The sequence below is a fragment of the Streptomyces sp. NPDC001530 genome (assembly GCF_042894545.1).
GTDB lineage: Bacteria > Actinomycetota > Actinomycetes > Streptomycetales > Streptomycetaceae > Streptomyces.
Genome location: NZ_JBIAVS010000037.1, coordinates 1 through 57,671, shown reverse-complemented (window position 1 = coordinate 57,671; position 57,671 = coordinate 1). Strand labels below are relative to the sequence as shown.

29 protein-coding genes and 5 pseudogenes (1 of these 34 running past the window's edge) are annotated in these 57,671 nt (G+C 71.2%); 17 read left to right on the top strand and 17 right to left on the bottom strand.

Annotated elements, in window-relative coordinates:
• Positions 1–1,139, top strand: partial view of a D-alanyl-D-alanine carboxypeptidase/D-alanyl-D-alanine-endopeptidase gene (gene dacB / locus ACFY0T_RS46065; RefSeq protein ID WP_388884537.1) — the 3' portion only. 235 nt of this gene lie to the left of the window's left edge; the window shows 1,139 of its 1,374 coding nt (coding positions 236–1,374); its start codon lies off the left edge, out of view; it ends in the stop codon at positions 1,137–1,139.
• A 119-nt stretch (positions 1,140–1,258) separates the two neighbouring features.
• Positions 1,259–2,263 carry a ricin-type beta-trefoil lectin domain protein gene (locus ACFY0T_RS46060; protein WP_388884536.1) on the top strand — a complete coding sequence of 335 codons (1,005 nt, stop codon included), beginning with the start codon at positions 1,259–1,261 and terminating at the stop codon, positions 2,261–2,263.
• Positions 2,264–2,320: 57 nt separating this feature from the next.
• Here ACFY0T_RS46060 and ACFY0T_RS46055 read toward each other — a convergent pair.
• Positions 2,321–4,248: pseudogene (locus ACFY0T_RS46055) on the bottom strand (protease pro-enzyme activation domain-containing protein).
• 263 nt (positions 4,249–4,511) lie between these two features.
• On the opposite strand from ACFY0T_RS46055, the gene ACFY0T_RS46050 reads away from it, so the two are divergent.
• The 3 genes from ACFY0T_RS46050 (at position 4,512) to ACFY0T_RS46040 (ending at position 8,852) form a co-directional block, all read left to right on the top strand.
• Positions 4,512–7,301, top strand: a complete 2,790-nt coding sequence (locus tag ACFY0T_RS46050; RefSeq protein ID WP_388884535.1) for an ATP-binding protein — start codon at positions 4,512–4,514, stop codon at positions 7,299–7,301.
• Positions 7,302–7,393: 92 nt separating this feature from the next.
• Positions 7,394–8,311 (top strand): GAF domain-containing protein, encoded by a 918-nt coding sequence (locus ACFY0T_RS46045; RefSeq protein ID WP_388884534.1) that lies wholly within the window; start codon positions 7,394–7,396, stop codon positions 8,309–8,311.
• Positions 8,312–8,378: 67 nt separating this feature from the next.
• Complete coding sequence (locus ACFY0T_RS46040) at positions 8,379–8,852, top strand: DNA starvation/stationary phase protection protein (RefSeq protein ID WP_388884533.1); 474 nt, start codon at positions 8,379–8,381, stop codon at positions 8,850–8,852.
• A gap of 100 nt (positions 8,853–8,952) precedes the next feature.
• Here ACFY0T_RS46040 and ACFY0T_RS46035 read toward each other — a convergent pair whose 3' ends face one another.
• Positions 8,953–9,492 (bottom strand): CGNR zinc finger domain-containing protein, encoded by a 540-nt coding sequence (locus ACFY0T_RS46035; protein ID WP_388884532.1) that lies wholly within the window; start codon positions 9,490–9,492, stop codon positions 8,953–8,955.
• A 148-nt stretch (positions 9,493–9,640) separates the two neighbouring features.
• Here ACFY0T_RS46035 and ACFY0T_RS46030 point away from each other — a divergent pair.
• Positions 9,641–10,062: pseudogene (locus tag ACFY0T_RS46030) on the top strand (hypothetical protein).
• An 11-nt stretch (positions 10,063–10,073) separates the two neighbouring features.
• On the opposite strand, the gene ACFY0T_RS46025 reads toward ACFY0T_RS46030, so the two are convergent.
• Both ACFY0T_RS46025 and ACFY0T_RS46020 read right to left on the bottom strand, forming a co-directional pair.
• Positions 10,074–10,994 carry an alpha/beta hydrolase gene (locus tag ACFY0T_RS46025; RefSeq protein WP_388884531.1) on the bottom strand — a complete coding sequence of 307 codons (921 nt, stop codon included), beginning with the start codon at positions 10,992–10,994 and terminating at the stop codon, positions 10,074–10,076.
• Between the two features lie 297 nt (positions 10,995–11,291).
• Positions 11,292–12,047 (bottom strand): dienelactone hydrolase family protein, encoded by a 756-nt coding sequence (locus ACFY0T_RS46020; RefSeq protein ID WP_388884530.1) that lies wholly within the window; start codon positions 12,045–12,047, stop codon positions 11,292–11,294.
• 195 nt (positions 12,048–12,242) lie between these two features.
• Between ACFY0T_RS46020 and ACFY0T_RS46015 the strand changes: the two genes are divergently transcribed.
• A complete protein-coding gene (locus ACFY0T_RS46015; RefSeq protein ID WP_388884529.1) occupies positions 12,243–13,586 on the top strand; it encodes a hypothetical protein in 1,344 nt (447 codons plus the stop codon).
• A 34-nt stretch (positions 13,587–13,620) separates the two neighbouring features.
• On the opposite strand, the gene ACFY0T_RS46010 is transcribed toward ACFY0T_RS46015, so the two are convergent.
• From ACFY0T_RS46010 to ACFY0T_RS46000, 3 genes are read right to left on the bottom strand one after another with little or no spacing between them, the layout of a single operon-like run.
• Positions 13,621–14,754: a ricin-type beta-trefoil lectin domain protein gene (locus ACFY0T_RS46010; protein WP_388884528.1), complete on the bottom strand. Its 1,134-nt coding sequence runs from the start codon at positions 14,752–14,754 to the stop codon at positions 13,621–13,623.
• 39 nt (positions 14,755–14,793) lie between these two features.
• Complete coding sequence (locus tag ACFY0T_RS46005; protein ID WP_388884527.1) at positions 14,794–17,484, bottom strand: right-handed parallel beta-helix repeat-containing protein; 2,691 nt, start codon at positions 17,482–17,484, stop codon at positions 14,794–14,796.
• The gene (locus tag ACFY0T_RS46000; protein WP_388884526.1) at positions 17,481–33,554 is read right to left on the bottom strand and encodes a hypothetical protein; all 16,074 of its coding nucleotides are present in this window, start codon (positions 33,552–33,554) and stop codon (positions 17,481–17,483) included. The genes ACFY0T_RS46005 and ACFY0T_RS46000 overlap by 4 nt, the downstream gene beginning before the upstream one ends.
• Positions 33,555–33,709: 155 nt before the next feature.
• Between ACFY0T_RS46000 and ACFY0T_RS45995 the strand changes: the two genes are divergently transcribed.
• Positions 33,710–34,633, top strand: a complete 924-nt coding sequence (locus ACFY0T_RS45995; protein WP_388884525.1) for a hypothetical protein — start codon at positions 33,710–33,712, stop codon at positions 34,631–34,633.
• Positions 34,634–34,671: 38 nt separating this feature from the next.
• Positions 34,672–34,983 carry a WXG100 family type VII secretion target gene (locus ACFY0T_RS45990; RefSeq protein ID WP_388884524.1) on the top strand — a complete coding sequence of 104 codons (312 nt, stop codon included), beginning with the start codon at positions 34,672–34,674 and terminating at the stop codon, positions 34,981–34,983.
• A gap of 60 nt (positions 34,984–35,043) precedes the next feature.
• Here the strand turns inward: ACFY0T_RS45990 and ACFY0T_RS45985 are convergent, their stop codons facing one another.
• Both ACFY0T_RS45985 and ACFY0T_RS45980 read right to left on the bottom strand, forming a co-directional pair.
• Positions 35,044–39,654, bottom strand: coding sequence for an FtsK/SpoIIIE domain-containing protein (locus ACFY0T_RS45985; RefSeq protein ID WP_388884523.1), 4,611 nt, complete (start codon positions 39,652–39,654; stop codon positions 35,044–35,046).
• Positions 39,651–41,108 carry a hypothetical protein gene (locus ACFY0T_RS45980; protein WP_388884522.1) on the bottom strand — a complete coding sequence of 486 codons (1,458 nt, stop codon included), beginning with the start codon at positions 41,106–41,108 and terminating at the stop codon, positions 39,651–39,653. Before ACFY0T_RS45980 ends, ACFY0T_RS45985 begins: the two co-directional genes overlap by 4 nt.
• A 542-nt stretch (positions 41,109–41,650) precedes the next feature.
• Between ACFY0T_RS45980 and ACFY0T_RS45975 the strand changes: the two genes are divergently transcribed.
• From ACFY0T_RS45975 to ACFY0T_RS45960, 4 genes are all read left to right on the top strand, one after another.
• A complete protein-coding gene (locus ACFY0T_RS45975; protein ID WP_388884521.1) occupies positions 41,651–43,348 on the top strand; it encodes an amidohydrolase in 1,698 nt (565 codons plus the stop codon).
• 268 nt (positions 43,349–43,616) lie between these two features.
• Complete coding sequence (locus tag ACFY0T_RS45970) at positions 43,617–44,084, top strand: SsgA family sporulation/cell division regulator (protein ID WP_388884520.1); 468 nt, start codon at positions 43,617–43,619, stop codon at positions 44,082–44,084.
• 145 nt (positions 44,085–44,229) lie between these two features.
• A complete protein-coding gene (locus ACFY0T_RS45965) occupies positions 44,230–45,084 on the top strand; it encodes a Bax inhibitor-1/YccA family protein (RefSeq protein ID WP_388884519.1) in 855 nt (284 codons plus the stop codon).
• Positions 45,085–45,223: 139 nt separating this feature from the next.
• On the top strand, positions 45,224–46,456 hold the full coding sequence (locus ACFY0T_RS45960) for a cytochrome P450 (RefSeq protein ID WP_388884518.1): 1,233 nt from the start codon (positions 45,224–45,226) through the stop codon (positions 46,454–46,456).
• Between the two features lie 71 nt (positions 46,457–46,527).
• Here ACFY0T_RS45960 and ACFY0T_RS45955 read toward each other — a convergent pair whose 3' ends face one another.
• From ACFY0T_RS45955 to ACFY0T_RS45935, 5 genes and pseudogenes are all read right to left on the bottom strand, one after another.
• On the bottom strand, positions 46,528–47,118 hold the full coding sequence (locus tag ACFY0T_RS45955; RefSeq protein ID WP_388884517.1) for a DUF308 domain-containing protein: 591 nt from the start codon (positions 47,116–47,118) through the stop codon (positions 46,528–46,530).
• 45 nt (positions 47,119–47,163) lie between these two features.
• Entirely contained in the window at positions 47,164–48,744 is a 1,581-nt protein-coding gene (locus ACFY0T_RS45950) for a tannase/feruloyl esterase family alpha/beta hydrolase (RefSeq protein ID WP_388884516.1), read from the bottom strand.
• 83 nt (positions 48,745–48,827) lie between these two features.
• A pseudogene (locus tag ACFY0T_RS45945) lies at positions 48,828–49,485 on the bottom strand (cytochrome b/b6 domain-containing protein).
• Positions 49,439–49,807: pseudogene (locus tag ACFY0T_RS45940) on the bottom strand (molybdopterin-dependent oxidoreductase); the annotation flags it as partial. The pseudogenes ACFY0T_RS45945 and ACFY0T_RS45940, both read right to left, overlap by 47 nt.
• Positions 49,768–50,004 carry a hypothetical protein gene (locus ACFY0T_RS45935; protein ID WP_388884515.1) on the bottom strand — a complete coding sequence of 79 codons (237 nt, stop codon included), beginning with the start codon at positions 50,002–50,004 and terminating at the stop codon, positions 49,768–49,770. The gene ACFY0T_RS45935 and the pseudogene ACFY0T_RS45940, both read right to left, overlap by 40 nt.
• Before the next feature lie 61 nt (positions 50,005–50,065).
• On the opposite strand from ACFY0T_RS45935, the gene ACFY0T_RS45930 reads away from it, so the two are divergent.
• On the top strand, positions 50,066–50,260 hold the full coding sequence (locus ACFY0T_RS45930) for a hypothetical protein (protein ID WP_388884514.1): 195 nt from the start codon (positions 50,066–50,068) through the stop codon (positions 50,258–50,260).
• A gap of 239 nt (positions 50,261–50,499) precedes the next feature.
• Here the strand turns inward: ACFY0T_RS45930 and ACFY0T_RS45925 are convergent, their stop codons facing one another.
• Positions 50,500–51,102: a hypothetical protein gene (locus ACFY0T_RS45925; RefSeq protein ID WP_388884513.1), complete on the bottom strand. Its 603-nt coding sequence runs from the start codon at positions 51,100–51,102 to the stop codon at positions 50,500–50,502.
• Between the two features lie 329 nt (positions 51,103–51,431).
• Here ACFY0T_RS45925 and ACFY0T_RS45920 point away from each other — a divergent pair, with 329 nt between their 5' ends.
• On the top strand, positions 51,432–53,630 hold the full coding sequence (locus ACFY0T_RS45920) for a BTAD domain-containing putative transcriptional regulator (RefSeq protein ID WP_388884512.1): 2,199 nt from the start codon (positions 51,432–51,434) through the stop codon (positions 53,628–53,630).
• On the opposite strand, the gene ACFY0T_RS45915 is transcribed toward ACFY0T_RS45920, so the two are convergent.
• Positions 53,627–54,124, bottom strand: a complete 498-nt coding sequence (locus ACFY0T_RS45915) for a sigma-70 family RNA polymerase sigma factor (protein ID WP_388884511.1) — start codon at positions 54,122–54,124, stop codon at positions 53,627–53,629. The genes ACFY0T_RS45920 and ACFY0T_RS45915 overlap by 4 nt on opposite strands.
• A 386-nt stretch (positions 54,125–54,510) precedes the next feature.
• Here ACFY0T_RS45915 and ACFY0T_RS45910 point away from each other — a divergent pair, with 386 nt between their 5' ends.
• A complete protein-coding gene (locus ACFY0T_RS45910; protein ID WP_388884568.1) occupies positions 54,511–54,948 on the top strand; it encodes a cupin domain-containing protein in 438 nt (145 codons plus the stop codon).
• A gap of 82 nt (positions 54,949–55,030) precedes the next feature.
• On the opposite strand, the gene ACFY0T_RS45905 is transcribed toward ACFY0T_RS45910, so the two are convergent.
• A complete protein-coding gene (locus ACFY0T_RS45905) occupies positions 55,031–55,501 on the bottom strand; it encodes an MEKHLA domain-containing protein (RefSeq protein ID WP_388884510.1) in 471 nt (156 codons plus the stop codon).
• Between the two features lie 189 nt (positions 55,502–55,690).
• Between ACFY0T_RS45905 and ACFY0T_RS45900 the strand changes: the two are divergent.
• Positions 55,691–57,671, top strand: a pseudogene (locus tag ACFY0T_RS45900) (glycoside hydrolase); the annotation flags it as partial.

Genomic DNA, 57,671 nt, shown 5'->3' with positions numbered 1-57,671 from the left:
AGCAGATGGCCGCGAACCTCGACGCCCGGGTGCTCGACCAACGGCTCGGCGCCGACGTGAGCGGTGTCGTCCTCGACGCGGACTCCGACAGCACCCTGTGGGACCACAACGGCTCCACCGCGCTGATGCCGGCCTCCAACGTCAAGTTGGCCACGTCGACCGCCGCCCTGTCGGTGCTCGGCCCGCACCACCGGTTCACCACGAAGGTGGTCTACGGCGACGGCACCCTGACCCTCGTCGGCGGCGGCGACCGCACCCTCACCAGCGCCGACCTCGCCGACATGGCGCAGAGTGCGGTCGCCGGGCTGAAGAGAGCGGGCCTGACCTCGGTGAAGGTCGCCGTGGACGACAGCCTGTTCCCCGCACCTACCCTGGCCGACGGCTGGAACGACGGCTACTACCCGGACACCGTCGCCCCCGTCCGCGCGTTGGTCGTCGACGGCCGCGGTGTCCAGGACACCTCCATCGACGCTGGGCAGACCTTCGCCAAGCTGCTCGCGGCGGACGGCGTCACGATGGAGGGCGAGGTCACGCGTGGCACGGCCGACCACACCGACGTACCGGTCGCACGTCACAAGTCGGCGCCGCTGTCGGACATCGTCAAGAAGATGCTCAAGACCAGCGACAACAACATCGCCGAGACCCTGCTGCGGATGACGGCCCTGGGCGCCGGACGTCCCGCGACCTTCGAGGGCGGCGCCGAGGTCGTACGCGAGGTGCTCAGGCATTACGGTGTCTCGCTCGACAACTTCGAGATCCACGACGGCAGCGGACTGTCCCGGACCGACCGCATCCCGGCGGCCACCCTCTCGCAGATCCTCGAACTGCTCACCGAGCCCCGCCACGCGCACACCCTGGGCGCCATCCTGGATGGCCTGCCGGTCGCCGGCGAGGCGGGCTCCACGCTCGGCCCGGAGTGGGGCAGGTTCGACGACTCGAACTCCCGGTGCGCGGTCGGCAAGGTGCAGGCGAAGACCGGCACGCTCACCGGTGCCATCGCCCTGAGCGGTCTGACCAGGACCGACGACGGCGAGTGGCGTGTCTTCTCCTTCATCGAGAACGGCTCCACAGCCGCTCCGAACGACATCAAGGACGCGATGGACGGCCTGGCCGCCACCGTGAACGGTTGCTGGGCCTAGGTCCGAGACCGGGTACCGGACGTACCGGGCGCCGTCCGACCGCCGGGGTCGGACGGCGCCCGTGCGTGCCGCCATGTCCGTGCCCGGCCCCATTCCCCGGCTCCGCTGGAAAGGAACCCATGAAACCTCCGCACACGCCGCCCCAGTCAGGAGGGGAACTCCCGAGGAGAGTTCCGGGCAGCGCCAAGTCGGTCAGTTCGGCCAGCTCCGGTTCTGTCCCCTCCCAGGAGGGCGCCACGACCAGCAAGAGCACTTCCGTGCCCCGGCTCGCCCAGCTCTCCTCCCTCGGGCCGCGGGGCAACACCGGCCGCGCGGACGCGAGCAGGGAGTCCGCATCGGACGTCACCACCCCGAGCACCACCACCCCGAACACCACCGACAAGCCCCGGCGCGAGGGGCTTCGCGGCGCTCTCGGCGTCGTCAGTGTCGTCGGGCTGTTGTCGGTGGTCGGGGTCCTGGTGACCCTGGGTCTGGTCAACGGTTCCGACGACGACCGGCGTGACGACGCCTCGGTGACCGACGACCGCGGCACGGACGTCATCGACGCGCTCAGCGGTGCGTCGGCGCCCTCGGCGAGCGCGTCCACCGACAAGTCCGGCAAGAAGCCCGACGCGTCGAAGAAGTCGGCCTCCGCGGCGCCCAGCGCCAGTGCGTCGGGCGAGGGCTCGGCGGCCCCCGGCGCGGACAACACCGGTCGGCCGCAGGACGACACCCAGCCCAAGTCGACCACCGCGACCGCCGTACCGGGTGTGAACATCTTCAGCCACGACTCGAAGCGCTGTATCGACATCGTCGGCGGCAAGGCCGTGCAGGGTGCGAAGCTGATGATCTGGGACTGCTCCGCATCCGCCTCGCAGCAGTGGACGTTCACCGGCGGGACCATGCGCGCGCTCGGTATGTGCGTGCAGTTGGCGGGCGGGTCGACCGACGACGGGATCGACCTCGAGATCGGTTCCTGCAACGGGAGCTCGGCGCAGCGGTTCGAGCTGAACGTCCGCCACGACCTGGTGAGCGCGCTCGCCGACAAGTGCGCGGACGTACGGGACCACCAGAAGACCAACGGCTCCAGGATTCAGCTATGGTCCTGCTCCGGCCAGGACAACCAGAAGTGGTCCCCGGAGTAGAAGCGGGCGGGTCCGGCGACACGCCGTTCCTGCCCGCGTGTGTGGTGCGGATGGAGGTCAGTGCCGGCGGTACGACTGGACGTAGCCGTTCGCGGGTGTGCCCACGCCGGTGACGTCGTCGTAGCCCTTCACGGCCTTGAGGGAGGTGTCCTTGCCGAGGCTGCGCACGGAGGTGAGCAGGCCGTCGGCGGCGTCGTGGCCGTTGGCGAAGTCGACGCGGGCCACGGCGAGTTCGGTGTCGGTCGGGGTGTCCGTGACGTCGTGGTAGGTGGTCCCCCCGTACCGGGAGTAGATCGCCGGGTTGGCGAAGCCGATGGGCTTGCCGCCGCGGGCCTCCTGGGCGGGGGCCTGCACCGCCGCGATGACCGGCGCGGCCAGTGAGGTGCCGCCGATCCGGGACTCGCTGTAGCGCAGCGACCCGTCGGGGAAGGTCTGCGTCTGGCCGATGAGGAAGCCGGTGTTGGGGTCGGCGACCGCGGAGATGTCGGGAACGATCCGGTTGCCGGCGGCGCTGTTGGCCTTCGCCAGCGCGTCCGGGACGACACCTTGCTGGTAGAAGGGCGCGGCCACGGTCTTGCTGGTGCCGCCGCCCGCGCCGCCGTTGAACGTGCCGGGGAAGCCGTCCCAGGCCGTGCCGTCCGCGGACAGCGCGGCCTTCTGGGTGCCCCAGCCGGTCTCCCACAGGTACTTGTCGCCCTTGCCGACGGCCAGCGAGGTACCGCCGTCACCCAGGCCGACTGGGCCGGGAAGTTGGTCCGCTTCGTTCCGGTGACCTCCACGTTGTCGACGTAGTCGCCGGAGGAGAAGTAGAAGCCGATGCCTTCGACAGCGCCGAGTTGGAAGACCTGGTCGTAGGCGGCCGCGCTCTCCGGCGTCTGGTTGGCCTCGAGGTCGCCCCAGGAGTTGGAGACGATGTCGGCGAGGTGGCGGTCGGCGACCGTGGAGAGCGCGTCGTAGAAGGCGTCCGTGGAGCACGAGGAGGCGCCCACGTAGGTGACGTCCGCGGCCGGCGCGACCGCGTGTACGGCCGCGACGTCGAGGGTTTCCTCGCCGTACCAGCCCGCCGCCCCGCACTCCTCGGTGTCGGTCCAGTCGTTCGCGAGCACCTGGGTCAGCTGACCGGGCTTCCAGGCGGCGGCGCCGTGCGCCTTCGCGTAGGTGGCCGCATCCTTGGCGATGGTGGGCGAGGCGTAGGCGTCGGTGATGGCGATCCGCACGCCCTTGCCGGTGTACTTCCCCGCGCCGTAGGCGGCGCGCAGCTGTCTGCCGGTGTAGCCCTTGACCGCGTACGGGATCTTCTTGCCGTACGCGTCGGGCAGCGTGGTCGCGGTCTTGGAGCCGTAGTATGTGGAGAACGGCCCTGAGTTGGCGAACGCGTCACCCGGCGGGGGCAGTTGGTCGTCGTGGCCGAGTCGGCGCGGCGCGTTGTCCAGGCCGGTGACCGCCAGGACGGCACCGCTCACGGACGGCGGCACCGAGGCGGTGGCGGTCGGGGCGTGGTAAGTCCGGGACCCTTGGCGTAGTCGTGCAGCTGCGTGCCGAACGCCTTCTCCACGGCGGCCACCTCGCCTGTGACGGACACGTAGTGCCGCGTGACGTCCGTGACCTTCAGACCGGCCGGCGTCAGCCAGGTTCTGACCGCGGCGATCTGGGCGTTGCTCGCGCCGAATCGGGCCTGCGCCTGCTCGGCGCTCAGGTACTTGCCGTACAGCGCCGAGTCGGGGTCGGCGACCGCGCGCGTAGGCGGCGAGGCCGTTCGCGTCGCTTTCGGCGAGGTAGACACGGACGGAGATCTCGGCGCTGTCCGAGGTGGCGCCCCGGTCCGCCTTGGCCGTCGCCCACCCCGGCTTGGTGCCGGCCAGCCCGTGACGGCCGGGTGTGTCAGCGGCGTGTGCCAGGGGTGTGCCGAGCAGCAGCGCACCCGCGAGCAGCGGTAACACCGCCATGCCCGCCCCGGCCCGCCGTGCGGTGGGGTCGTGTTTCATCAGTTCTCCTGCCGTTCGGTTCCTTGCATGGGAGCGGTCGGTCGGCTGGAAACCGGACCATTGATACGAACGGAGCCGGATCGCGGCAGGGTTCACGGTGATGTGCCGTCAGGGACGATGCCTGGCGGGGCCGTCGGAGCGCGGCCCGGTTCGATGGCCGCGTGATCACCGAGCATGCCCCTACGATCATCGCGTGGGCGCGGCAGTCGGTGCTGACCTGCGCACTCCTACAATGGCTGGGCACCGGTGAAGGGACGTGGCCTGTGGTGTTCACTGACGCGGCGCGGGTCGGTGCCATCGACCGCCTCGTGGGGCGCGAGCGCGACCTGCACCACATCCTCGGTGTGTTCGAGCAACACGCCGGCGGCGCCCTGCTGTTGTCCGGGGACCCCGGCGTCGGCAAGTCCGCGGTGCTGGACGCCGTGGCCCGGGCGGCCGCCGAGAGCGGCACACGTGTGCTGCGCGCGGCGGGTGCCGAGTTCGAGGCGGACGTCAGCTATTCGGCGCTGAACCAGATCCTGCTGCCGCTGTACGACGCCCTCGACCGGCTCGACCCCGTCGGCCGGGAGGCCATGAGCGTCGCCCTGGGGTTCGGCGCCGGGCCGGCGCCCAAACGTCTGGTCGTGTGCAACGCCACGCTGGCGCTGGTGCGCGTCGCGGCCGAGGACAGCCCTCTCCTGCTGATCGTGGACGACCTGCCCTGGGTGGATCGGGCCAGCGCCGCCGTGTTCGGTTTCGTCGCCCGCAGGCTGTCCGGCGAGCGCATCCGGTTCCTCACCGCCTCCCGCACCGGCATGGGCAGCTTCTTCGACGGCGGCGGCCTCACGTCGTACGAACTGCCCGCCCTGGACGAGGACTCCGCCGCCCGCCTCGTCGACCAGCGCTTCCCCGATCTGGCGCTGCCGGTGCGGCGGCGGCTGCTGGACGCCGCGCAGGGCAATCCGCTGGCCCTGCTCGAACTGCCCGACGCGCTGCGCGCCGACCAGCGCCGGGCCCGGGAGATCCTGCCGACCCTGCTGCCGTTGGGCGAACGCCTGCAGTCGCTGTTCGTCTCCCGTGTCCAGGCCCTGCCCGCTGCGACCCGCGACCTGCTGCTGCTCGCCACCCTGGACGGCAGCGGCGACCTCGGCGTGCTGTCGGCGGCCTCGCGGGAGTTGGACGGCGAGGCGGACCTGCGCGATCTCGACGCGGCCGAACAGGACGGGCTCGTACGGGTGGAGGAGTCCCCGCGACGGCTGGTGTTCCGGCATCCGCTGATCATGTCGGCCGTGGTCGAGGCCGCCACCAGCAGCGCCCGGCGCGCGGCGCACCGCGCCCTGGCACATGTGTCGGCCGACAAGCCGGAGCAACGTGCCTGGCACCTGGGCGAGGCCACTCTCCAGCCCGACGAGGAGGTGGCCCTGCTGCTGGAGCGCACCGCGCGGCGCATCCTGGACCGCGGGGACGCCGTCGCCGCGATCGCCGCGCTGACGCGGGCGGCCGACCTGAGCCCGCGGAACACCGACCGGGCGCGCCGGCTGTCGGAGGCGGCCTATGTGGGCGCCGAGGCGATCGGCGCCCTGCGCAGCGCCTTCGAGCTGCTGGCGGACGCCTCACGGGCGGACCCCACGCACGGCACGTCCCTGAATTCCGCGAACGCCGCCGTGCAGCTCGTGCTGAACAGCGACGGCGACCTCGCCACCGCCCACCGCCTGCTGGTCGGCGCCATCGAGGAGGGCGACCACGGCTACGACGCCGAGGACCCCGCGCTCATCGACGCGCTGCACTTTCTGCTGCTGCTGTGCAACTACGGGGCCGACGGCGAGTTGTGGGAGCCCTACTACCGGGCCGTCAACCGGCTGCGCCCCGCTCCCCCGCCGCTGCTGCTGGTCGCCGCCCGCACCTGGGGCGACCCGGCCCACGCCGACGCGGCGACGCTCCGGGAGCTGGACGAGATCATCGAGGGCGCCCTGAAGGAGACCGACCCCGCGCGGGTCGTACGAGTGGGAACAGCCGCCCTATACCCGGACCGGCTCGCCGCGGTGCGTGAGGCGGCGTGGCGGCTGGTCCGGCAGGGCCGCGAGGGCGGCCCGGTGCGCCGCCACATCGGCGCCCTGCTCCATCTGTGCCTGGACGACTACCACCGGGGCAAGTGGACCGAGGTCCTGGAGCTGTCGGAGGAGGGGCTGACGCTGTGCGAGAAGTCCGGGTACACCGTCTGCACCTGGTTCTCCCAGTACACCAAGGGGCTGGTGACCGCGTCGCGGGGTGACACGGAGACCGCGCACGCGCTCGCCGACGCGATGACGAACTGGGCGGCGCCCCGCGGCATCCGGGAGGCCGTCCACTGCGCCCTGCACGTCCACGCCCTCGCGGACATCGCCGACGGCGACTTCGACGCGGCGTTCGGCCGGCTCAACTCCATCAGCCCCGCGGGCAGTTTCCCCCCGTACGTCGCGCACGCGGCGTGGGTGTTCTTCGAGTTGGTCGAGGCCGCCGTACGCACCGACCGGCGCGCGGAGGCCGTCGCACATGTGCGGGCGCTGCGGGAGACGAACGTCGCCGGGCTCTCCCCGCGTCTGGGCATGATGGCCGACTGCGCCGAGGCGCTCGTCGCGGAGGACGGCGCCGAGGCGGCCCGCCTGTTCGCGAAGGCGCTGGCCACGCCGGACGCGGAGCGGTGGCCGTTCGCCCTGGCGCGGGTGCGGCTGGCGCACGGCGAATGGCTGCGCAGGTCAAGGGCGCTGTCCGAGTCCAAGGCTCCCCTGACGGCCGCGCTGAAGACGTTCCAGCAGCTGGACTCCGCGGCCTGGGCCGAGCGGGCGCGCAAGGAGCTGCGGGCGGCCGGCCGGGTCGTACCGGATCCGGACGACCGGAGCGGGGGCGTGCTCACCGCGCAGGAACGGGAGATCGCGGAGCTCGCCGCGACCGGCCTGACCAACAAGCAGATCGCCGAGCGCCTGTTCATCTCCCACCGCACGGTCGGCGCGCACCTGTACCAGATCTATCCCAAGCTCGGCATCGCCTCCCGGGTGGCCCTGCGGGACGCGCTGCGGCAGCAGGACTCAGGCTGACGTTCGTCTCCGAAGACGCCTGAGGCTATCCTCGCTAATACGTGTTCACACGTATCTGTCTGCGGGCAGATGACACGACCCTAGGAGCAACGATGACCGCCACCTCCCACACCGCCGCCGACGCACCGGGCAACGATGTCGGCGTCCTGATGCCCGTGGTCGTCCACTTCGACGACCTGGACCCGATGGGCCTGTTGCACAACGGCCACTACCAGGTGCTGGTCGAGCGGGCGTGGGGGTGGTTCTGGCGGGGCAAGGGCCTGGGCGGCAGGAGCGGTCTCGAAGGGGACGGCTTCAACGTCGCCAAGACGTTTGACATCACCTACGACCGCCCTATCGCGGAGATCGGCGAGTACGCCGTACACCTGTGGATGCGGCGCCTGGGCACCACCTCCGCCACCGCGGGCTACCGAGTGTGTTCGGTCGACGGAAAGACGACATACGCCCACGGCAGCCGTACGGTCGTGCGCCTCGACAGCGCCACCATGAGGCCCGCTCCGTGGTCCGGGCAGGTCTCGGAGATCGCCCGGACCCTCGGCCTGCCGGAGGCGAGCACGACCATGCTCGACGAGCCCACGAACCTCTGGCTGCGCGGTCTGCTCGACCGCCACGAGGCCGTCGCCGGCACGGTCCACGTGGTGCGTGACGACCTGCTGCACATCACGGCCGCGCACAACATCCCGCCCAGGGTTCAGGAGATCACCGCGCGCATCCCCCTCGGCAAGGGCATGGCGGGTCTCGCCTGGGAGCAGGATCGGCCGATCCAGACCCGCAATCTCAAGGAGGACGACAGCGACGCGGTCAAGCCGGGTGCCAAGGCCGTGGACGGCAAGGCCGCCGTCGCGCTGCCCGTGCGAGGCGCGGACGGCGCGGTCCGTGCCGTCGTCGGCCTCACCTGGCGGGACGAACGCGAACTGACCGAGGGCGAGTTGGCGAAGCTCGACGCCGAGGCGGAATCGCTGCCCGGCACTGAGGCTTTCGTGCCGCAGCCCCGACAGTCAAACGACTGATCCCGGGCATGACAGCGGCTTCCAGACTGATGTCATCGGCGATCATCCGGAAAGGAACCGCACACCCATGACCGTCATCAACAGCCCTCTGCCGGACCAGGAACGCGAGATCGCGGGCAACGCCCTCCAGGCGACCCTGGTGGACCTGCTCGACCTGTCCCTGGTGGCCAAGCAGGCGCACTGGAACCTGTACGGGCCGCGCTTCCGCTCCATCCACCTGCAACTCGACGAGGTGGTCACCACCGCGCGCGAGTATGCCGACACGGTGGCCGAACGCGCCGCCGCGCTCGGCGTCAGCCCGGACGGACGGGCCGGCACCATCGCCGCGACCAGCGGACTGCCCGGGTTCGCGCCGGGCTGGACGAAGGACGTCGACGCCGTGGAGGCCCTGGTCGAGGCGTTCTCCGCCGTCATCGGACGGGTGCGGGAACGCATCGAGGTGACCGGTCCGGCCGACGCCGTGACACAGGATCTGCTGATCGGCCTGACCGCCGACCTGGAGAAGCAGAGCTGGATGTTCCAGGCAGAGAACCGGGGTTGAGACAGCGAGAACCTCGGCTGAGGATCGCGGGGACGATTCCGTACGGCGGGGCCGTCCCTGCCGTACATGTGTCACGCCCGTCGGCGTGTCCGTAACTGTGTCATGCCCGTCGGCGTGCTCGCAGTGCGGCTGCCTTGACGCGGTTTCCGCAGGTCCGCATCGCGCACCACTCCCTGCGGCGGCCCCGGGAGCGGTCGAGGTAGACGTGGGTGCAGTCGAGGCGCCCGCACTCGCGCAGCAGCGCCGCCTCCGTTCCGGCGAGGATCTCGACGGCCTCGCGGGCGAACTCGGTGAGGGCCTGGGCGGCTTTCCCGGAACGGCTCGTACCCGCGGTGTCCAGGCGCATCGCCACCGGCACCCCGGCGGCCCGCCGGTTCACCGTGATCACCGCCCAGACGGGCCGCGGGCGACCGGTGAGCCGGGCCCTGAGCAGCGCGTAGATCGCTTCTCGCAGTTCCAGCGCCGCGCGCAGGTCGGACCGGTCCGATCCGGGCCGCCGGTCGAGCAACCCGGCCTCGACGAACCAGGAGTCGAGCAGTGCGGGAGAGCCGATCCGCTCGGTCGGGACCGGCGTCCGCCGCTCCTGCAGGGTGCCCACGAAGTCGAGCGCGGGCGTCCCGCACGGAAACACATGTCTCACGTGACCCTCCTGGCAAGGGACCTGTCTGCATTTCGATAGTAACCATCTTGACGGGTGACGCGAGCCTTTGGGAACCTCTCGTCACCGGCCAGAACGGCGATTTCTCGGCCCGCATACTTCTCGGTCCACTTCTCAGTGAGGACATCCCATGACCGTCGTACGCTTCCACCTCGTCTCCCGGCTCGGCCCGAAGGACGTGCTCCAGATACTGACCGACTTCAGCGGGCCGAGGCCTGGCCCACGATCGACGCCGCGCACTTCGAGGTCCACGACCTCGGCGACGCCTGGGCCGAGGTCACCGAAGGGACCGCCGCGGCCTGGGAGCGGGCCCGCTACGAGTGGGAGCCGGCCGGTGACACGGTCACCATCACCACGCTCGACTCCAAGCTCTTCGGCGCCGGCGGCGGCTGGGTCTTCCGGATGACCCCGCAGGGCGAGGGCACCCGGGTCGACGTCGAACTGACGCGGCAGCCCAGCACGCTCAAGGGCAAGATGCTCGCCGCCCTGATGCCCCTCGCCGCCCCCGGGTCCCTGCGCAAGTCCTTCGCGGGGCCCCTGCAGGCGAAGTGACGGGCCGTCGGTCACTTGGCCAGGTTGACGGTGAAGAAGTCGGCGAGCTTGTCGACGGCGGGGTTGATGAACTCGCGCTTGTCGTAGAGGTCGACGTGGCTGGCGCCGGGGATGCGGTGGAGCTCCTTGGGGCCGGTGGCGGCCTGGTGGGCCTCGATCGCCATCCAGGCGGTCACCGCCCGCTCGCCGATGATCTGCAGAACGGGGCGGGGGCCGATGAGAGGGACCGAGCGGAAGACGTCGCTGGAGGCCATCTTGTCGACGCTGTCCCAGGTGAGGAACTTCGCGGAGCGCTCGTGATAACCGCGGGCGCCGCAGTAGTACTCCCAGCCCTCGACGCCGTGCTCGCCGCCCAGGGCGCCCGCCTCGTCGGCGGTCTCGGGGAACATCGTCAGCACGCCGGGGTCCTCGCCGCGGGCGGCGCGGGTGCGGGCCTGGGCGGCGGCATCCAGGAGGGCCTGAAAGACGGCCGGGTCCTGGGAGCCGTCGGCGCCGAAACGGAACTGGCGGGCCGGTTCGGCGGTGCTCACGGTGGCCACGGCCTTGACGCGGTGGTCGCCGCCGGTGGCGGCCAGCGAGTAGCCGCCGGAGGCGCAAATGCCGAGCAGAGCGACGCGGTCAGGGTCGACCTCCTCGCGGGTGGTGAGGTATGACACGGCGGCCTTGAAGTCCTCGATGCGCTGGGCGGGGTCCTCAAGACCGCGCGGCAGGCCGCCCGACTCGCCCTGGTAGGCGGCGTCGAAAGCGAGGGTGACGAATCCGCGCTCGGCCATCAGCCGCGCGTAGGTGCCGGAGGTCTGCTCCTTCACGCCGGTGCCGGGGTGGCCGACCACCAGCGCCGGACGGGGGCCGGCGGCCGGGGTGTCGGGGGTGTAGAGATGTGCGGCGAGCTCGATGCCGGCGCTGTCGAAGCTGACGCGGGTCCTGGACATGGGAGAACTCCATCCGAGAGGTGAGGAATCCGTTCGTTTTGAACGTGTCTCCAGACTCCGTCACGCGGCGCGGCCGCGGTAGAGACAGGTTTCTGCCTGGGAAAACCCTTGCCCCCCCCTCACATGTGACGCGCACCCTTGAACCCCGAGGTGCCGGTGCACACCAACCTCTCCGCCAAGGCGATGCGCGAGGGCTACGACGCGATCATCACCGCGTGCGAGAGGGGTCGGGCCCGTCCGGTGACCGCACCGACCGGGCCCAGCCCTCCGCACGCCGCCCGCGAACCGCGCCCCGGCTCAGAGGACGCGGCCGAACAGGGCCAGCAGTTCCGTCCAGTGCCGCTCGGCCGCCGCCGGGTTGTAGGCGGCTGTGTCGGACTGGGTGTAGCCGTGATGGGCGCCCGCGTAGACCTCGCACCGGTGCGCGACACCGGCGTCGGTGAGCGCCTTCTCCAGCCTGCGGACCTGTTCCTCGGGCATCGAGGGGTCCTCGTCGGCGTGCGCGAAGTACAGCTCGGCGGTGATCCGGTCGGCCAGCAGGTGCGGACTGTACGGTGCCTCGCTCGCCAGGTCGCCGCCGTGGAATCCGGCCGCCGCGGCGACCCGGTCGGGGTGGGTGCCGGCCGTGTAGAGCGCGAGCCTCGCCCCCATGCAGTACCCGGTGATACCCACCGGCCCGTCCGTGACCAGCGGCGACTGTGCGAACCACCCCAGGAAGGCCCCGGCGTCACGTTCCGTCAGCTCGGGGCTGAGCGCCTCCATCAGCGGCACGACCTTCCCCAAGATGTCCGGCCGGGCCGCCATGTCGATGAACGCGGGCAGCTCCACGACCGGGATACGCCCGTGCAGGTAGAAGACGTTCGGGGCGAGCACGGTGTAGCCGGCGGCCGCCAGCCGGTCGGCCATGGCCGTCAGATGCGGACGCACGCCGAACGCGTCCTGGTACATGAGCACACCCGGGTGGGCCTGCCCGTCGTCGGGGTGCGCCAGATAGGCGTCGGCGATGCCGTCGGCGGTGCGGATGTCCACGAGGGTTCCGGTCACGGAGTCCATAGGGGTGAGCCTCTCTGAGCTGGATCGTCACTCACACGTCGGCAACACTTGTGCCGCGGTCCCGATTCCCAGTGACGGCGACAATTTGAACACGTGTGCATTGCGCGTAGACTCACATGCGTCATTGCACATGTGCGGTCGGCAGCCCAGTCCGGCCCACTCACATGTGACCGTCGTCCCCGCGGGAGCAATACGGTGACCGAACACGAGCCCGACACCGCGTCGTCCCCGACGGTCTCGCGGGCCGGCGACCACATCCACCTCGTACACAACGGGAACCGGCCGCCGCAGTGGCTCACCGAGCTCGTCGGGCGCCTCTGCCCCGTCCGCCCGGGTGAGGCCGCCGTGGTGGTCGGCGCGCCCCTGCACGAGGACGGTGTCGAGGCGTTGTGCGAGTGGTTGGCGCCGAGCCTGGACTCCGTCCGGGACGCGCAGGTGCGGCTGCTGACCCTGGTGATGTCCGCGGGCGCCCACGGGGTTGGAGGGCGTCCGTCGGCGGCCAGGACGATCTGCGAGCGGTGGGGGCTGGATGTCCTGGCGCCAGCCGGGACCGCGCTGGTCACGTCCGACGGCGGCCTGTTCTCCCCCGACCTTCCGGGTGCCTCCGGCGGCTGGTGGCACTTCTCCCCCGGTGCGGAGGCCCGGCGCGTGAGCAGCCATCTTCCGGTCTCGGACTGGGAGATGGCCGTGCGGCGGGTGGGCCGGCAGACGGTCGCCGGTCATGTGATCGAGCCCGTTCCGGCCGGACTCGCCGTCCGGCCCGCGGGCCCGGCGCCCGTCACCGCCCACACCAGGCCGCACGCGATCCCGCCGGAGCGCGACCGGCCGCAGCTGATCCTCGATTCCGCCCAGGTGCCGGCCGCCGTTCTCGCGGTGGTGATGGCCGCCCTGCCCGGGCCCGTGCGTGCGGCACTGAGGCTGCTGTCGCTGGACGGACAGCCGCTGCTGCGGATCGGGGAGGAGCTGGCGGACCTGCTGGACAGCGATGTCCGCGTGGCCGTGGGCGCCCCGGTCGCCACGGACCGTGCCGTCCCGAACGGCGCCTCGGCGGGCGACGCCACGGTGGAGCTGCGCATGGTCGACTCCCGCGGCCGACCGTCGTGGCGCCCCTTCGCCCGCACGGTGGTCTGCTCACCCGCGACCGCCGGAAGCGACCGGTCCCCGCATGTGACGGAGTGGCAGGTGCCCGCGGACCCGCGAGGGACCGCCGCGACCGACGGGCTGTCACTGGGCAAGGACAGCAAGGACTGCAAGGCGGTCGTGACCCCGGCAGGGCTGTGGCTCGGCCCGCGCGACGCCGAGCCGCCCCTCCTCGCCACGCTGCGTCCACCCACCCCGGAATCCGTCGCGATCGACCTCGGAGTGCCGGACCGGCCGCTCGCCGAGTGCCTGTGGCCCGGTCTGGACTCCCTGCTCGGACGGCTGGAGCCCGACGTCCTGGAACGTGTCGTAGTCCACGCGTACGGCGACCTCGGCACCGGCGACCGGGAGCGGCTGCTCGAGTTCTCCGTCCGGCACCGGTTCTCCATGGCGTCCTAGGCCTCGGCCCAGGACGCCATGGCCGTGCGGGGTGTCAGGCCGTACGCCACTTCTGGTTCGCAGTGCCGGCGCAGCTCCACAGCTGGAGGACGGTCCCGACCGCGGTGCTCTTGTCCTTGGCGTCCACGCACTGATCCGGATTGACGTTGACGACCAGGTCGTAGGAGCCCTTGAGGACGAACCTCTGGTTCGCGGCGCGGGAGGAGGAGCAGTTCGCCAGCCGCACCAGGGTGCCGTTGCCCAGGCCGGAGACGTCCAGGCACATCGTGCCGCCGAAGTCGCGGACGGTGCCGTCGGAGGGGAACGTCCAGCCCTGCGACGGGTCCTTGCTGTCGCAGTCGGCGAGCACCGTCTGGGTGCCGGCCGCCCGTGAACCGCCCTGGGTGGCCAGGCAGAGGCTGGAGGCGAAGTTGAACAGGAGCTTGCCGGTGAAGCCGCTGGAGGCGCTGGAACCGCTGGACTTCTTCGGCGGCTTCGGGGTCGACTGGGTGCCGGAACCCGTCGTACCGCTCCCGGTGCCGCTGCCCTGGGCGGTGCCACCGCCACCACCGCCGCTGCCGCTCACGGTGCCGGGCAGGGCGGCCTCCGCGGGCAGGCCGGAACCGGCGTCCTGCGCCGACGAGCCGTCCTTATTGGCCGAGGAGTGGCCTTTGGGCTTGCTCGAGGGCCGCTGAGAGGGCCGTGCGGAGCTCGCGGAAGCGTGGGGCGTCGACGCACCGGCCGCCTCGTCGGTGGCCTGGACCGTGGCCGCAGCCTGCGCGGTGTCGTCGCCGCCGAGCCGCGCGATCCCGGCGACCGCGCCCGCGCCCACGACCGCCAGCCCGGTCACCCCGGCCAGCGCGATCGCCACCCGGCGGCCGGGCTTGAGCAGACGGGCGCCGGAGAAGTAGTGGCGGCGGGCGAAGTCGGCCGCGAAGGACCGGCCTCCGGGCGCCGAAGACCCGGCGGAGAGACGGACCAGCGGCGTCTCCTCGTCGGACCGGGTCTCACCGGCGGGCGACGGAGGTGCCGTGCCGTCACGACCGACAGGAGATGCCGTGCTCTCGCCACCGGCAGCAGGCGTCGGTGCCGTACTGCCGCCACCGGCCGGCGGCAGCGGCTCCTCGTCGGTCGAGGGCGACGGCGGGCCCGGCGGCTGGGGCCCGTCGGACGGGGAAGGTGTCGTCATGTAACTCTCTCCGAATGCAGGAGTCGTGGGCGAACAGGGTCAGGGCCACTCGGGCAGGTCCTGGGGGCGCAGCGTGATCAGGTCGGTCTCGTCCGGAGCCGCTATCTCCGCCACCCGGTACGCCTGGCGCTCGGTCATGGCCTGGAAGGTCTGGCGGGCGGTACGGCCGTTGCCGAACCGTTCGCCGCGCGGTGTCGCCTCGAAGTACGCGGCGAGCGCCTCGCGGGCGGAGTCCGTCAGCCGGTACTGGTGGCGTTCGGAATGGTGCTCGACGATGTTCACCAGCTCGGGTGTGTCGTAGTCCTCGAAGAGCAGCGTGCGGCTGAAGCGGGAGGCGAGACCGGGGTTGGAGTCGATGAAGTGCTCCATCTCGTCGGGGTATCCGGCGACGATGACGACCACCGAGTCGCGGTGGTCCTCCATCAGCTTCACCAGCGTGGCGATGGCCTCGTGCCCGAAGTCGTTGGAACCGGCGGCCGGGGTCAGCGAGTACGCCTCGTCGATGAACAGCACACCGCCCATCGCTTCCTCGAACACCCGCTGGGTCTTCGGGCCGGTGTGGCCGACGTACTCGCCGACCAGCGAGGAGCGGTCCGCCTCGACGAGGTGGCCGCGGTCCAACAGGCCGACCGCAGCGAGGATGCGGCCGTAGAGCCGGGCCACCGTCGTCTTGCCGGTGCCGGGGTTGCCCGCGAAGACCAGGTGCCGGCTGAGCGGCGGTGCCGCGAGCCCCGCCTCCTCCCGGCGCCGGACCATCTGCATGAGTTTCACCAGCGACGACACGTCGTTCTTGACCCGCTCCAGACCGACGAGCACGTCCAGCTCGGCGAGCAGGTCCTCAAGGCTCTCCTCGGGGACCGTCTCCGCGCCGTCGGCGGACGCGGCGGCGTCGTCTGCGGCACCGCCCGCCGCGCCCCGCGCTCCCGCCGCCGCGGTCGCCGGGACGCCGGTGGAGACCGGTCCCGCGGCGGTGCCGGGGGCGGGCCACACCGCGTTCTTGACGTCCCGTGAGACACAGCCGTCCACCTCGGGGCGGGCGCCCTCGTCGACGCTGAGGTCTTCCTCGGCGTCCGTCACCAGCAGGTTGCGCAGCACGGGGTGCGCGTCGGCGCCGACGTGGACGGCCGGGTAGGCGGTGGCAGACAGCACGCAGTCCTCGTACCGGCCCTTGCCGCCCTCGCCGACGAACAGGCCGTTCTTCCCGGTGTCCTTCACGGTCGTGCGCAGTACCGTCGGGGCGCCGTCGCGGGCCACCACGAGCCCGGAGCCCGCGGTGCCGGAGACCGCGCAGCCGCGCAGCGTCGGCGCCGCTTTCTCGGCGACGACGATCCCGGCCGTGCCCGCGCCGCTGACCCGGCAGTCGGTGAACTCCGGGGCGCTGTCGGGGCCGCAGGTGAGTCCGGCGCGTTCGACGTCGACGATCCGGGCGTCCTTGATCTGGACCTCGCCCTGCGACTGGGCGGTGACGCCGTTGCGGCTGCGGCGTACCGTCACGCCGTCGACCGTGGCCGCCGCGTACCCGTCCAGGTGCAGGCCGGACAGTCCGCAGCCGGTGAGCCGGCAGTCCTCCACCGTCAGCCGGCCGCGCTCGGTGACGCCGATGCCGTACTCGGGGGTGTCCTCCACCCGCAGGGCGGCGAGTCCGGCCGTGGCCTCGCCCGCGACGTGGACGGCGCTGTAGGAGGTGTCCCGCACGGCGCCGCCGGTGACCCGGACCTCGGCCCGCTCGCCGACCAAAATGCCGTTGCCCTCCGCGCCGCGCACGGTGGTGTCGGTGACGACCGCCCGGGCCGAGCCGCGCACCACCACTCCGGAGGCGCCGGAGTCGTTGATCCGGCAGTCAACCAGCTCCAGGCGCGCGCTGCCGTCGGCAGAGACGCCGGCCGTTGCGCTGTCGCGGACGGAGCACGTCGACACCAGGACGTCCCCAGTGCCGGCGGCGAGGATCCCGGCGGCACCGGCGCCGGTCACCTCGCCCCCGGTGATGCGCACGCCGCCGCTGTCGTCGTCCTCGGCGCGGGGTGCGGAGCCCAGTACGCGTACGGCCTCGGCCGCCGCGTCCTTGAGCCGGCACTCGTCCAGCACCACGGCTGCCCGCTCCTCCACGAGGAGTCCGTTGCGGCCCGGCTGGTCGACGGCGCAGCGCCGCAGCACGGCCGTGGCCTCGCCGCGGACCCGGATTCCGGAGCCGCCGACCGCGCGGACCGTCGAGTCGGTCAGGTGCGCGGTCGCGGTACCGGAGACGACGACGCCGGTGCCCTCGATACCGGTGACGAGGGTGTCGGTCAGCCACAGCGAGCCGGTGGTGTCGGCGTGCACGCCGGCCAGTGCCGCCTCCCGGATCACGCTGCGGGTGATGCGCAGTGAGGCCGCGTGCACGGCCTCCACCCGGCCGCCGGCGATGTCGCAGTCCCGCAGCTCGACGGTGCCCGCCGTCACCAGCACCAGCGGCCGGGACGGGTCCGCGCCCAGCACGACGAGGCCGTGCACGGTCGCGGAGGCGGACAGTTCCACCGCCGGCAGTCCCGGGGCGACCAGCGTCAGCCGTACCGTGCCGGGGCCTTCCTCGGCGACCAGCGTCACCGCGCGGTCGACCAGCAGCCGTTCGGCGTACTCGCCCGGGGCGATCCGGATCTCGTCCTCGTTGTCCGCCGCCCGCACCGCGTCGGCGAGAGTACGGAAGGCGCCACGGCGCGCGTTCGGCCGCACGTGATGGATGACGGGGCTCACCGTCCGGTTCCCTCCGCTGCTACGGGGCGGCCGGGTTCGACGAACCCGGGGTTGGTCACATAGGGGCCGACCGGGCGGCCTGTGTCCAGCCGCTGGGCGCCGCGGATGTGGCGGCCGTCCACCCCGCCCGGGTAGAGCACCTCGGCGCGCTCCGGGTGCGGAGCGGCCAGGTCGAGCGTTGCGGCGACGTCGACTCCGCCGGGCGCGGCGATGTCGTACCGCCAGCCGTAGCGGCCCAGCAGTTCGGGCGCGTCCGCGTCCCCGACGGCGGCGGCGCGGTCCCGCAGCCAGCCGATCTTCCGGGTGGCGGTGAGCCAGGCGCTGTCCGGGGCGTCGCCGTCGCCGACGTGGGCCGCCACGTGGACCAGCTGGCCGCCCGGCGGGCGCAGCCCGTCGGCGAAGACGGCGGCGGGGTGCTCCGCCCCCGCGGGTCCGAACACGTACAGCTCCTCGTCGTCCGCGCGCCAGTGCAGGCCGGCGCTCCAGGGCGCGGCCTCGAACGCCGATACGAGGGGACCGGCCGCCTCGGCGGCGATCCGCGCGGGCGCCGTGGTGGCGCTGTGCGCTGTCGCCGACGTCGGCAGCCTCAGGGGCGTGACGGCCACCGGCCCACGGTGTCCGGGCAGATACCAGTGCCAGGCGCCGACACCCCCGTCCGCGGACGGCGGCACGAAAACACCTCGCAGCCCGAGCGCGCCGTTCTCGATCGCGTACGCGGAGGTGTGCGGTGTGTCTCCGTCGTGGCCCCACATCGTCCAGCGTCCGGTGTGCACCAGGGCCTCCGGGTGCTGCTGCCGGACGGCCTCGAACGCCTCCGCCGGGTCCGGGTGTGCCGTTCCGGCCACCTCAGGTGTCCTGACCGGCACGGCCTCCTCCTCGACAGTGACATGTGTTCCGGTGGCGACCTTACCCCGGGCAGGTGTCGGTTCCGCGACCGAGGTGTGCGCCGTGAACACGTCGTCCGACGCGGTCGCGTCGGTGTGTGTTGACACAAGTGTGCCATCCCCGGCGGGTTTCTCCGGCGCGAGGGCGGTCGGCCTGACCGCTCCGGGTTCGAGTATCTCGACGGTGAACCCGAGCCCCGCCTCCTGGGCGAACCGCTCCAGCCGCGCCTGCTGTTGATGCGCCGGCGTACCACCCTCCCGGACGAGCACGACCCGCTCCACGTCCTCCCAGCGCACCCCGCCGTGCAGCTGGACCTCAAAGAACCCGACGAGGTGGCGCTCCAGTTCCCCGGCGTCCCGCAGCAGCCGGAACTCCTCGTCGTAGCGGAAGCCGGTCGCCTCGGCGAAGGCGAGCCGGACCACTCGGTCGGGGCCGTGGTTCAGCAGCGGCAGCAGGTTGCCGGAGCCGGTAATGCTGCGGGCGCCCTGCCGCCCCGGGCTGAAGCTGTCCCCGGGGGTGAACGTGGCCCGCTCCACCAGGTCGCGCTTGAGGTGGAAGACGGCGTTTCCGTACAGGCTCAGGCCGCGCGGCCGGTGCTGCGAGGTGAGCGCGGCGTAGTTCGGCAGGTCCGCGCGGTCCGCCGGGGTCGGGGCGAAGGACTCGTCCCAGGCGTCCAGGCCGGGCCTGGCCGGGTAGATCCCGGACGCGTGGGTGGTCCGCTTGACGCTCGCGGGGTAGCCCATCGCCTCCTCGGCGGCACCACGCCGTTCGAAGTACCGCGAGTAGCCGGGGACGACCTCCCACACGTTGCGCAGCAGGCGCTCGTCGCCGATCATCGCGTCCAGCAGCGTGCCGTCGCCCACCCGGGCGCCGAGATCGATGTTGACCGTGAGCGAGAGGTCCGCCAGCAGATGCCGGTGCACCCGCTGGACGAACCGGCCGAGGTTCTCCTCGTCGAACGGATAGGGCCGGGCCCAACGCCAACTGCCGTGGCCGTCCAGCAGGTTGGCGGTCAGCCGTTCCCAGTCGACCGACAGGGTGCGCAGGGCCCGCCGCTCGGCCAGCACCACCGCGACGAGCTGAGCGGGCGCCAGCTTCCGCAGGGACGTCCGCTCCTCCAGGACGCGGAACAACCGCACGTCCTCCTCGAAGGAGGTCACCTGCCGCTGGAGCACCTTCTTCAGCTGGGAGGTCTCCTCGGCGGCCGTCAGTGCCTGCTCCAGCAGCTGCCGCTGTACGGCGATGTCCCCCGCGTACGCCTCCTCGCCGGTGGCCGGATCGGCGGGCCGGCCGTGGGCGGACGCCGGGTCGCTCACCCAGTGCGCCACCGTCAGGTCGGGGCCGCCGGGGACCAGGGCGTAGCCCTCCCCGTCCTCGGTGTCGAAGACGACGTGGCTGGCGGACGGGATGTGCTCGACGGAAGCAACGCGGCCCACGGAGCCCTCGGCGCTGGACGGCACGCCGCTCGCGGCGGCACCGCGCGCACCGCTTCTCGGCGACCGCGCCCAGTGCGGCGCCCCGCCACCGAGTCCGGGCACGGACCCTTCACGGCTGACCGCGACCGGAAGCGGCCTGCCGCCCGTCACCTCGGACCAGTGGGCCTCGGCCAGGGTCTCGGCGGCCTCGGCCCGTTCCAACTGCGCCTGGGCCAGCGCACGCCGGGTGCCGTCGCTGTCGGCGACGCCGCCCACACCGGTGTCCTGCCGCTCCTTCATCTCGCTCAGCACGCGCTCGGCCTCGGCCCGCAGCCGCCGGGCGTCGCTGAGCGCGGCGCCCGCGTCGATGGCCTCGTGCTCGTCCACGGTGAACTCGGCCCGCTGTTTGCCCTTGTCGAGGGGGCCGGCGGCGAGTGTGTCGGCGTCGGTGACATCCTCACTGGCCGGCGGTGCGGAGCTGTGCGCGGTGCCGTCCGTGGTCCTGTGCGCGGTGCTGTCCGCAGTGCTGTCGGCGGTCCTGACCGCGGTGCTGTCCGTGTGCCCGGGCGTCTCCGTGTGCCCGGGCGTCTCCGTCCGCACCGGCGGGTGCTCCGCCGAGGCCGGCGGATGATCCGCCGACGCCGGCCGGGTGAAGACATGGCCCTGGTCGACCACCACGTGTTCGGTGATCTGCGCCGACGGTACCGAGACGCCGACCGGGACGACGCCCGAGGCCTCGGTGTGCGTGCCGCCGTGGTGGAAGGTGAAGGTGAACTCGACGTGGCCGTCGTAGTGTTCGAGCGGCGTCGGGATCTTGGCGTTGGTGAAGGTACGGCCGCCCGTGAACTGGTCGCCGCGGGTGCGGCGCCGGAAGCCGCCGCCGAAGGTCACCGCGGCTCCCAGCTTGCTCTCCAGGGTGCCGGCGACCGCGCCGACCTGGCCCAGCAGGAAGAACTGCCGCGAATGCAGGTCGCGTCGGCCGAACACATAGGTCTTCTCGGTGGCGAGGGCGACTTCGGCCTTGGGTTCGGGGCGCGTGTGCGTCAGACCGAGCAGGTCCGCCCTGACCGACACCCACGCCTCACGGCCGTGCACCCGGAACGACTCGCTCCGCAGCTCGCCGCCACGGGTCAGCTCCGGGAGCGCGGCCATCAGCCGGTCCTTGGTGAATCCGCCCATCACCAGCTCGCCGCGCCGCTGCCCGGTCCGGGTGACGTCCGACCAGGCGCTGCCGAACACCTTGCCGCCCTCGCTGTCGAGCAGCCCCCGCAGGGACTGGACGTCGGGCAGGTCCCGGACGAGCTGCCCGTCGGACATGCCATGCGTCAGCAACGACTCTGGCGGTCTGGGCACCTCGACCTGTGCGGGTGCCACGCCCGGCCGCTTGGGGGGCCGAGGCCGTCCGGCGCCGAGTGCGGGAGCCGTGAAGCGGGCCTGGTCGGGCCCGGCGACCTTGACGGTGTCGATGGTCGGCAGCAGGGCTTGGAAGCCGATCTCCGCCTCGCCGACACTGCGCACCCGCACCCCGAAGGTCCGCTTGGTCATCGGGGTGAAACCGAGCGTCCCCTGGCCGGTCCGCCGGGTGTCGACCGCTTCTCGGATACGTGTGGTGTGGTCCGTGAGCGCCTTGTCGAACGAGGCTCTGGCACCGTCGAGCCGCTGCTTCAGCGCGTCGATCTCGTGCTGCGGACGACCGGCGGCCGAGGCCTCGTCGAACTGGCTCTGCAGCCCGGCCACTTCCTCGCGCAGTCCCTTGAAGCGGATCTGTTCGTCGACCGCGTCCTTCGGTACGCGGGTGTCGACCCCGCGCCCGAAGGGCCGCCAGCGGTCGCGGACCTCGAAGTGCAGCCGGGCGACACCGTCGTAGACACTGCCGGGCACCTTGGTCTTGGTTCCGACGGCGGAGCGGATGCCGGAGGAGGAGTCGGCGAGGTGCTCGGACTGGGTGGTATGGGCGAGGGTGCCGCCGCTGAAGACCTCGGCGGGGGAGCCGCCGATCGGATCGGAGGTGCCGACGACGGTCACGTTGGTGCCGTCGGAGGTGATCTGCGGCCCGGTCGGTCCGCTCTCCGTACGCCCGCCGCCCGTGCCGTCCACGGTGGCCGAGTTGAACTCGGTGGCCTTGGTGTCGGCGGTGTGGGTCATCTCCTTCACGCTGGCGCGGATGGCCAGCTCACGGCCGTTCACCCGGACCACCCACGGCTGTCCGGCCATCATCGACTTCAGCCGGCGCTGGAACTCCGACGCGGGCAGCCGCTCCGCGAGCTTGGCCTGTGCCGCCTTCCAATCGGCGGCCGAGCCGAACAACTTCGGCCCGTGCGGGTCGAGTTGCCGCAGGACGTCCTCCACGAGCCGGGTTCCGGCCGCCTCTCCCCGCACCGGACGGGTGTCGAGGACGACGTCCTCGGCGCTGAGCCGCAGCGAGTCGGCGATGCGGTCGGGAACCCGGCGGTACTGGTCGGGCCGGTGGGCCGCACCGGTCGTGGGGTCGGCGGGCAGGTCACGGACCGGGAAGGCGAACTCGCCGTCGTTGGTCACCGTGAACGTCCGCTCGCCGCCCCGGCCCGGCAGCGCGTGGGAGATCTTCACCTCGACCGTGTAGGTCACCTCGCCGTGGAACACGGCCGCCGGTTCGACGGTCTTGTTCTTGGCGACGACGCCGCCGCGGACGTCAGCGCCGTGACCGGCGACGGACTCCTTGTGGCGCACATGGCCGAGCGTGAAGGTGACGTGCGGGGCCTTGAACCCGGCGCGCTCCCACAGGGTGCGCCGCACGTGAGAGTCCTTCTGGACGGACGCGGCGGCGGCGGACTCCGTGCCCTGTTCGAACTCGAAGTCCTTCTCGACGCGCAGGTACTCGGTCATCCTGGCGTCGGCCGCGGTGATCCGGATGTCGGCGGTCACCGGCCCGGCCCGGAAGCTGCCGCCCCAGGTGTCGCCCGCGGTGAGACCGGCGGTCCTGGGCTGCAGGGCGATCGAGTCGAAGTACTGCGCCACCTCGCCCTCGACCTGGTCCCAGCGTTCCCCGAACGTGTCGGCAAGCTGCCGCCGGAGCTCCTTGACGACTTGGTCGCCGGGCAGTTCGAGTACGGCGTCACCGTTGCCGATCCGCCCCGAGTCGGACACTCTGAGCGGCGGCCGCACGGTGAGCTCGCCCCGGGCTGTGCCCGCCGAACCGGGGTGCGGGGCCGCGGCGGAGTCCGGTCGGTGGAAGACCTGGCTGCCCACGCCCTCCGTCGTGACCTCGTACCGCTGCGTGTGGCTCTTCGGGATGGCGACGACGAACCGCACGTCGGTCCGGCCGCCGTGGGTCGCGGTCTCCCCGACGCGTCCGACGTGCGCGTCCACGCCGACCGTGGCGATGTACACCGCCATCGGCTCGGGGTACTTGGCGCCGGCCACACTGCTGTGCCCGCCGGACACCCCGTCGGCGGTGCGGTACCGGTGGGCGATACCGCCGCCGGGGGCATGCACGGCGAGGGTGAAGTCGCTGCCGAGCTCCGGCTGTACACCGCCCTGCGCCAGCTGGCCGTGACCGAAGGCCGAGCCCAGTCGGCCGCCCGTCTCCTCCGCGACATCGCTGAGCAGGTTGATCTCGGCGGCGTCCAGGGTCCGCACGTACTCCAGCGACTCCAGCCGACCGCTCAGACTCAGCTGCGCGTTGGAGCGCAGGGGCGTGGGCAGCGGGGTGCTGCGGGCGGTGGTGCCCCGGGTGAGCTGGGGCAGGGTCGCAGCGAGCTGCTCACGGGTGGCCATGTCGTGCGCGGCCGGGCGTACGTCGGCCCAGTCGGCGCCGAAGTGTTCGCGGCCGGCACCGTCCACGAGGTCGGCGAGCCGGGGCGACTGCGCGGCGCCCAGGGCACGTTCCTCGCCGGAGAGGACGTCGAGGACGACCGTGTGGGACGGCAGCCCGTCCCAGATCCCGGGCGAGGGCCGCCAGGCGTGGTCGCCCTCCTGGAGGGCGGGGGCCGTCATCCGGCGCGGGCCCTGGGGCCGGGTGGCGGCGGAAAAGACACCCGGTTCGGGGACCGGGCGGGCGTCCGCGGCGTCCACCAGGACCTGGAAGCCGAGCCGGGCCCGTCCGCCGGGCGGGTTGTCCACCGCCGGGCGGGGGGCGCGGCCGTCACCGGCGGTGGAGGCGGCACCGTGCGCCGGTGCCGGGGCGCCGAGGGGGTCGGCGCGGTGCACGAAGGAGAGGGTGGCCACTCCGTCGAAGACGGCGCCCGGCACCTTCATCTTGACCGCGGTACCGGTCCGGACCGACTCCTGCACGGTCAGCGCGCCGTCGCGGTCGAACTCGCCGTGCCCGACGCCGGTGACGGTGGTCGGCCCGGCGTGCAGGTCGGCGCTCTGTGCCTGCATCGCGGCCCGTACGCCGTGCTCGGAGCTGTACGTGTGGATGTGGACCCGGGTGACGTCGGAGCCGGTGTTGAACTCGGTCTTGTCGGTGTTGCGCAGGTGCTTCATCGTCGTCACCTCGGCGGTGACCAGCAGGCTGCCCGCGTCCGGACCGAGGTCGATCTCCAGCGGCTCGCCCGCCGTCATGCCCTTGAGCCGGTACTGCAGGGAGTCCAGAGAGCCGATGCGGTCGAGGACCAGCTCCCGGACCGCGGGCCAGCGGTCGCCGAATGCCCGCTTGCCGTACGACTCCAGCGAGTGAGGGTCGGCACCGCTGCCGAGGAGGGCCTTGTGCAGGGTGCCGGAGACCCGTGCGCCGTCGGCGTCGACGAGGAACAGGTCGCGGACGGTGTCCATGCCGCCCAGCGCGAGGGTCTGCTCGACACGCGCCGGCGGCAGGTAGTGCTGCATGCCGGCCGACGAGCGGACATCCCCCTCGGCGACGGCCACGGGCACCTTCGCCGACACCTCGACCCGGCCTACCCGCGCCCCGTCGGCGGTGCCCGGGCCGAGGGGCTTTCCGGCGGGGCCGCTCACGGCGGAGACGTCGAACTCCAGGCGGACCTCGACGTCGTACTTCAGCGCCGGCTCCGGGGTCTTGGTGCGGCTGAACTGGCGCCCGCTGGACGTCAGGCGGTGCGACTCGGTGCGGGACCAGTTCGAGGTCAGGTGCCCCGTCAGATCGGTCTGTGCGGCGGCCTTGCCCTTGACGAGCACACCGGCGGTGACCACCGACCGCGTCTCGCGCTGGAAGCCGTCGCGGACGAGGGACTCGCTGCCGTCCTCGAACTCCAGGCTCTTGAAGGCGCCGTCCGGTTCCGCCTTCGTCACCTCGGCGCGGACCGTGATGTCGCCGCTGAAGCCGGCCACGTCCATGGTGAGGCTGCGGGTCTCGCCGCGGGTCATCGCCGACAGCGACGGCCAGACCTCCCGGCCGAGTTGCGCCTGGAGGTCGGCGCGGAGCGTGTCGCGCTGGGCCGGGGTGAGGACGTCGTCGAAGTGCGCGACGAGGTCACGGCTGACGGTGGCGGCGGCTTCCTGGGACGGCAACACCCGGTCGGCGCCGCCGATCTGGCCGGAGACGGTCATCCGGAGGGGGGCCTGCGGCACCGGTTGCGGCGCGGAAGGGGTTTCGGGGGCCGTCCCGCCGAGTGCCGGGGCCTTGCCCTCGACCGCCGCAGCCGTGTCCCCAATCGCCGGAACCGTGTCCCCGGGTGCCTCGGGCGGCTTCGGCGAGGCCGTGTGGTCCGTCGTCGGTACGTCCGGGTGACCGGTGGACGGGGCGTGGGGGCTGATGCCCGGGGCCTCGCCGGGGTGAGGGGCGGTGAGGTAGTCGACGATCCTGTGTACGTCGTTCTCGGCGAAGCCCTTGGTGTGCTGGGCCGCGACAGGCTTGAGGTTTCTGACGTACGGGCGGTCGCCGCCGCCGGGAACCCAGCCCGGGTGCTCGTAGGCGTCGGTGAGGTCGTTGAGCTCCGCATGGACGTGCGCGGGAAGCTTCCCCTTGCCCTCGTACTCGGCCTTCTTGGCGTGCTTCAGCTCTCTGACCTCGACGGTGATCTGGCCGGAGCGGGTGGGCGGGTGCTCGATGACGAGGCGTTCGTAGCCGGGAGCGAGGCCGTTGTCCGCGGTCCGGCCGGTGCCGGGGACCTCGTGCCACTTGGCCATGCGCTCGCCGCCCGCGCTGCCGGGCTCCTCCAGATAGCGGACCTGATGGCCGGACAGCGCCATCGCTTCGAGGTTGCCGCTGCGAAAGCCGAGGTGCTTGAGCCGACCGTCGGTGGCCCGGTGTAGGTACTCGAAGAGCCGCATCTGGCCGACGCGGGTGTGGCCGCCCCAGGTGTGCAGGCCCTCGGGGTTCTTCCAGAACGCGGTGAGATCGTGCACGTCCAGGTCTATGGCCCGGAACTCGGCCGCGATACCGGGGAACTTGCTCGGCCGGCCGGAGTGGGCGGAGGCGTCTCCGGCGATGACGACGAGCGGACGCTGCGCGTGGTCGGCGGTCCGGTGGTACAGGGTCTGCAGGATCTGCCGTACGCCGGTGTGGCTGGTGTCGTGCTCGACGTGGATCTCGCCGCGCTTGCCGCTGAACCGGGTCCACAGCACGACGACGTCCCGCCCGGCCACGTCGGGCACGCCCCTGCCCTTCAGCCAGTCGCCCACCGCCTCCTGCAACTGGGGGGTGAAGTGGACGTCGTCGAGCTGCCACGCGGTCCGCAGGGCGTCGCGCAGCTCGGGGCTGAAGCGTTTGCCGACCCAGGTGGTGGCGGCGCTCACCGAGACGACGTACTCGTCCATCTGCCGGCTGCTGGGCGCCGTACCGCCGTCGTTCAGCACGGACGCGTTGATGTCCCGCCAGTGGTTCATCCGCAGCTTGTTGGCGTTCTGGCCCTCGGTCACCTCCCGCACCTGGACGCGGTGCGCGTCGATACCGCTGGCCACGTAGAAGTCGCGGATGTCCATGCTGCGGTCCCGGTGGTCCAGCGGGTTGCGGATCAACAGCACCTGCAGCTTGGGGTCGCTGTGCAGGGCGGCGGCGACGCCGAACTGGTCGCCGGTGGCGTATCCGTTCTGGAACAGCAGCTTCTGCAGCCGTTCGTCGGGCTTCTTCGCCTCGAACTTCGCCGCCTTCTCCGCCTTGTCCGACGCCGGCGCCTTCACCTTCTTCGACGTGGGGGCGTTCGGGACGGCCGCGTGCTCGTCGTGGTGGTTCAGTTTGTTGAGGTGCTCGACCAGGGCGGTACGGGTGCGGACCGCGAACTTGCCCAGGTCCGGATGGCCCTTCAGCAGCTTGAACTCGGCCGGGGAGAGCACCTGCTTGGTCAGCGTGGCGCCGTCCATCCGGGTCAGCTTGGTGCCGTCCGAGACGATTTCGTGGAAGGCCAGCTTGTGGAGGATGTCGAGCATCCCCTTCTGGTCCGCGAGGCCGGGGTAATGGAGCGTCAGATAGTGCTCCATCTGCTTCTTCCAGGTCCCCGGATGCGCATGGCTCTGGGTGAGCCCGCTCATCAGCTTCTGCGGGTCGGCGGACATTTTGTCGGCGATCCGCCCGCCGTCGGTGACCAGGGCCAGCTTGGGGTCGAACTTCACCATCTGGGCGGGGTGTTCGAGCCACGCCGGGTTCGTGATCTGCCGGGACTTGATGAGGTTGTCCAGCAGGTGCTGGCCCTCCTGCGCCTCGAAGGAGAAGGCGTTGTGGTTCTTGCCGCCCACCTTGCTCTTGTCGACCGCGCCGAAGTGGATTCCGTCGTCGAGGGTGTCGTAGGCGGCCGTGTCGACCCGTACGAACGTGTTCGGTTCGGGGAAGTAGATGGCCCGGGAGTCGACCGTGCCCATGGCCCCGCGCACCGCCAGGTCCAGATCCGCGGCCTTCATCCCCGCCAGGGATTTCTCGGTCGTCCCGGCGGGCAGCTTGTAGCCGCCGCTGATCGCCTCCGGGTAGTGGACCGAACCGTCGCTCTTGCACGTGAACTTCGCCCCTTCGATGGCCGTGACGGCCCGGTCGAACAGCGGCCTGCCGTCGACGACGAACTCCTGTACGTCCGAGTCCCCGATGTGCAGATACAGCTGCCCCTTCGCCTCCCCGGCTGGCTTGAGCTTGCTGATCATGTCCCGGGTGAGGTCGTCACGGATGATCGCCTCCCGGATCGCCCCGTACGGCACCTCCTTCTGCTCGCCCTGCCCCACGGTGATCTTCTTGGGGTCGGGCTGGCGCCAGGTGAAGCCCGTCACCGAGACGGAGAAGGTGCCTTCCTTCTCCCACTTCTTGGCGAACTCCTGGATCTTGGCGAGGATGAGGTCCTGCTTCCCCGCGCGTCCGTTCAGGCCGATGACGAGGCCCAGACGCTCGTTCCAGCCCTTTTCGGCCCCGAACGACTCCCCGTACTTCTTCGCCACGTCCAGCAGCAGGTCGTCCTTGTCCTCCACCTTCACGGGCACGGTGGCGACGAACCGGATGTCGTCCCCCGGCTTCAGGGCCCCCTTCGCGGCGCCGTCGTACTGCGCCACCGGCTGGAGTTCGTAGTACTCGTACGCCTGCTTGAAGTCGGAGTTGCTGCCGAACCGCCCGGGGTCCCCGTGGCTGGTCCAGGGGTCCGGCGGCGGAGGTGCCACCGCCTGCTTCTTCCCCTTGGGTCCCGAGGGCGCCGTCAGGTCCACGGCGTGCGGCGGAACAGGTGCGGTTGCGGCCAGGGCGTGACCGGTGTCGGCGTAGGCGTCCAGGGTCTGCTGGATCATCTGGAGATGCCAGGAGCGCACAGCGCTGCCGTTGAGACCCTCGGTGTAATCCCCCATCAGGCCGGCCTTGTTGTCCGGGCGATGGCCCGCGTCGGCGGCCCGGTACTCGTCCCGCAGGCCCAGCTGGTGGCCGAGCTCGTGCGCGAGATCCGTCTCGGACGCGTCCAGCGGCCAGTGGTACTGGTTCGCCCCGGAGCCCGGCTCGCCGGCCTTCACCGTCAGATGCCCGGCCAACGGGCCATCCACGCGCTCCAACGTCACATGCAGCACGCTCCCGTCGGGAAGCACGTGTCCCGGCTGGTTGAACAGCTTGTCCACACCTGACGAGGCCCGCTGCCACAGCGCGTCCGCATCGGCCTTGGGCACGCCGTCGTCGGCCAGCTTCACCCGGATCGTCAGGTCCGACACGGCGTGCCCGTCGACCGCGAACGTGCGGATGTCGAACCCGGTCTTGACCACATAGCGCTGGAATTTCGCGTTGTCGCGGATCGGCCCCGAGAAGGGCTTCGCACGGCCGGGGTGCGATATCGGGTCCGTCCAGTCCCGGTTGCGCACGGTCTTCGGTACGGCGGCGTCCCATGCCGCCTTCCACGACCCGTGCGAGGCCAGATCGCCCCCCGCCTTCGCCAGGTCGCCGCCGAAGTGCCCGTCCGTCACCGCCTTCGCCACGGCGCCGGGGGCGCTCGGGGCAACGCCGTGCACGGCGAGCTTGTTGATCTCCGTGACCAGGGCGTTGCGGGTGTTGACGGCCATCTTGAAGAAGTCCTTGGCAGGCGCCTCCACGCCCTTGGCCGCCTTGAGAAGGGACTTCATGTCCTTTTCGTGGGCGCCGAAAAGCGCCTTGCTGTCCATCGTGACGAGTTCGGAGCCGTCGGTCCTGATGTCGTGGAAAGCGAGGTTGGCGAGCGTCCGCGCGGCATTCGGGTCCGCGGTGAGCAGACCGGCGTGATGCGTCTGCAGATAGTCGGTGACCTGGTCGGTCCACACCTTCTTGTCGGCGTGGCTCTGGGTGAGGCCGCCCATGAGGGACTTCAGATCATCCGGAAGGTCCTTGGCGATCCGGCCACCGTCCGTGACGAGAGCGAGGTCGGACCTGAACTGGACCATCTTGGTCAGGTCGCCTCCCCACATGTCCTTGCGGGCCGCGATGACGTTCTTGAGGAGGTGCTTTCCTTCCTGGGCCTCGAACCGCCACTTGTCGTCCAGCTTCATCCCGAAGTGGATCTGCGCCTCAAGCCCTTCGTGGTTCGCGGTGTCGACCCGAAGGAACGTGTTCGGCTCCGGGAAATACACGGCACGAGGATCGACTTCGTTCATGGCGTCCCGCACGGCCAGATCCAGATCGGCCGCCTTCGTCGCCGCCGCCGTGTCATCGAGCTTGTAACCGCCGCTGACGACCTCGGGGAAAAGCGTCTGTTCGTGGACCGTGGTCACCTTCATGTCGTTGATGACCTTGGTCGCGGTGTCCAGCAGCGGTTTGCCACCGACCGCCATGTCCTTGACGTCGGCATCACCGATATGGAGATAGACCGGCCCGTCCGCCCCGGCCTTCGTCAGCATCTTCTGCGTCAGTTCGTCGCGGACGATCGCCTCACGGATCGCGCCGTACGGAATCTCCTTCTGGGTGCCGGCCGCGACCAGCTTGGGATCACCCTGTTTCCAGGTGAAACCCGTCACGGACACCGAATAGGTGCCCTCTCTGTCCCATTTCTCCGCGAAACCCTTGATCGCCTTCTCGATCGCGGCCTCGTCCCCGGGACGGCCGTTCACACCGATGACGAGCCCCAGCCGCTCCCCACGACCGGAATCGGCGCCGAAGGCCTTCTCGTAGGTCTTCGCCAGCTCGAAAAGCTTGTTTTTCGTGACTACGGCCCCGGTGGCGGGGTCCTTCACCTTGAACTCGACGTCCGAGGTGGAAGGAACCGTCGCGATGAACCGGATCTCCTCACCCGGCTTCAACGCCCCCTTCGCCATGCCGTCGTACTGCATCACCGGCGTCAGCTTGTAGCTCGCCGCATGCTCACGGAACTGCGGCGAGAAGCGCACCGGGTCCGTGAGCTTCGTCAACTCCCCCTTGACGGTGGGCGAAGCCGGAACCGCCGACGAGGACGCCGCCGCGTTCGGCTGGCCGCCGCGCCGCTTGACGGGAGCGTTCGGCGCCACCGCGGGACCGTGACCGTGCGGCGACCAGCCCGGACCGGGGATGCCCAGCGCGTCGAGATGGCTCCCGATCGCCTCGGCGTCCATGCCCAGCCGCTCCATCTTTCCCTTGGCGATGTCCAGGGAGATCTCGGCGTGCTGAAGGCTCTGCTTGGCACCGGCCTCGTCGGCGGTCTCGGAGGGCCGGCCGAGTTTCCCGCCCGCGAGGTCGAGTTGGCGTGCGGCGTCGGCGAGGTCGACGTGCGCCTGCTCGTACTCGTCCCAGGCCGCCAGCCGATCCGCGCCGGTCTTGCCCGCGGCCCCGCCGGTCACCGTCTCGTACTTGCTCAACGGCACCGGACGGCCGCCGTCGCTGTGCGGACGCGGCTGCGGTGTCGGGGCGGAGGCCGGACGCAGGGCGATGTGTTCGCCGACGACGACCGCGTCCGGGCCGACGTCGTTGGGGCGGGGGGTGATGTGGGTGCCGGGGCCGCCGGTCAGGGTGTGGGTCGTGGCGGCCGTACCCGCTGTGTCGCCGGTGCCCTTGCGCTGGCCGAGGAGGTCGAGGTCGTCGTGGGCGGAGACGCCGAGGTGGTCGGTCTGGGCGGTGACGGAAGGGTTGGCGGGCTCTTCGGTCAGCCGCTCCGGCGAGTTGAGCGACTTCGCTCCGCCGGAGAGGTCGTCCGGCTCGTGTACGGCTGCCTTGACGCCACCGTCGGCGGAATGCCCGTCGGCCGTGCCGACGCGGCTGACCTTGATGCCGCCGGCGGCCGGAGCGCCGGAAGCGGAGCCGGCCTTTATGTCGGCTGCGGCACCGGCTTTGACGTTGACCGCATTGGCTTTGACGTCAACTGCCCCCGCCTTGACGTCGATCGCACCGGCCTTGACGTCAACCGCGCTGGCCTTGACGTCGACCGCACCCGCTTTGACGTCCACCGCACCGGCTTTGACGTTGACCGCACCCGCCTTCACATCGACCGCAGCACCGGCCTTGATGTCAACCGCACCCGCCTTCACATCGACCGCAGCCCCCGCCTTGACGTCCACCGCACCGGCCTTGACGTCAACCGCACCCGCCTTCACATCCACCCCGGCCGCACTGAGCACCTCATGCACCTCAGGCGCGACCACGACCTGCTTGCCCTCGGCGTTGGTCAGGCCGCCCGAGCCCCGGTAGTCCACGTGAAGCGTGGTCGGCGTGCCGCTGTGTGCACCGACCTGGAGGCTGATCCCGTCCGCCGTCATCCGGATGTTGGAGATGTCGCCGTCCACGATGCTGCGCAGCTCGGGGATGCCGAGCGCGTGGAAGTCCTCGACGTGGCCGGTAGCCACGCGCACCGAGGACAGGGCGTCGCTGAGCGCCGTGTTCAGACCGGTGCCGGCACCGGAGACGCCCAGGTCGCTCCGCAGGGCGTGCGTGCCGGAGCCCAGGCCGGAGAGGCCGTGCGCCCCGGCGAGGTCGACGCCGGCCAGATGAGTGGGCAGCGGCTCCAGCAGGCCGACGGAGGTGCGCTGGAAGCCGGTGAAATGGTCAAAGGCGGTGAGGTGTTCCACGCTGTCCAGGCCACCGGCGTTCGCCATGAGCAGGTTGTCCCCGGCACCGGGATGGGCGCCCAGGTCCAGCGAGTGCAGGGAGGCGAGGTTCGCTCCGCCGACGTTCGCTCCGGCGGTGATGCCGTGCAGGCCGCCCAGTTGGGCTCCGGGGCCGGTGTTGAGGCCTTGCAGTCCACCGGGGTTGAAGCCCTGCGGGGTGCCGGGCTGGAAGCTCTCGAAGTGCGGTATGCCGCCCGTGAACCCGGCGAGGCCGCCGTGGTCGGCGGTGAGCGCGCCGACGTGCAGGCCGCCGCCGAGCGCCGACTGCGACAGGTGGGCGGTCGGCACGAGCAGCCGGGTTCCGAAGCCCATCTTGAACGCGGAGCCTGCGTGGATGCCGAGTTCGAAGAAGTCCACCGGCAGCGTGGCGCTGAGCACGAAGCGGCTGCCGAAGCTGATGGCGTAGACGCCGACTTTGCCGAGCGTGGTGTTGATGCCGGCGGTGGCCATCTGGAAGTCGGCGCGGAAGGTCTGGGCGAGCATCTTCAGCCCGGCGACGGTGATTCTGACGCCCTTCATGGCCAGGTTGGCCACTCCGTTCAGGCCGCGCAGGACCAGCCCGGGCAGCGCCGTCACCCCGCTGTAGATGCCCCGGATACTGAGGCCGCCGGTGAAAACGTGGGACAGGGCCCCGCCGAGGCCGGTCAGTCCCGCGCCGATGGACTTGGGCAGGTTCTTCAGCGCGTTGAACACGCTCTTGGTCAGCCCACCGATGTTGATGCCCTTGGTGGAGGGGAAGAGGATGCCGATGAAGGCGAGCGCCACGTCCAGCAGGCCCGCCTTGCCCTGGGCGTAGTCGACGAGTGTGCTGATGAACATGACCATGCCGAGGCCGAAGGCGAGCATGCCGATCCAGCCGCCGAAGAACGCGCCCACGATGGCCAGGATGATCTCCAGGATGCCCAGCGACTGGAGGAACAGGTGCCAGGCGTCGATCGGTTGCCGGATCAGGTGCTCGGCGTCCTTCATCCGGTGCTCGTACGTCTTGACCGCGGCGTTGTACTCGTCCTGCGCGGTGTGCGCCTGAGCCTTGAGGCTTGTCAGCTGCGGATCGTCCTTCGACAGCCCCTGCGCGCTCGTCAGCGCCTGGTCCGCCTTCGCCTGAACGTCCTGGAGCGCGTTCTTGAAGGCCATGGTCGCGTCCGCGGCGACGGAGAAGGACTGGCCGATGGAGTCGATGAACTGCTTGAGGTGCCCGTCGATCTTCGCGCGCACCGCCTCGGCCGTCCGCCCGACGAAACCGTTGCCCGACTGGTCGAGGACGCGGTTCAGGCCGCTGGTGATCTCGTTGCCCAGGGTCTCGGTGTCCCGCAGCCCCTGGTAGAGGGACGAGAGGGTGTCGAGGTCGCCGGGTGCTGGGTCGCCGTGCATCCCCAGCGCGCTCCAGTCCTGCGGCCGCCCCATGTGTCCCCTCCACGCGGTCGAACAACCCCATGACGCTGAGTGCGCCGGGGCGGTTGGTTCACATGTATGCGTCCATCGTAGTGTGAACACTGTGGTGTTCTCGCCGGAGGCCCGGACACACATGTCGATTGTTGACTTCGACACATGGAGCGCACATGCCGGGGTATGACCTGGTCATCGACTACGAGTTGCTGAACACGCTGGCCAAGGACACGGAGCGGCTCAAGGAACAGCTCGCCGACTCCCGGCTGCTGGGCCGGGGTGACTTCTTCCACAAGGGCGATCTCGGCGGAGCCTTCGGAGCCGTCAACATGTACCTGCTGCAGTGGACGGGCCCGTTCGACAACGCCAAGGAACTGCTGGAAGCCCTCAGCCAGACCTACAAGTTCGCCGCGCAGAAGATGTTCGAGACGGACGCGAGCTTCGCCTCCAGCGCCAACACCCAGGCCGTGGCCTGGAAGCACAGCCTCTGGGACATGAACAAGAAGGCCTACGAGAACTGGAAGTACCTCACGGAGCAGACCATCCTCGTCCACGCCTGGGACAAGAACGGCCACGAGTACCTCAAGCAGCAGCGACTGGCCGACCCCAACGCCAAGGACGCTCCCGCGCCGCCCGGCCCCGAACCGACCGACGGCGAGGCGCACAACGACGACTTCGGTGACGGCACCAACAACTACAACCACTCGTCACACGTCACCTTCGACTCCGACGGCAAGGTGGCGTCGAGTGACACGAAGATCGACGACGGGGCCGGCGGTCTGACGTACCACGAGCACACCGACAACGGGAAGAACGGCAGCTACACGACCACGATCACCCACACCGACGGGTCGACGACGGTCATCGAGGTGCACGGCAACGAGAACGGCAGCGGTACCAGGAACGTCACCGAAACAGACAAGGACGGCAAGACCACCAGCACGTCCAGCTACACCGGAACAGGTGTCAACACCGACAACCCCCAGTGGACGAACACCGACCCGGACGCCACCGACACCGACGGTGACGGCAAGAACGACAAGAACGACCCGAGCGGCAGCCAGAACTCCAACACCGGTGTCGGCAGCACCGTCTGACCCATCCCCATTGACACACCCGAGTTTGAGGAACCCACATGCCCAGCAACAACGTCCAGCTCCAGTACGGCCAGATCGACGCCGTCGCCACCCAGCTGAACAACGCCGTGACGAACATCAACCCGCAGCTGCTGCAGTTGAAGGGGGCGGTGGACAACCTCCTCCAGGACGGTCTGTGGCTTCAGCAGACCAGCCCGGCGATGCAGGGCGCCTACGAGCAGTTCACCGTCCAGCTGACGCAGATCGTCACCAAGATCGAGGACTTCGCCAAGCAGTTCACGTCGATCAAGACCCAGATCGACGACATGGACCGGACGATGGCCGCCCAGATCGCGGGCCCGAACAAGTGACACTGCGAACGTGAGGAGGGGGCGCCGCTTCGAGTGGCGCCCCCTCCTGCGTCATGCCCTTCAGCGGGCGTCGGCGGCCACGGTCTCCGGCACCAGGACGGTCATCAGGGACCCCGCCTCATCGACGGTGAAGGCCCGCCCGGGGACCCGGTTGACGCGGACCACGTTGTGCGGCAACCGCAGGCCCAGGACGTCGCCCTCGCTGATGGTCTGCGGGGACAGCAACAGGCCCTTGCGGGACCGTCGTACCTGCCCGATCCAGGTGCTGAGCGGCGACACCAGCGCCTCGCCGGGACCGGCGACGGCCAGGCCGACGCACCGGTCGCGGCCGGAGGAGGCGATGTCCCGCAGCATGCCGTCCAGCGGCGACATGGCCAGCAGGTCGGCGTCGTCCACCATGACGACCGCGGCGCCACCGACCGTCTCCAGCGCGGTCCGCAGCTCCTCCTCGCCCGGGGCGGGCGACGACAGCACCACCGCCTTCGGATGGCCCTCCAGCCCGCGCAGCGGCGACTCCCGTGGGGTGATGGCCACTACGCCCGTCCCGGCGCGCAGCAGGGACGCCGCCAGCGACAGCAGCGCGGTGCTGCGGCCGGACCCGGGCGGGCCGACGATCGTGTACGTGGAGGCGACACCGGCGAAGTCGACCCACACGGGGGCCACCTCGTCGCCGCCGAGGCCCAGCATCGCGGTCAGCGGGCCGCGCGGGGCCGCGCCGATCCGGTCGTACGCCTCCTTGAAGCCGATCGTCATCGGCAGTGTCTCCACGCGGAAGGGCCGCGCCGACGCCGGCACGCCCAGGTCCCGGGCGGCCGCCTCGGTGCCGATCTTCTGCAGCGCCTCGGCCTGTTCCTGGCCGCTGAGGCCGCCCGGCAGCACGGCGACCTGGAGCTCGCCGCCGGTGTCGGTGCGGAAGCCGCGACCGGCCGGGATCACGGAGGGCACCTGTTCGCGCGGGATGCCGTTCATGGTGTAGTCGCCGATGTCGTTCATCCGCAGCAGCACCTTGTTGTCGTTGAGCGCCGCGATCCGCCCGGCCATCAGGGCCCGTTCGGAGGTGGCGACGACGTGCACGCCGACCGCCGCGCCCTCCCGCAGCAGCATGCCGACCTGGCTGACCATGCGGCCTTCCTCGATCTCGCCGATCAGCGCGCTGAGCGTGTCCCAGCCGTCGATGAACAACATCAGGTGTGCGGGGCGCTGGTTCGGGGGCAGCGCGGCGCGCAGTTCGGTGATGTGCCCGGCCGCGTGCGCGGTCATCAGCTCTTGGCGGCGCACGAGTTCGGCGGTGAGCCGGTTCAGGAGCCGGCCCAGGCGTTCCAGGTCGGCCCGCGGCACCACGGCCCCGGTGTGCGGCAGCGCGGACAGCGCCGACAGTGCGCCGCCGGCCGCGTCGACCGCGTAGAAGTGCAGGTCAGCGCAGGAGTTGGCGCGGGCCAGCGCGCTGGCCACGGTGCGCAGTGTCTGGGAGCGGCCGGAGCGCGGCATGCCCAGGACGAACAGGTGGGAGAAGGTGTTCAGGTCGAGGAACACCGGTGGCTGTGCCTGGAGTTGCGGCAGGTCCTCGCGGGCCCAGGCAACCGGGACCAGTCGTCCGTCGTTGGTGGGGGCAGCCGGTTCCGGCAGGTCGGACAGGGTCAGGGTGTCGGCCAGCGGCGGCAGCCAGGGACTGGGCTGCGGCTGGTGGCCGTACTGTTCGGCCGCCTGCACGAGCGCGTCGACCAGCGCCATCAGATCGGTCGGCCCCTCCTCGTCGTCGAGTAGGGCGAACTCGTCCTCGGTCTCCTGGGGTGCCTCCACCGGGCGGCCGAGGCCCTGCCAGGACAGCGGGGTCGTCCACACCCCGGTGTCGTCGTCGGGGAGTTCGACCCGCCGCTCCTCAGGTTCCACAGCCTCCGCCAGGTCCTGTGGGCGCGCGGCACCGACGTAGGCGGTCTGGAAACTCATCGCCGAACGGTGCCCGGTGCGCACCAGGGCGCGTCCCGGCGTGGCCGCGGAGATGCTCGCCGCGTCCGGCACGTCCAGCACGTCGGTGCTCTCGGTGGCGTCGGTGACGCGCAGCGAGATCCGCAGGTTGGTGTTGGCGCGGATGTCGCTGGTGACCACGCCGGCGGGCCGCTGGGTGGCCAGCACCATGTGCAGGCCGAGGGAGCGGCCGCGCTGGGCGATGCCGACGAGGCCGGGGATGAAGTCGGGGATCTCCCGGGCGAGGGTGGCGAACTCGTCGATGACCAGCAGCAGTCGTGGCATCGGCGGCAGGTTCGGATCACGGCGGCGCAGGGCCCGGTACTCGGGGTGGTCCTTGGCGCCCGCCGCGGCGAGCATGTGCTCGCGGCGGACCAGTTCCGCGGTGAGCGAGGCGAGCGCGCGCTGCACGAGGTGGCTGTCGAGGTCGGTGACCATGCCCAGGGTGTGCGGCAGCCGCACACAGTCCTTGAAGGCGCTGCCGCCCTTGTAGTCGACCAGCACGAAGGTCAGTTCGTCGGGGCGGTTGACCGCGGCCAGCGAGGCGACGAAGGTCTGCAGCAGTTCGGACTTGCCGGAGCCGGTGGTGCCCGCGATCAGCGCGTGCGGGCCGTCCTTGATCAGGTCGAAGGCGACCGGCCGGTCGAAGCCCTGCCCGACGAGCGCGGACGTGGAGGCCGGGCGGCGGCTCCAGCGCCGGCCCACCTCCTCTGCGGTGGGCGGTTCCAGGTCCAGCAGGTCGAGCAGCGAGACGCTGTCGGGCAGTCCGCCGCCGGCGTCGGGTGTGACGTCGTGGACCGGGGCAATGCCGCGGGCCAGGCGTTCGGCCCACTCGGCGGTGACGTAGTCGGGGCGGATGCCGACGATGTCGGGCAGGCCGGTGCGGCGCAGCGTGACGGTGTCCGCGGCGATGGACACCACCGCGCTGGCCTCCTCCGGCAGCATGCGCTCCTCCCGGTCCAGGCACAGCAGATGGATGCCGCGCAGCGGCCCCTCCTTGAGGACCTGCACCATGCCGGGGACGTCCCGCAGTTCGCGCGCCCCGTCCAGGACGACGAACACGTCGGGCTCGCTGAGCAGCGCGCCGCGCATCGTGGCCTGCTGCGCCTGGTTGCGGTTGCGGATGACGTTGATCAGCTCGGTGACCCGGTTGGCGACGGTCTCCGGGTCGTTGCCGAGCAGGATGACGGGGGCGTTGTCCTGGGAGGCGGACAGCCCGGAGCGGGCGTGCGGCAGCCAGCGGGCCCACTCCCACGCGTCGGCGGCCTTGCTGTCGGTGAGCACACAGATCTTCAGGTCGCGCGGGCTGTGCAGGACGGCCGCCTGCGCCACCGCCCAGCGAGCCAGCGCCCGGGCGGGTTCCTCGGGACCGGCGACACCGACGACCTGGCTGCCCGCGAGGTCCACGCCGATGGGCATGTCGGGGATCTGCCAGTGGGCGGTGCGGTGGTTGTCCTCGCGGGAGCCGTCGTCGATCTGCAGCAGCGACTGCTGCTGGGTGGTGCCGATCCGCAGGACGAGGTTGTCGGGGTCGGACGGCCGACGCTCCCACAGCCGGGCACCGGGTCCTACGGCCATCAGCCCGACGACCGCCGGATCCGGCGCGGAGGCGACCCGTACCCGCCGCTCGTGCTCCACCTTGGCCCGTACGTCCGCCTCCAGCGAGGCGCGGCGCAGCCGGTAGTTGGCGACGCCTTCCAGGTATTCCTTGCGTCCGCCGCGCCGGCCGCTGATCCAGTTGCCGATGGCCAGGACCGGGCTGAGCACCATGAACATCAGGTAGAGGAAGGAGTGGAAGAGCCACACCATGGCGACGCCCATGAACATCGGCGCGATGATCACCAGGAAGGACAGGGGGCGGCGCTTGGGAGGTTCGGGCGGCCCGGGCAGCCGGAAGGTCTCCGGCTGCAGCGGGGGCAGCAGGCGCGGCGGCCGGTTGAAGTCCAGGCTGGCCTTCGGCGAGGCCACCACGGCAGCGTCGGCCAAGGTGGGCCGCACCGCGCGCAACAGGTGCTCGCCGACGACGAGTTCACCGTCCAGTTCCCAGGGCGTCCAGCCGCGCGGCAGCCCGTCGTCCTCGTGCTCCTCGGGGCCGGGGTCGGGCTCGGGCGGCAGTGCCACCACGTCCGCGCGCGGGCGCGGCGGCGGGGCCTCGGGAAGCGACAGCCGGACCTGTCCGTCGTCCTCGGGCAGCACGGCGAGGACCGTACCGTCCGGACGTACTGCCAGCCGCAGCCCCTCCTCGGGCACTCCCCTGCCGGTCAGCGGCACGGAGCTGCCGGCCCGGGGCCCGATCAGATGGGTGCCGATGCCGAGCTGGTACACCTGCCCGGCCTCCGGGCCGCCGATCACCTGGATCTCGACCACGGGGGCGGAACCGGGTGCCTTGGGCGTGGGCATCGCGTCGCGGGTGGGGCCGTAGACCGAGGCGGCGTCGGGGACCGGCCGGCCCAGGCCGAGGGTGCTGCCGTCCCGGATCCCGGAGGAGGCCAGAGCGAGGTCGGGGTCGAGCAACCGGTCGCCGAGGTAGAGCGGGATGTCCTGCTCGGAGGCGACCGCGTCCGGCTCCTCCTCGGGCGCGGCGCCCCGGTGCGCGGCCGACAACTGCGCGGCGAGCCTGCGGACGGGGGTGGCGGCGGCCGCGTTGACGAGGACGTCGCGTTGCTCCCGCCGCTGGTCGTCCACGGTGGTGACGAGGAACTTCACGACTCGTTCCGCCTTTCGGCTCGGGGGTTCTCGAAGAGGTCGGGGTCACCAGTTCCGGCCGCCGAGACCCCGCTGATCTCCGGTTCGGCGAACAGGTCGCGGATGGCCGGGGCGACGGGGGCGGGGCGGACGGCGGAGGCGGTGGCAGAGGCGGAGGCAGAGGCGGTGGCGGTGGTCTCAGCGGCCGGGGACGGCCCCGGCCGGGAACCGGACCCGACAGGATGCGGCACCGGGCGCCCCGGACCGGGACCCACGGCGGGAGGCCACGGACCGGCGGGGGCCTGTGGACCGACGGGAGGCCGCGGACCGACGGGAGGCCGTGGCCCCGTCGACCGCGCGGCTCCACCCGTCGGCGGGACCGCACCGCCCACGGGCCCCTCGGGGCGCGGCCGCCGCGTACCACCCCTGCGGGCGACGCGGGCGACGGCCGGACCGAGCGGTGCGGCGTCGGTCGCGACGCCCAGGCCGGGTGTCTCGGTACGACCGCGCGAGTTGACCCGGATCTCCCAGCGGTGGACGGAGACCGGTCCGACCACCACGGCGCACAGCGGCCCGGCACCGGCCAGCTCGGCCAGCCGTGCCGCCTGTTCGTCGTCCGGCGCCGCACAGACCACGACCACCGGCCGGGTGCGGTCGGACGTCGGGTACACAAGGGAGTTCAGCAATTCGTCGAGGTCGGGGCCGTCGAAGCGGGGGTGCACTCCGCGCGCCACGAGCACGTCGGCCGGGCCGCCCGGCAGGTCGAGGTAGGCCGCCACGGCCTGGACGAAATCACGGACCGCCCGGCGTTCGCCGTAGGCATTCAGGATGCGGGGCCCGCGCATGAGGTCGAGGAAGACCATGCCGTCGTCGCTCAGCCCGAGCGGCACGAGCACCCGGCCGGCACCGGACGACAGTCCCTCGCCGGCCCCTGCGTCACCCTGCGTCTCCCCCGTCGCACCCGTCTCCTCCGTGTCCGGCAGCGGCAGGCTCTCGGCGTCGATCGCGGAGGCGTACCAGACAAGCGGATCGTCGCCGGTCTCCCAGGGATGCCGGGGCTGTGGCAGGCCCCGGCCCGCGACGGACACGGCGACCTCGCCGTCGCTGCGCCGGGTGGCGGGCCGGACCGCGACCGCGAAGCCGAAGGCCTGGGGCGCAGTGGGGCGGACGGCGGCGTCGACACCGTCGAGTGCGTGCCGGGCGACGGTCACGGGCCCGTCGGACGCCAGCAGCCGGGTCAGTCGTCTTACGGCGGCACGGAAGCGCAGGAACTCGCGTACCGGCTCGGAGAAGGCCTGGAGGGTCAGGCGGACCTGACGGGCCAGCCGGCGCCACGCCCGGCGTCGGCCGCCCTGTCTGCGCACCAGCCAGCGCCCCAACAGCCACATCAGCAGCAGGAGTTCGGCCAGCGCGAGGATCAGGGCACTGGCACCCGAGTCCCAGGAGAGGGCGAGCGTCCGGTCGGCTTGCGCCACCGTTGTCCAGGCTTCCGTCGGACCCACCTGATGGATGTGCACGAGAACCCCTCGATAAGTCGCCGACCGGAGAACGACCGGATGTCTGAAGGGCTACGACACATATGCCAGGCGTGTGCTCACCCCGGCCGTATCGCCGCCCCGACCGCACAGGTGTGACCGCGGCCGTCTCCCGCCGCAGTCACCGTCGAGTCTAAGCGGAAACGTGTCCTCTGCACGCACGGCCCTGTCCTGGCGACTCACATGTGACGCTACGACCTGGAACTGGGCCTGAAACTGGGCCTGGGCCTGAGGCTGAGGCTGGGCCTGCCAGCACGCCATCCGCGAGGCAGATACAGGCGCGGCCGGCCCGGCGGGGGTCCGGGACGGCCGCTGAGCCCCTCACACCTCAGCCGAGTGAAGGGCATCTGTACAGAACAACGGAGACGGACCGAAAAAGGTTCACACCCATCCGGCATGCATGACGTGCCGGCGGCAGACACATATTCTCCTGGGCGAGATGTCACGATCACACACTCACACACACCGAGGACGAGGCTGACGTGAACGACTTCCATCCCGGCCGCAGACGCCTGCTGAAGATGTTCGGTCTGGGCGCCACCGCGACCACGGCGGCCATCCTCCAGGCCGACCCGGTGCTCGCGGCGACCCTCGGGTACGACGAGAAGACCGGGGTCTCCCCCGCCACGTACCGGGCCCCCAAGGGGCTGGCGCGGAACACCGCGGCCAAGCAGACCGCCCTCGACTGGATCGCGGCCGAGGAGGGCGCGATCACCAGGCTCAGCGACGAGGTCTGGCAGCACGCGGAGCTGTCGTTGCGCGAGTGGAAGTCCTCCCTCGCGCACGCGAAGTTGCTCCAGGACAACGGCTTCACCGTCGCATGGGGCTCGGGCGGCTTCCCGACCGCGTTCGTCGCCACGTACGGCACCGAGGGCCCCGTCATCGGCTTCAACGCGGAGTACGACGCCCTGCCCGGCCTGTCGCAGAAGAAGGGCGTGGGCACCCACGACCCGCTGGTCTACAACTACGACGCCTACGGCCCCACGTACGGCGCGGGCCACGGCGACGCCCACAACGCCCTCGGTGCGGGCGGCACCGCCGCCGCCATCGCGGTCGCGCGGGCGATCCGCGCCCACGGCCTAAAGGCCACGGTCAAGCTGTTCGGCAGCGCGGGCGAGGAGCAGCTCGTCGGCAAGGCGTACGCGGTCAAGGCGGGCGTCTACGACGGCCTCGACGCCTTCCTGGACTGGCACCCCTTCAACATCACGGTGCCGTTCTGGAACACCACCAGCGCGCTGATATCGGCCACGTTCACCTTCCTCGGCGCCTCCGGCCACGGCGGCACCCCGCTCGGCAACAAGAGCGGCCTGGACGGCGCCCTGCTGATGGCGACGATGTCGGAGTACCTGCGGGAGAAGAACGTCGCCCCGTCCGGGCGCTTCCACTACGCGATCATCAACGGCGGCGGTGCCCCGAACGTGACCCCGGACATGTGCTCCATCTGGTTCTTCGTCCGCGAGGGCAGCCCGGCGCGCGCCAAGGTGCTGTACGACAAGATCGTGGAGTGCGGCAAGGCCGCGGCCCAGGCCAGCCAGACCCGTCTGGTGCACAAGTTCCACTCCGCGACGTGGAATCTGCTGGCGAACAAGGCCGGCGCGGAGCTGCTCAACGACAACATGCGGCAGCTCGGCGCGCCGCGGTTCACCGACGCCGACCACGCCCTCGCCAAGGCGGTCCAGAAGTCACTGGGCAAGCTCGAGGTGGGCATGCCGACCGAGCTGACCCCGCTGGCTCCCCCGGCGGCGGCCTACACCGGGGGTCTGGCCACCGACACCGCCGACATCAGCTGGCAGGCGCCCACCGCCGTGCTGCTGTCAGCGGCCTACCCGCCCGGCATCCCGAACCACAACTGGGGTGCCACCGCGACGGCGGCCACCAACATCGGCCACCAGGCGCTGCTGTCGGCCGCCCGCTATCTGGCGGCGGGCGCGATCGACCTGATCGAGCAGCCGGACCTGCTGGACGCGATGAAGCAGGAGTTCGAGGACCGCACCGAGGGCGTCGAGTGGGCCTCGATGATCCCCGACGGCAACCAGCCTCCGCTGTACGAGCCGCCCGCCGAGTTCCTGAAGGCGACCGGCCAGACCTGGCCGCCGAAGGGCGTGACCTGGCCGGTGCCCCCGATCGTGTCCACCGAGCAGCTCGGCGGCACGGGCCCCGCCCTCGCCCCGGTGACCTGACGGCGCGACGCCTCGCCCCGCCCCGCACACACCTCCGCCCGTGGTCGTCTCGCCCCCGCGACCGCGGGCGGAGGTCTGCCGTGACTTACGTCAAACCGCCCCCGGTCCGCGGCACACCTCCCGGCGGCCTTCCGCACCGACGCCGCCGACACCGTCAACGGTCCTGCCCAGGGCCGACCGTTGACCGTCAACTGACCGATGTGCGACGACAGCGCCCGGCGAAGAGTGGTGAACACAGACTTCGTCCCACGGAGGGGGAACTCCTGTCGTGCACCGTGATCAGTCACCCCTGCGGGCGCGCTCGGCGCCCGAGCTCGTGCCCTCGCTGTACCTGGATATCGACCAGCTGGTCGACGAGTTCACCCGGCAACCGATCACCGCGAAATTCCGGTTCGACCCGGACATGCCCGCGGTGATCACGGTCGAGTTCGTGGCGGAACGCGGCCCCGGGCTCGTCTGGCGCATCGGCCGTGAACTGCTCCATCGCGGCCTGACGGCGATGAGCGGCTGCGGCGACGTCCGGATGTGGCCGATGGCGCCCGGCGAACGGCCCTCGTCCTGGCTGCTGCTCGAATCGACGGAAGTGGAGGCCCTGTTCGAGGTCCCCATCCCGCCCCTGGCGGACTGGCTCGACGCGACGTACCGGGTCACCTCTGCCGAGGCGGAGATGGCCGGTCTGGACTGGGACGGCTTTCTCGTCGGGCTGCTCGACGGCCCAGGAGCGGCCTCGGAGTGACCGTGGCCGGGCCCACACCGGGATGACACACGGATGACTTGCCCCCCGTCTCGTCACCTGTCAGAGTGGTGACGCGCAGGGTTTCCGTCCCGACGACACACCTGTGCCACAGGCCGCACGTGTGCGGCGGACGAGGAGGACCGAAGTGAGGACCAGCAACCCTTTCCTGTCCCGCTGGGACGGCGCCAGTGACGCCGGTCGGACAGCCGCACGCACGGGCCGACCGGTGGGCACAACGGTCGGCGGCAGGCCGGCGGACGACTACACGACCAACCCCTACGCCCCAGGCGCGGACACGTCCCTGCGGACCAGCGGCACCGCCGTCACCATGGACGACGTCGTCGTCCGCACCGCGACGACGCTCGGCACCGTGATCCTGACGGCCGTACTGTCCTGGCTCCTGCTCCCTGTCGACGAGGCGAACATCGGCCGCTCCTACGGCCTCGCGACGGGCGCCGCCCTCGTCGCCTTCGTCCTGGCGATGATCCAGTCCTTCAAGCGCACCCCGGCCCCGGCTCTGATCCTCGGGTACGCGGCGTTCGAAGGCGTCTTCCTCGGCGTGCTCTCCAGCACCGTCTCGACCTACATCGCGCCGGGCGTGGTCGTACAGGCGGTCCTCGGCACCTTCGCGGTGTCCGCGGGGGTGCTGATCGCGTACCGGATGCGCTGGATACGTGTGACCCAGAGGTTCGCCGGGTTCGTCGGCGCCGCCGCGACCGGCTTCGTCCTGCTGCTCTTCGCCGACCTCCTCTTCTCCGCCTTCGGCGCGGGTGACGGCCTCGGCTTCCACAGCGGCGGCCTCGGCATCCTGTTCGGTCTCGTCGGCGTCGTGCTCGGCGCGGCCTTCCTGGCCCTGGACTTCAAGCAGGTCGAGGACGCCGTCGCCTACGGCGCCCCGCGCGAGGAGGCATGGCTGGCCGCCTTCGGTCTCACCACCACCCTGGTGTGGATCTACCTGGAGGTGCTGCGCGTGCTGTCCCTCTTCAACAGCGACAACTGAGTGCTCCACCAGGGGAGGGGCACGCGCGGCGGCGCGTGCCCCTCGGCATGTCCGCGCGCGGGCGCACTCGCTGAACCCGCCCGGAACCCCGCTCGTTCTCCTGGTGACGACCCGACCGCCGGACCGGGAGAGACACCGCATGAGCCCCCACGAGCAGTGCCCCCACCAGGCCGCGAGGGTCGTCATCGACCCCGCCTTCAAGGCGGACGCCCCCGCCCGCTACGCCCGCCTGCGCGATCTCGGCCCCATCCATCCGGCCGAGTTCCACCTCGGCCTCAAGGGCTGGGTGGTCGTCGGCTACGACCTGGCCCGCGAGGCGCTCACCCACCCCGCCCTGCTCAAGGACCACACCCCCGCCGCCGAGGCCCTGGCCGCCGCCGGTTACGTACTCAACGAACCCTCCGTCGGGCTCGGCGCGCAGATGATGGAGGCCGATCCGCCCGAGCACACCCGGCTGCGGCGGCTGGCCTCGGCCGCCTTCACCCCACGCCGTACGGCCGAACTGGCGCCGCGCATCGAGCAGATCGCCCACAACCTGATCGACGCGCTGCCATCAGCGGGTGAGGCGGACCTCGTGGCGGCGTTCAACGCCCCACTCCCCGCCACGGTCATCGCCGAACTCCTCGGCATCCCCGAGGAACACCGCCTCGACTTCCGCCAGTGGTCGTCCCAGGCCCTCCGGGTGGCCTCCCCCGAACACCGCGCGGCACTGACCGGCCTGCACGGCCTGCTGGCCGGCCTCGTGGCGGACAAGCGCCGCAGCCCCGAGGACGATCTGCTGTCCGCCCTGGTCGCCGTACGGGACGAGGAGGACGGCCGCCTCTCCGAGGAGGAACTCGTCGGCACGGCACTGATGCTGGTCGTCGCCGGCCACGAGAGCACCGTGAACCTGCTCGGCAACGCCGTGCTGGCCCTGCTCCAACACCCCGACCAGTTACGGCAGTTGCGCGGCCGCCCCGAGCTGATGCCCGGCGCGGTGGAGGAGTTCCTGCGCTACGACCCCTCCGTCGAGCGCTCCACCAGCCGCTACGCGGCCGAGGACCTCGAACTCGCCGGGGTACCGATCCCGCGGGGCAGCATGGTCGTCGTAGCCCTCGGCGCGGCCGGACGCGACGCCCCGCAGGCCGAGGACGCCGATCCCGCCGTACTCGACGTGACCCGCCCCGCCGCCCGGCACCTGGCCTTCGGACACGGCATCCACTACTGCCTGGGCGCCCCGCTGGCCCGCCTGGAGACGACCATCGCGCTACGGGTCCTGCTCGCCCGCGTCCCGGAACTCGAACTCGCCGTACCGGCGAAGGAGTTGGAGTGGATCGGCTCCGGCATCATCCGCGGGATGCTGTCCCTTCCGGTGCTCTACCGCGTCGGCTGACGACACACACGTACAACAAGACGTCCCGGCCCGCGTCGTGCAGACGCGGGCCGGGACGTCGTACGCGAGGCTCAGGCGGCCCGGCTGCGCAGCTGGCGGGACTTCCAGCCCAGCAGCAGGGCCTGGAGGATGAACCACACCCCGCCGCCCGTGGCGTACACCGACAGGACGTCGAGCGAGGGGTTGTCGCCCGCGGCCTGGATGTTGTAGGTGATGCCGACGAGGAAGGACAGTCCGCCCGAGATCAGGGTCGGCCACTGCTTGCCCAGCTCGGGGCCGCGGCGCCGCAGTCCGACGATCACCTGGGCAGCGCCGGAGACGATGGCCCAGGCGCCGAACACATGGAGCACCGCCGCCTCGTCACCGGCGCCGGCGATACCGATCGCGAGGGCGGCCAGCGTGCTGAGCACGCCGTTGAACGCGGTGACCCGGCGCTCGGAACCGTTCGGGGTGGCCCGGTAGTCGATCAGCGAGGACACCGCGTCGATCAGCGGGTAGACGACCAGCAGTGTGATCGCCGCGGCGTCGAGGTTCTCGTGGGCCTTGGCGAAGGCCAGGGCCCACGCCACGGCCAGAACACCGCGGACGAGGTACAGCCGCAGCAGGGAGTCGCGTTCGCCGGTGGCCGCCGCACCCGTGGGTGTCGATGTCTGCGTGCTCATGGTGGTTCGGCCTTTCTCAGGTCAGAGGGCTCGTCGTCGGCCCGGTCAGTAGCGGGAGGGAGTGACGCACGTGAAGCTGGAGGCGAGGGCCGGGTCGCCGTGGCCCGTGTAGCGCAGGACGCGCGGGTAGTTGCACAGGTCGCGGGCGACGCTCTGCCCGCCGGCGTTGATCAGGGTCGCGGGCAGCGTCTTGGGGGCCTTGCCGTGCTCGACCCAGGCGGTCAGGGCGCCGAGGTCGTCGGTGGTGCCGTCACCCTTGTTGAGGCCGCAGTGGACCGTGCCCGGGGCGAGGAAGAGGCGGTAGAAGTCGTCGACCTTCTTGGCGCTGCCGAGCTCCCGCCCGACCTTCTCGCGGTACTGCACGGTGCCCTGGGCGGGGATGTACTGGTCGGCGTCGCCCTGCCAGGTCAGCAGCTTGCCGCCGGACTTGCGGAAGGCCGACAGGTCCGGGTCGTCGGTGCCGATGACCTTGTCGTACTCGGCCTGGGACTGCTTGAACAGCTGCGTGAACCGGCTGTAGGTGATCGTCGACAGGTCCAGGGAGGGGTCCTTCGCCACCCAGAGCTTGACCCAGGCGGCGGGCACCGGGAACGGGTCGGGGCCGGCCAGCGCGTTGATGTCGGCGCCGATCGGGACGCCGTACCAGAGCTTCTTGCCCGAGGCGGTGCGCGGGCCGTCCCAGATCTTGCGTACGACGGTGGCGTCGGCCGCCGTGATGGTCAGCTCCTTGCCGTCGCACACGACCTTGGTGCCGATCAGCCGGCGCGGGTCGAAGTCGCACCGGGACGGGTCGTTGACCAGGCCGTCCTTGACGCCGTCGAGCTTGTCGCAGGCCTTGACGGCGGCGGCGGTGAAGGCGTTGAACTCGCACGAGGACGGGTGGGTCTTCTCGTTGTTCATGACCACCTGCGGCCACAGGGTGGCGACCTCGAACTCGTCCCAGTTCACGGCGGGCGCGTTGGCGAGGATGCCGTCGTAGTCGTCGGGGTAGCGCTGGGCCTCCATGTAGCCCTGGCGGCCGCCGGTGGAGCAGCCGTTGAAGTAGGAGTACGCGGGGCCCTTGCCGTAGATCCCGTCGACGACCGCCTTGCCCACGACCGCCGCCTCGTGCTGGGAGCGGGAGGCGAAGTTCTTCAGCAGCGCGGTGTTGACCTGGCCCTGGCTGGTCAGCGCCCAGCTGGTGTCGAGGGCGTCGCCGACGCCGGCGTCGGTGGTGACGGCGGCGTAGCCGTTCTTGACCGCGGTGGCCAGGCCCACGTTGTTGTCACCGGCCAGGTAGGCGGCGCCGCCGAGCCCCTGGAAGCGGCCGTTCCAGCCGTTGACGGGCAGCCAGGTCCGCACCTTGGCGTGGTCGTCGGCGCCCGGGTGGGTGAGCGTGACGGTGACCTCGCAGTAGGCCGGGACGTCGGTGACCGTCCCCTGGAGGACGCCGGTGCCCTGGATGGTGCCGCCGGGCTGGCTGATCGCGGTCACGGACTCCACCTTGGTGCCGGTGGGGGCCTTCACGGAGGGCGCCGCACAGTTGAGGGGGGTGGAGGTGGTCTGGGGCTCCGCCGAGGCGGTCGGCAGGTACACCGCCGCGGCGAGCGGCACACCGGCCGCGAGAACAGTGAGGAGTCGTCTCATGGTTCATCCATCCAAGAAGTAGGTGTGCGCCCAAGCGGCGACACATGTGCACTCTGGCTGTGCGTCGCACAGCCCGACTACAGTCATTCGACGGTCTGTCGCTCTTCCCGCAACCACCGCGAGTGGTAGCGCTCCGCCCACGACCGACTTACGTATCCGGTACGCATGCCCAGCCGCGCCTCGGGGTCCTCGAAGGCCCTGCGCATGTGTCCGATCAGGACGAAGGTGATGGCCCAGGCCAGGATGTCGTGGACGAAGATCGCACTGGTGCGGGAGATGAAGGGCAGCAGCCCCATGAACCACATCAGCAGGCCGGTGAACATCATCACCAGCACGGCGCCGGCGATCCAGCCCGCGTAGAGCTTCTGCCCCGCGTTGAACTTGCCGGCCGGGCGGGCCTCGGGCGAGGTCCGGCGCCGGCGGACGGCCCGCAGCCACTGCCGGTCGTACACCGCGAAGCGGTTCAGCCTGCGCAGGTCCGCGCGGAAGGCGGGAGACAGCAGCCCCAGCAGGAACGGCAGGGGCAGCAGGATGCCGGACCACTCGTGGACCGTGACCATCAGGTGCCGTCGGCCCACCAGTTGGGCCAGCGGCCCGAGGTAGAGACAGGCGGCGGTGACCAGGCACAGCAGCATCAGGTAGCCGGTGGACCAGGCGCTCGGCGGTGGTGAAGCGGCGGATGCGGCCCTCGGGTTCAGGCCGCGTCCCGGTCGGCGCCGTCGAGCCAGCCGTCGACCGCATATCCGCGCTCCTCCCAGTAGCCGGGGACGACCTTGTCGGTGACCGAGATGCCGGACAGCCACTTGGCCGACTTGTAGAAGTACATGGGCGCCACATAGAGGCGGACCGGTCCGCCGTGCGCGTGGGTGATGGGCTTGTCCTGCATGTTCAGCGCCACCAACACGTCCGAGCGGCGGGCCTGTTCGAGGGTGAGGCTCTCGGTGTACGCGCCGTCGAAGCAGGTGAACCGGACGGCCGCGCTCGGCGAACGCACCTCGGCGGCATCCAGGATGTCCGCCAGCTTCACGCCCTCGAAGGGTGTGTCGTCCACGCGCCAGCCGTCGCGGCTGTACGACGGCGAAGTGCCCGGTCAGCCCATGCCGGACCCGATGCAAGCGTCCCCTCCTTCATCGCGTGCCCCCAGCTCACCGAGCCGCCGACCCGGCGCTCCTCGGCGATCCGCTCGATGACGCTCTCCAGCTCGTCGAACCCCTCGGCCAGCGCGTCGTCGCCCTCGTCCAGCAGGTCGAGACTGCGCACCGCCTCGGGGCACCGCGCCCGTAGGCATCGGCCACAGCAGCTCGTCCTCGGTCTTCCGGTGATGGCGTACGAAATCGACGAACCACCGCACGGTCGCCACCAGAGTGCTGGTCTCGACGGCCGCGCCACCTGCCAGCCGGGTGAACGACTCCGCGACCAGCTCCGCGCCCCGGCTCATGACCGTGTGGACGGCGAGCAGTTCCTCGAAGCGACGGGTGCCGTCCGTGACCTGCGCCTGCGTGGCGGACATCCGTGAACCCTTCTGCACATGAGTGAGCGCACCGGTGGCCCGAGGGGGGACCCAGGCCACCGGTGCGGGGACGGGGACGGACCACGCAGGTGCGAACGGATCACACGAGCGTGGCTGGACTCCGAGCGTCCCGTCCCGGCTCCCCCGTCCGCGTGTCGACGGCGGAACCTTCCATCTGGAGAACGTGACGGTGGACCGGAAAGGTTCAGCACAACATGTGCGTCCGGTCGCTCCGGCGAGACACCTCAGAGATACATGGCCCGATGGCTGCGATAGGCGAAGGTGTCGCCCGAGCTGAGGATGGTCACGATCTCCTCGCAGAAGCGCTGGTACTCCCTCTCGTGCTCGGTCGGCAGGGTCACGGAGAGTGCGATGCCCTGGGACCCGACGAACCGCAGGATGTTCAGCAGGCCCGGCGGTGGTGGCAGCAGCAGCACGTCCATGACCCGCCGGAAGACATCGTCGACACGCTCCTCGCCGTAGGGCGGCTCGGGACCTGTGCCGGCGAACAGATCGAGGCAGGCCGTCAGATGCCCGAGGTCGACCGCGGTCACCTCGATCGGGTAGAGGCTCGTCAACTGGTCGCCGCGCATGCTGTACAGCGTGTAGCGGGGTGGCGGCGGCTCGGCCGGAGCGGGGACCGCGGGCGCGTCCTCGGTGTGCCAGCGCGCCCACAGCGGCAGTTTCAGCAGGACCTGCACCCAGCTGTCGTAGGCGTCCGAGATGACCCGCTCGTCGTCGGAGTCCGCACCCGAGTGGTGCAGCCGGTAGAGGTGGCGCAGGAGCGGCTCCTCCAGGCTCTGGAACTTCGCGTAGAACACGGGGTCGTCGGGGACCAGAACGTACAAGGGGCACCTCCCTCTCTGAGGTTGAACGGAGTGAGCCACCCCGGGGTTCACGGGCTTCCTCTCCCGCTCACGCCGCCGCCGGCCCGTCACGTAACCACCTTGACAGGTGATGCCATCATGCGTGAGTATCGTCACCTGTTAGACCGGTTACCTTCTCGAGGAACGCTAAGTCACGTGACCGATCCACCGACTGTCACCGCCCTGTCAGACTCGACACCGCACCCCACCGGGACACCTCCAACCGCGCACACATGTCACGGAACGTGGCTACACTTCGCGGTCTTGGCCACACGCCCCGCACGCGGAGACGGCGTGGGTCCCCCACCGACGTGGTGACGACGGACCGGATGGGCGACCAGCAGCACCACTGGAGAAACAGCGAGGCCAGCCGCGAGATGGACGCGACAGTGCGCTACTCAGTCCTCGGCACCGTACGGGCGACGCGCGGGGACACCGAGATCGACGTGGGCCCCCCGAAACGCCTGGCCCTGCTCGCCCTGCTGCTGCTCCGCGCCCCCGGGCCGCTCACTCTGGGCGAAGCGGTCGACATCCTGTGGGACGAGGACCCGCCACCCAGCGCCGTCAACGTGGTGCACCGACACATCGGCGCCCTGCGCAGAACACTCGAACCCGAACTGCGCAGCCGCAGCAACGCCGAACACCTCGTCCGCGCCGCCGACGGCTACCGGCTCCTGGTCGACACCTCCAGCTCGGACCTGCTGCGCTTCCGCGACCTGCGCGCCCAGGCACAGCTCGCGCTCCGCGACGGCACGCCCGCCGAAGCCGCACAGGACTTCATCGAAGCACTCAGGCTGTGGCGCGGACCTGTCGTCGCGGCGGGCACCTCCGTGGCCCGGCACCCGGTCTTCACCTCCGTCGGACACGAGTTCGTCGCCACGGTGAAGGAAGCCGCCGACGCCGTCCTGACCGCGGCGCCCGCGCTGACCGAAGAAGTCCTGACCGTGCTGCGCAACGCCCTCGAGAACCACCCCTTCGACGAGGCCCTCCACGCCCGGGTGATCGCAGCCCTGGCCGCCACCGGCCGTCAGGCCGAAGCCCTACGACAGTTCGAGACCATCCGCGGCGCACTCGCCGAGGAACTGGGCGTCGAACCCGGCCCCGAACTGCGCGCCGCCCAGCAGCACTTGCTCCAGCGCCGGGCCTCCCGCACGCCGGACACCCCGCCGCCCCCGCCCGCGGAACCCGGCCGCCCGTCCCAACTCCCCGCGGACTGCGCCTCCTTCGCCGGCCGCCGCGAACCCCTGAGCCAGTGCCTGGAACTCCTGCCGATCAAGGGCGAGAGCCGCCCGCCCACGATGACCGCGGCCATCTGCGGCATGGCGGGAGTCGGCAAGACGACGCTGGCCGTGCACTGGGCCCACCTGGTCGCCGACCACTTCCCCGACGGGCAGATCCACATCGACCTCCAGGGCCACCACCCCTCCCGGCCCCCGCTCGACCCCGCCGAAGCCATCAGCGAGGTCCTCGGCGCACTGGGCGTGGAGCACGACCGTGCCCATGCCGGCGTCGCCGCGCTCGCCGCCCTCTACCGCAGCGCCCTCAGCGGACGCCGACTGCTCCTCGTCCTGGACGACGCGGAGAACTGTGAGCAGGTACGCCCCCTGCTCCCCGCCACCCCGGGATGCGTCGCCGTCGTCACCAGCCGACGGCGGCTTGAGGGTCTGGCGGTGACGGACAACGCCCGGATCATCACGCTGGATCCCATGACCCGTGCGGAGGGACTGGAACTGCTCGACCGGCGCCTGGGCACCGACCGGGTCCGGGCCGAGCACACCGCCGCGGAGGAGATCGTGGAACTGTGCGGCGGACTGCCGCTGGCACTGGCCGTCACCGGCGCCCGGGCGCTGGTGCAGCCACGCTTTCCGCTGGCCTCACTCGCGGCCGGACTCCAGGACGGCGACGCCTGTCTCGACGCGCTGTCGTGCCGCGACGACCGCACCGACACCCGCGGCTCCTTCCACCGCTCCTACGAGGCGCTGAGCAGCAGTGCCGCGCGGCTGTTCCGGCTGCTGAGCCTGCACCCCTCGCGCGACATCGCGATGCCGGCCGCGACGAGCCTCGCCGGCACCGACCCGCGCAGGACCCGACAGGACGTGGCGGAGCTGATGGACCATCACCTGCTCGTCGAACTGACCGCGGGCCGGTACACCTGCCACGAACTGCTGCGTACCTACGCCAGGGAACTCAGCGCGGTCCTCGACTCCCCCACCGCGCGCTCCGAGGCCCTGACCAGGATGTTCGAACACTATCTCTACAGCGCCGACGCCGCCACGGCGCACCTCGCGACCCATCGCGGCACCGTGCTCCTGCCGCCCCCGCGCCCCGGCGTCCGCCCCCAACGGTTCAACGGACGCGCGGACGCCGCCGAGTGGATCGTCGCCGAGCAGTACCTGCTGCCGGAACTCGTCCGCTCCATCGGGTCCATCGAGAACCACCCACAGGACGAGACCCTCCACCGCCGCCTGACCTCGGCCCTGGAGATGTGCTTCCAGCCCACCGACTCCTAGGCGGCCTCCGGCCGCACCACCCCCCGCAGCTTGCGCAGGGCGTTGTGGTGACGGCTCTTGACGGTGCCGGCCGGGACTCCGAGGATGCCGGCGGTCTCCTGGATGCTGCGGTCGCACAGGTATATGTGCACCAGCACCGCACGGTGCTCGGCGGACAGCCGCTGCAGCAGCGGCCTGGCCACCATGACGTCGTGCACCGCCTCCGTGCCGTCGGTCCGTGACACGGGGTCGTTGTACGTGACTCCGACGACCTCTCTGCGCGCATGGGGCTTGCGCACCCAGTCGATGACCAGATGCCGGGTCACGGTGAAGAGCCAGCCGCGGACCGATCCGTCCATCCCGAGCAGACGGTCGACGTTCCGCCAGGCCCGGATGATGGCCTCCTGGACGATGTCCTCGGCCAGTCCGTGGTCTCCCAGCATCTTCTCGGCGTACGAGACAAGGCTTTCCCGGTGTTCCCTCATGATCGTGCCGAGCAGTTCGGACCGGGACATAGCCGTGAGGGGCGTAGCCATAGTGTTCTGAACCATCCTGGTTCTCTGTGGTGCGGCGACCGGAGGCTGGATGTAACCCCCGCATTCGCACTGTAGGCAGCGACATGTGCCAGAAAAATGCTGTGTTTGTGTCGTCCTGCTGCCGCGCCTGTGCCCGATGAACACGTATGCCCGATAGGCGGCCCAGACAGACCCCCTCACCAGGTCTTTTACCGCCTTGCTCACCGATTCCCCGCCCTGGCAGGTTCCAAACAATCGCCACACATGAGTTGCATGTCACGCACAGTCGCGCCGCCTTGACCAAAGCGCAATGTGTGCGCCGGACCGCCATAAGACATGTGTGTGAGACTGCCGCACTGAAGAGTCACCTGAAAGGTATGACCACTATGCGTAAGAACCTGCTGCGGCTGGGCGTGACCATGGCCGCCGCCGTCGGTCTGTCCCTGGGCGCGGGTACCGCGTTCGCCACCCCGGCCGGACCGGGTGTGACCGGCAAGATCATCTCCCAGACCACCTTCGGCGGGACGGACTACATCCTCCGCCAGATCACCATCCCCGCAGGCCAGAGCACGGGCTGGCACTACCACGACGGAACCCTCTACGGCTTCGTCCAGCAGGGAACCCTCAGCCACTTCGACTCCGACTGCCAGGCCGACGGCGTCTACAAGTCCGGCCAGTCCCTGACCGAGCCGTCCGGCGCGGATCACGTGCACATCGGCCGCAACCTCGGCAAGACCGACGTCGTCCTCGACGTCCTGTACGTCCTGCCGCACGGCGCCCCGCTGTCGGAGGACGCCCCGAACCCGGGCTGCAACTTCCAGTAGCCCTCCCCGCCTCACATACGTCGAGCCCGCCACGGCATCACACCGCGGCGGGCTCGTCGCATGCCGGATCGCGGAGCGGGCCTCAGCCGTCCGCGGGCGACCAGGAGTGGAACATCGCGGCCTGCCCATGGATGCCCCCGTCGGCGTCCATCAGGTCCCACATCGTCACGTCCTCTATCCAGAAGGGCCGGCCGGTCCTGCCGACCCGTATCCCCCGGTAGCCGGTGGCGTAGTGGTCCACCGTCACGGCGCGCACGAAGGCGTCCCGGTCCTCCTGGCCGTCCGGCCGTGCCGACAGCCGTGACGGCAGGCCGACGAACTCGTCCCAGGAGTAGCCGAAGCAGCCCTGCGCCGTGCTGTTGGCGTAGACGAAGCGCGGATCGGCGGACGTGTCGTGCGCCAGCAGCCCGAACGGGGCCTGCTCGTACAGCCAGCGCGCGGCGTCCTGCCCGGACTCCCACGCGGTGGGGCACAGCGGCTCGCCCACCAGGCGCAGATGGCTGGAGAGCAGCAGTTCGGCGAAGGCGCCGTCATCGAGGGTTGTCATCACCATTCACATGTTTCTTTGTCCGGGACGGCTGTGGTTGCTTCGGGGGTTTCTTCTTCGTCAAGAGCCTTGACAGGGAAGTATCTGTCCCAACACCCTATGGCAACGTTGTCAGGTTTCGGGAGTCGCCTCCGTATGCCAGGCAACACACACGCCGCTGCCACTTTCTCACACCCCGTGATGGGAAGATCACACATGGCCGATCAGTTGCGCTTTTCGCGGCCCACCTCCCGGCGCACCATCGTCGCGACCGGCTCGACCCTGCTGGCCGGGTTCGGCCTCGGCACGGTGTTCACGCCGACGGCCGAAGCCTCCCCTGCGACCGCGGGTGCGACCGGCAACGGCAGCCCGTCCGCGTCGGGTGAGATCGCCGCGTATCGCCCCGTCCGTGCCTCCTCGCAGGCCTACGCGCCCACCCCCGCCGGGTTCGCGGTGGACGCGCTCCCCACTCGGGGCGTACGCGGCACCGGTTGGCGTGCCGAGGCGGGCGACCCGCAGTGGATCGAGGTCGACCTCCAGGCGGACTGCCACGTCGACCGCGTCCGGCTGACCTTCGAGGCCGACGCGAGCGACCCGGTCTTCACGCCTCCCACCGGCGGCAACCCGCGCCAGGGCACCACCGGCAAGGAGATCCTCTCCAGCTACGCCCGCGAGTTCGCCGTAGAGACCTCCCGCGACCACACCGCCTGGACCAGCGTGCACCGCACCACGGCCGGCACCGGCGGTGTGGTGGACATCCCGCTGCCGATCCCCGTCACTGCCCGCTGGGTACGCCTGACGGCCCGCCGACGCTCCAGCCCCAACCCCCTTGGCCTCAACGGCTTCGAGGTCTACGGCACCGCCCCGGCCCACCGCCCGAAGGCCACCGGCTGGACCGACTGGGGCACCCACCACGGCGACACCCCCCGGCTCACCGTGGCCGCCGACGGCACGGTGCCGCTGGAGTCGGGGTGGACCCTCACCCTGGACGACTGGGCGGACGGCGCGAGCAGGGCCGCCCCGCAGACCGGCGCGGCGCTCTCCCGCACCGGCGTCGACACCACCCGCTGGCTTCCCGCGACCGTGCCCGGCACCGTCCTCACCTCCCTCGTCGACCAGGGCAAGCTGCCCGACCCGGTCGCGGGCCTGAACAACCTGCGAATCCCCGAGGCCCTGTCCCGCCACTCCTGGTGGTACCGGCGCGCCTTCGACCTGCCCCGCGGGCTGCGCACCGGCCAAGGGCGTTGCATCTGGCTGGAGTTCGACGGCGTCAACCACAAGGCCGAGATCTGGCTCAACGGACACGGAATGGGCGAGGTGACCTTCCCCTTCGCCCGCTCCGCCCACGACATCACCAACCTCCTCACCACCGAGGGCGGCAACGCACTCGCCGTACGCATCTCCCCCATGCCGGTGCCCGGCAGCCCCGGCGACAAGGGACCTGCGGGCGAGGCCTGGGTGGACGCCGGAGCCAACACAATGAACCTCAACTCACCGACATATCTGGCCTCTTCGGGCTGGGACTGGATGCCCGCCGTCCGCGACCGCGCGGCCGGCATCTGGAACCACGTACGCCTGAGATCGACCGGGCACATCGTCCTCGGCGACCCGCGCGTGGACACCGTGCTGCCCGCGCTGCCGGACCTGTCGGTCGCCGAGCTGACCTTGACCGTCCCGGTGCGCAACGCCGACTCCGCCGCCCACGAGACCACGGTAACCGCGGAGTTCGGCGACGTCCGTGTCTCGCGCACGGTCACCGTCCCGGCGGGCGAAGACATCGATGTCATCTTCGCCCCCGACGCGTTCGCGGCCCTGCGCATGCGGAACCCCGAGCTGTGGTGGCCCAACGGCCTGGGCGAGCCCGCCCTCCACGACCTCATCCTCACCGCCCGCGCCGGCGGCGCCGAGAGCGACCGGCGCACCACCCGCTTCGGCATACGGCAGTTCGGCTACGCGTACGACACCCCGCTGAACTTCGTCCCGTCCTCCGACGCGTACACCCAGACCGTCCGCCTCGGCGCCCGGCAGGCCCGCCACATCCGCGTCCGCTGCCTCACCCGGGCCACCAGCTGGGGCAGTTCCCTGTGGACCCTGTCGGCGTACGACAGCGCCCGCCCCGGCACCGACCTCGCCCTGCACGCCCCCGCCGAGGCCTCCAGCGTCGACGAGGACGGCCACGGTGCGGCCAACGTCACCG

Bases quoted from the DNA above. Each gene is read 5' to 3' on its own strand.
- ACFY0T_RS46060 (WP_388884536.1), top strand. From the start codon at position 1,259: ATGAAACCTCCGCACACGCCGCCCCAGTCAGGAGGGGAACTCCCGAGG.
- ACFY0T_RS46045 (WP_388884534.1), top strand. From the start codon at position 7,394: ATGACCGCCACCTCCCACACCGCCGCCGACGCACCGGGCAACGATGTC.
- ACFY0T_RS46040 (WP_388884533.1), top strand. From the start codon at position 8,379: ATGACCGTCATCAACAGCCCTCTGCCGGACCAGGAACGCGAGATCGCG.
- ACFY0T_RS46025 (WP_388884531.1), bottom strand. From the start codon at position 10,994: ATGTCCAGGACCCGCGTCAGCTTCGACAGCGCCGGCATCGAGCTCGCC.
- ACFY0T_RS46020 (WP_388884530.1), bottom strand. From the start codon at position 12,047: ATGGACTCCGTGACCGGAACCCTCGTGGACATCCGCACCGCCGACGGC.
- ACFY0T_RS46010 (WP_388884528.1), bottom strand. From the start codon at position 14,754: ATGACGACACCTTCCCCGTCCGACGGGCCCCAGCCGCCGGGCCCGCCG.
- ACFY0T_RS46000 (WP_388884526.1), bottom strand. From the start codon at position 33,554: ATGGGGCGGCCGCAGGACTGGAGCGCGCTGGGGATGCACGGCGACCCA.
- ACFY0T_RS45995 (WP_388884525.1), top strand. From the start codon at position 33,710: ATGCCGGGGTATGACCTGGTCATCGACTACGAGTTGCTGAACACGCTG.
- ACFY0T_RS45990 (WP_388884524.1), top strand. From the start codon at position 34,672: ATGCCCAGCAACAACGTCCAGCTCCAGTACGGCCAGATCGACGCCGTC.
- ACFY0T_RS45960 (WP_388884518.1), top strand. From the start codon at position 45,224: ATGAGCCCCCACGAGCAGTGCCCCCACCAGGCCGCGAGGGTCGTCATC.
- ACFY0T_RS45955 (WP_388884517.1), bottom strand. From the start codon at position 47,118: ATGAGCACGCAGACATCGACACCCACGGGTGCGGCGGCCACCGGCGAA.
- ACFY0T_RS45950 (WP_388884516.1), bottom strand. From the start codon at position 48,744: ATGAGACGACTCCTCACTGTTCTCGCGGCCGGTGTGCCGCTCGCCGCG.
- ACFY0T_RS45930 (WP_388884514.1), top strand. From the start codon at position 50,066: ATGGCGTACGAAATCGACGAACCACCGCACGGTCGCCACCAGAGTGCT.
- ACFY0T_RS45915 (WP_388884511.1), bottom strand. From the start codon at position 54,124: ATGTCCCGGTCCGAACTGCTCGGCACGATCATGAGGGAACACCGGGAA.
- ACFY0T_RS45910 (WP_388884568.1), top strand. From the start codon at position 54,511: ATGCGTAAGAACCTGCTGCGGCTGGGCGTGACCATGGCCGCCGCCGTC.
- ACFY0T_RS45905 (WP_388884510.1), bottom strand. From the start codon at position 55,501: ATGGTGATGACAACCCTCGATGACGGCGCCTTCGCCGAACTGCTGCTC.